The organism is Stenotrophomonas acidaminiphila (genome assembly GCF_001431595.1).
Lineage (GTDB): Bacteria > Pseudomonadota > Gammaproteobacteria > Xanthomonadales > Xanthomonadaceae > Stenotrophomonas > Stenotrophomonas acidaminiphila.
Window position 1 is genome coordinate 1 of record NZ_LDJO01000039.1, and the last position, 55482, is coordinate 55482.

Below are 55482 nucleotides of genomic sequence, written 5' to 3' on the forward strand. Positions count from 1 at the left end.
GCTGGTGGCGCTGGTGCTGTTCGTGCTGCCGCTGCTGGCGCTGTACCAGGCCATCGTCGGCCAGTGGCTGGTCAGCGTGCCGATGACGATCATCATGATCGTGGCCGGCTTCCTGTTCGTTTCGGTGTCCGGCTACCTGGCCGGCCTGGTCGGCTCGTCCAACAACCCGGTCTCGGGCATCACCATCGCCACCATCCTGTTCGCCTCGGTGGTGCTGCTGATGCTGCTGGGCGACGACGGCAAGGTGCAGGTCGGCGGCGCGCCGCTGGGCGCGGTGGCGGCGATCATGATCGGCGCGGTCGTGTGCTGTGCGGCCGCGGTCGGCGGCGACAACCTGCAGGATCTCAAGACCGGCTACCTGGTCGGCGCCACGCCGTGGAAGCAGCAGCTGATGCTTGGCATCGGCGCGTTCTCCTGCGCGCTGATCATGGCGCCGGTGCTGAACCTGCTGCAGGAGGCCTATGGCATCGGCTCCAAGACCCTGCCGGCGCCGCAGGCCAACCTGATGGCGTCGGTCGCCAAGGGCCTGTTCGGCGGCGACCTGCCCTGGACCATGATCATCATCGGCGGCGGCATCGGCGCGGTGGTGATCGCCATCGACGGCTGGCTGAAGAAGACCGGCAAGCGCTTCCGCGTGCCGGTGCTGGCGGCGGCCATCGGCATCTACCTGCCGCTGGAGCTGATGGTGCCGATCTTCCTCGGCGGCCTGCTGGCCCACCTGGTCGCGCGCTTCCACAAGGTGCGTGCCGACGACGAAGAGGGGCTGGACCGCGTGCATCGCCCCGGCGTGCTGTTCTCCGCCGGCCTGATCACCGGCGAGGCGCTGATGGGCATCGCCATCGCGCTGCCGATCGTCATCACCCAGAACCCGGACGTGCTGGCGCTGCCGCTCAGCCTGGGCGCCGCGGCGCAGTGGGTGGGGCTGGCAGTGCTGTTCCTGGTCGGCTGGCTGCTGTACCGGGTCGGCCGCAAGGGCGAGCAGGCGTCGCCGGCCAAGGGTTGATGCCCGCGCGATGATCCACCCTGCAAGGCCCCGCTCCGGCGGGGCCTTGTCGTTGTGGGAGCCCGGGCATGACTTCATGCCTTTGCGCGCGGCGCCCGGCCGCGCCTACCATCCATGGTTTGCCTGCCTTGTTCCGGGAGAATCCCATGAAGCTCCGTCACGCCCTGCTGCCGTTGTGCCTGCTTGCCGCGCTGCCCTCGCTGGCCAGCGCACGCGGCTTCGAAGTCCGCGACATGGTGAAGCTGGACCGCGTGTCCGCGCCGCTGCTCACCGCCGATGGCGCGCAGGTGATCTTCGCCAAGCGCGTGGTCGATGCCGACCTGAAGGCCAGCAGCAGCCTGTGGATCCGCGACCTGCGCACCCGCGACCTGGCACCGCCGAAGCGGCTCTCGCCGGACGGCTGGAACGTCAACTCGGCCGCACTGTCGGCCGATGGCCGCACCGTGTACTTCCTCAGCGCCAAGAACGGCAGCCAGCAGCTCTACGCGATGCCGGTGGCCGGTGGCGCGCCGCGGCAGCTGACCGACTTCGCGCTGGACGTGGACAGCTACCGGGTCTCGCCGCAGGACGACCGCGTGCTGTTCAGCGCCGGCGCGTTCCAGGACTGCGGTTCGGACCTGGCGTGCACCGCCACCCGGCTGAAGGAGCGGGAAAAATCCAGGAGCAGCGGCGTGGTGTTCGACAGCATGTTCGTGCGCCACTGGGATACCTGGGCCGACGGCCGCCGCAACACCCTGTTCGTGGCGCCGCTGCCGGCCACCGGCGCCGCCGCCGGCAAGACCGCCACGGCGATCAGCGCCGGCCTGGCCGGCGACGCACCGTCCAAGCCGTTCGGCGGCAACGAGGATTTCGTGTGGTCGCCGGATGGAAAGTCGGTGGTCGCCAGCATCCGCGTGCAGGGCCGGCAGGAACCGTGGTCGACCAATTTCGACCTGTACCGGCTCGATGCCGCCGGCAAGGCCGCGCCGGTCAACCTGACCGCCGCCAACCCGGCGTGGGATGCCGGCCCGGTGTTCAGTGCCGACGGCAAGACCCTGTACTACCGCGCGATGAAGCGCCCGGGCTTCGAGGCCGACCGCTTCGGCCTGATGGCGCTGGAGCTGGCCAGCGGCACGCTGCGCGAGATCGCCCCGCAGTGGGACCGCTCGGCCGACGGCATCACCCTGTCGGCCGATGGCAGCACGATCTACACCACCGCGCAGGACATGGGCGAGCACCCGCTGTTCGCGGTCAAGGTCGCCGATGGCGCGGTCGCCAAGGTGGCGGGCGAGGGCAGCATCTCCGCCTTCGACCTTGCCGGCGACACGCTGGCCTTCACCCGCAACTCGCTCAAGAGCGGCGACCAGGTGTTCACCACCGGCACCGCGGCCGGTACTCCGCAGCGCGCGATCACCCCGAGCGCCGGCGAGATGCTGCCGGACGTCGATTTCGGCAGCTTCGAGCAGTTCTCGTTCAAGGGCTGGAACGACGAGACCGTGCATGGCTACGTGGTCAAGCCGCACGACTACCAGGAAGGCCGGAAATACCCGGTCGCGTTCCTGATCCACGGTGGCCCGCAGGGCAGCTTCGGCAACGGCTGGAGCTACCGCTGGAATCCGCAGACCTATGCCGGGCAGGGCTATGCGGTGGTGATGATCGATTTCCACGGCTCCACCGGCTACGGCCAGGCCTTCACCGATGCGATCAGCCAGCACTGGGGCGACCGCCCGCTGGAAGACCTGCAGAAGGGCTGGGCCGCGGCGCAGCACAAGTACGGCTTCCTCGACGGCGACAAGGCCTGCGCGCTGGGCGCCAGCTACGGCGGCTTCATGGTCAACTGGATCGCCGGCAACTGGAACGAGCCGTGGAAGTGCCTGGTCAACCACGACGGCGTGTTCGACCAGCGTGCGATGGGCTACGCCACCGAGGAACTGTGGTTCACCGAGTGGGAGCAGGGCGGTACCCCGTACGACGTCCCGCAGAACTACGAGAAGTTCAACCCGGTCAACCATGTCGCCAACTGGAGCAAGCCGATGCTGGTGGTGCAGGGCCAGCTGGACTACCGCATCCCGGTGGAGCAGGGCCTGGCCACGTTCACCGCGCTGCAGCGCAAGGGCATCGAATCCAGGTTCCTGTACTTCCCGGACGAGAACCACTGGGTGCTCAAGCCGCACAACAGCGTGCAGTGGCATGACACGGTCAATGCCTGGCTGAAGCAGCACATCGGCCGGTAACGCAGGCAGGGGCATGCCGCAGGCATGCCCGCCCACGGCCGGGCGGCGGCAGCGGGATGCTGTCCGCGCCGGGCCTTCGCCCCTTCCGCCGCATGCGGCGGAAGGGGGCGACCAGGACGGTTGCGATCCACGGGTCCCTCCCCGCAGGCAGTGGGGAACGGCGGCCCGACATGGCCGCGCGCGCCCAGGCCCTTCATCCGTGATCCGGGGGAAGACACGGGAACCGCGGTTCCCGACACTCACGCATCGAGGGGAGAGACGATGACGGCAGCCGCATCCGGCGCACTCATCAGCAACGACATCATCGTGTTCGGCCTGATCGCCGCCACGCTGGGCGCCATTTTCTGGACGTCGTCCAGCAGCAACCGGCTGCTGAAGAAGTTCTACGGCTTCGTGCCGGCGCTGCTGCTGTGCTACTTCATTCCCGGCATCTACAACACCTTCGGCCTGATCGACGGCGAGACCACGCGGCTCTACAACCCGATCGCGCGCGACGTGTTCCTGCCGGCGGCGCTGGTGCTGCTGACCCTGTCCATCGACCTGAAAGGCATCCTCGGGCTGGGCTGGAAGATGCTGGCCATGTACGTGGCGGCGGTGCTGAGCATCATGCTCGGCGCGCTGGTGGCGTTCTGGCTGATGGGCATCATCCATCCCGACACGGTGGCCGGCAGCACCTGGGGCGGCATGGCCGCGCTGGCCGGCAGCTGGATCGGCGGCGGCGCCAACATGCTGGCGATGAAGGAGATCTTCGAAGTCGACGCGACTACCTTCGGCCAGTTCGCGGTGGTGGACGTCGGCGTCGGCTACGTGTGGATGGCGGTGCTGATCTTCTTCGCCTCGCGGGCCCCGGCGCTGGACCGGCACAGCGGTGCGGATACCACCGCCCTGGACGACCTGCGCGACCGCGTCGCCAGCTACCAGGCGCGGCATGCGCGCATCCCGGCGCTGGGCGACCTGATGGTGATGGCCGGCGTGGCGTTCGGTGCGGTGGCGATCTCGCACGCGGTGGCCGGGCCGCTGTCGTCCTGGTTCGCCGCCCATGTCGGCTGGGCGGCCTCGGTGAGCCTGGACAAGCCGTTCGTCTGGGTGGTGCTGCTGGCGACGCTCATCGGGCTGGGCCTGAGCTTCACCCGCGCGCGCGAGCTCGAAGGCGTCGGCGCCTCCAAGTGGGGCTCGATGTTCCTGTACTTCCTGATCGCCTGCATCGGCATGCAGATGGACCTGCTGGCGCTGCTGGAGAAGCCGTGGCTGTTCGCCCTGGGCGTGCTGTGGATCGGCGTGCACATCGTGCTGCTGTGGCTGGCCGGCAAGCTGCTGCGGGTGCCGTTCTTCTATTTCGCCATCGCCTCGCAGAGCAACATCGGTGGCCCGGCCTCGGCGCCGGTGCTGGCTTCTGCGTTCCATCCGGCGCTGGCCCCGGTGGGCGTGCTGCTCGGCACCCTGGGCTACGCGGTGGGTACCGGCGCGGCCTACGTGGTCGGCATCACCCTGCGCGCGATGGCGGGAGCGGGCTGAACGCTCCGGCCGGCTTGCCGCCACCACCCGGTGGTGGCAAACCGGCATCGTCCCGCGGCCGGGGCCAACGGCACTGCCGGCATGCTAGGCTTCGCTCCCCCACGCCACGTCATCAACGTGGCGTTTTTGTTTCCCTTCGATCGACAGGAACTGGCCATATGCCGACCGAAAGTACTCCCGCACTCATCAGCAACGACATCGTCGGCCTCGGGCTGATCGCCGCGACCCTGGCGCTGATCTTCTGGCTGGCCAGCGGGCCGACCCCGTTCTGGAGGAAGGTCTTCACCTGGGTGCCGGCCCTGCTGCTGTGCTACTTCGTGCCGGCGATCTACAACACCACCGGCCTGATCGACGGCCATGGCACCAAGCTCTACAACCCGATCGCCCGCGACGTGCTGCTGCCGGCGGCGCTGGTGCTGCTGACCCTGTCGATCGACCTGAAGGGCATCGCCCGGCTCGGCCCGAAGCTGCTGCTGATGTTCGTCACCGGCACCGTGGGCATCATGCTCGGCGCGCTGGTCTCGTTCCAGGCGATGAAGCTGATCCATCCGGCCACCGTGGCCGGGGATACCTGGGCCGGCATGGCGGCGCTGGCCGGCAGCTGGATCGGCGGCGGCGCCAACATGGCCGCGATGCGCGAAACCTTCAATGTCGATGCCACCACCTTCGGCCAGTTCGCGGTGGTGGACGTGGTCTGCGCCAGCATCCTGCTGATGCCGGCCCTGATCTGGCTGGCCGGGCGCGCGCAGGCCATCGATGCGCGCAACGGCGCCGACACCTCGGCCATCGACGACATGAAGCGGCGGATCGCCGATTACCAGGCGCGCAGCGCGCGCATTCCCACCCTGACCGACCTGATGATCATCGTCGGCGTCGGCCTGGGCGTGGTCGGCGCGGCCCACGCGCTGGCCGCGCCGCTGGCGGCGTGGTGCGCGGCGAACATCAGCTTCGCCAGGCAGGCGTCGCTGGACAACCAGTTCGTGTGGGTGGTGATGCTGTCCACGTTCGCCGGACTGGCGCTGAGCTTCACCCGCGCGCGCGAACTGGAAGCGGTCGGCGCCTCCCGGGTCGGCACCCTGTTCCTGTACTTCCTGATCGCCTGCATCGGCATGCAGATGGACCTGCTGTCGCTGCTCGAGCGCCCGTGGCTGTTCCTGCTGGGCGCGATCTGGATGGGCACCCACGTGCTGCTGCTGTACGTGGTCGGCCGCCTGCTCAAGGCGCCGATGTTCTTCCTGGCCATCGGCTCGCAGGGCAACGTCGGCGCGGCGGCGTCGGCACCGGTGGTGGCGGCGGCGTTCCATCCCAGCCTGGCGCCGGTAGGTGTGCTGCTGGGCACGGTCGGCTACGCCACCGGCACGGTGCTGGCGTACATCACCGGGCTGATGCTCAAGTGGATGGCCGGCGCCTGACGGCCCCGCGCGGCGCCCGGCCGCGCCACCGCGCCGGGCATGAAGAAGGCCGCCTCACGGCGGCCTTCTGTCTTCCTGCCCCGGAACCCGGGCTTCAGCAGCAGCGGAAGCCCTTGCCGCCGCCGAAGCGTGCTTCCTGGCGTTCCCGGAAGAAGGTCTTGTAGTCCATGACCTCGCGCTCGGGGTGCTTTTCGCGCATGTGCCGCACGTAGTTGTCGTAGTCCGGCACGCCGCAGCACAGGCGCGCGGTCTGCACCAGGCGCCGCCAGGTACGGCGGAACGCCTGGTGCTGGCCGGCCGGGACCAGCGCGGTACCCATTACAGGTCCACCTCGTGCGGCTTGAGCGCCACGTACGGGGTTTCATGGTCGATACGCACCGGCGAACGGCGCGCGGCGGCGACGGTCCTGATCGAATACACCAGCACCGCGAACACCACGAACAGGAACAGCGCGGTGAGGCCGGCATTGATGTAGTTGTTGACCATCACCTGGTGCATCTGCCCGAAGTCCTTGGATGGCGGCAGCAGGTTGCCGGCGGCGATGGCGTCGCGGTACTTGTGCGCCTGCGCCATGAAGCCCACCGCCGGCTCGGCGGAGAAGATCTTGATGAAGCCGGCCGCGGTGGTGCACACCAGCAGCCAGGCCGCCGGCAGCAGCGGCACCCAGGCGTACTTTTCCTTCTTGGCCTTGAACAGCACCACCGCGCACAGCATCAGCGCGACACCGGCCAGCATCTGGTTGGCGATGCCGAACAGCGGCCACAGCATGTTGATGCCGCCCAGCGGATCGGTCACGCCCTGGTACAGGAAGTAGCCCCACAGCGCGACGCAGCCACCGGTGGCGATGAAGCTGGCCACCCACGAGTCGGTGCGGCGCAGCGCCGGTACGAAATTGCCGAGCAGGTCCTGAAGCATGAAGCGGCCCGAGCGGGTGCCGGCGTCCACGGCGGTGAGGATGAACAGCGCCTCGAACAGGATGGCGAAGTGGTACCAGAACGCCATCATGCCGTCGCCCGGCAGCACCGCATGCAGGATCTGGGCGATACCCACCGCCAGCGTCGGCGCGCCGCCGGCGCGCGAGAGGATGGTGTTCTCGCCGATATCGGCGGCGGTGGCGGTCAACTGTTCGGGCGAGATGGTGAAGCCCCAGCTGCTGACCACCTGCGCGGCGTTGGCCACATCGGTGCCGATCACCGCTGCCGGGCTGTTCATGGCGAAGTAGATGCCCGGCTCGATGATCGAGGCCGCGACCATCGCCATGATCGCCACGAACGATTCCATCAGCATGCCGCCGTAGCCGATGTAGGCGGCGTGGCCTTCGTTGGCCAGCAGCTTGGGCGTGGTGCCGGAGGAGATCAGTGCATGGAAGCCCGATACCGCACCGCAGGCGATGGTGATGAACAGGAACGGGAACATGCCGCCCTTCCACACCGGGCCGCTGCCGTCGGTGAACTGGGTCAGCGCCGGCATCTTCAGTTCCGGCATCACGATCAGGATGCCGATCGCCAGGCCGACGATGGTGCCGATCTTGAGGAAGGTGGACAGGTAGTCGCGCGGTGCCAGCAGCAGCCATACCGGCAACACCGCGGCGACGAAGCCGTAACCGATCAGCATCCAGGTGATCTGCACGCCGGTGAAGGTGAACATCGGCCCCAGCACCGGGTCGGCGGCGACCTTGCCGCCGTACCAGATCGCCGCCAGCAGCAGGACCAGGCCGACGATGGAGATCTCGCCGATCTTGCCCGGGCGGATGTAGCGCATGTACAGGCCCATCAGGATGGCGATGGGCATCGTGGCCATGACCGTGAACATGCCCCAGGGGCTGTCGGCCAGCGCCTTGACCACGATCATCGCCAGCACCGCGAGGATGATGATCATGATCATGAACACGCCGAACAGGGCGATGGTGCCGGGTACCGGCCCCATCTCCTCGCGCACCAGGTCGCCGAGCGAGCGGCCGTTGCGGCGGCTGGAGATGAACAGGATCATGAAATCCTGCACCGCGCCGGCCAGCACCACGCCGGCGATCAGCCACAGCGTGCCCGGCAGGTAGCCCATCTGCGCGGCGAGCACCGGGCCCACCAGCGGGCCGGCGCCGGCGATCGCGGCGAAGTGGTGGCCGAACAGCACGTGCTTGTTGGTCGGTACGTAGTCCAGGCCGTCGTTGTGGATCACCGCCGGGGTAGCGCGGGTCGGGTCCACGCCCAGCACCTTGTTGGCGATGAACAGCCCGTAGTAGCGGAACGCGACCAGGTACAGCGAGACCGCCGCGGCCACGATCCACAGTGCGTTGATGTGTTCGCCGCGGCGCAGCGCCACGACACCCAGGCAGAACGCGCCGATCAGGGACAGCAACGCCCAGCCGGCCTTGGAGAAACCTTTCATCGAGTCACCTCGCGGGAAGACCGCTGCAAGAGTCCTCCCGCCGCGGCCGGGGGTCAACGCTCCGGCGGCCCGCCGGCGTGCGACTTTGGTCTTAGGCGGCGCGGCCGCCCGGCCGCAATGGCCCGGCAACGCGTCACCGACACCGGCTCTGGAACAATCGGTTGCGGTGATGGCGATTGGCGCGGCCATGCGCTGCGCCCATTTTCCGGAGATTCCAAGGGAGGCTTGACCATGAGCGACCAGAACTTCGCGCGGGTGCTGCGCGGCATCCGCGGCATGCCCACGTCCGACGGTGCCGGCGTGCGCCTGACCCGGGTGATCGGAACCCCGGCACTGCCCGATCTCGACCCGTTCCTGATGCTCGACGAATTCGGCACCGACCGCCCCGAGGACTATATCGCCGGCTTCCCCGAGCACCCGCACCGCGGCTTCGAGACCGTGACCTACATGCTCGACGGGCGCATGCGGCATCGCGACAACCACGGCAACGAAGGCCTGCTCACGCCCGGCAGCGTGCAGTGGATGACCGCCGGCCGCGGCCTGGTGCATTCGGAAATGCCCGAGCAGGAGTCCGGGCGCATGCGCGGGTTCCAGCTATGGGTGAACCTGCCCGCGCGCGACAAGATGACCGAGCCGAAGTACCAGGAATTCGCCCCGGAACGCATTCCGCAGGTGGTGCCGGCCGATGGGGTCGGCGTCCGGGTCATTGCCGGGCAGGTGGGCGATGTCCGGGGCCCGATCGTGCAGCCGGCCACCGACCCGCTGTACCTGGACGTGGAGCTGGCACCGGGCCGTGACTGGGCCTACGACCTGCCGGACGGGCACAACGCCTTCGCCTACGTGTTCGAAGGCGCGTTGACCCTGGGCAACGGCGAGGCCGCGCGCGAGGTGGCGCGGCATGAGCTGGCGGTGCTCGGCGGTGGCCGCCTGCTGCGCCTGCAGGCCGGCGCGCAGGGCGCACGGCTGATCGTGGTGGCCGGGCGCCCTCTGCGCGAACCGGTGGCGCGCCACGGGCCGTTCGTGATGAATACCCGCGAGCAGCTGATGCAGGCCTTCATCGACTACCAGGAAGGCCGCTTCTGAGGGGCGCGCGCGCCGCAGTGGGTTCCGGCGCGCCGCCTGCCAGGGCGCCTTACTTGCCGGCGAAGTTGGCGGTCGCGTCGCCGAGCGTGCCGGTCAACTGCTGCAGGCTGGCCAGCTCGGCGACGTCGCCGGCATCGATCCAGATCTGCGCGTAGCGGTTGCGGCCGAGCTTGACCTCGGTGATGCGCCGCGTTTCCAGGCCGGGCATGTCGCGTCCACCCATGTCCAGCTTGTACCAGTACAGCTCCTCGCCGGCGAAGCTGCCCTTCTCGGCGCGCAGCGTGCGGACCAGGCTCAGCCCCGGGTCGCGTGCGGTCAGCATCACGTTCAACACGGTGCGGCCGTCGCCGGTGGTGGCCTTGCAGACGATGAAATCGCTCTGGGCCTGCTCCTGCCACTGCAGGCCGCTGCCGGACGGCAGCATCGGGCACTGCCCGGCCTGTTGCGCGGATGCGCCGGCGCTGCCGGCCAGCAGCAGCGCGCAAGCAACGATACGGACGTGTTTGAGCATGCGTTTTCCCCCGGACGCCGGCCAACGCAGGCGCGACGGCAGTGTTGTCTGTCTGGAACCGAATACACCTGCGGGCGGTGTTGCCCCTGCCCGATGCGCGCGTCCCCGTTGCGCGCCAGCTGTGTTTCCACGGTATTACAAAAACACCGGCCGTCGCAAACCGGGCGCTGGCCGGAACAGCGACGGCCCCGCGTGGGGGCCGTCGCCGGTGCGTGCCACAGGTCGCTTCAACGCGCGTCGCTGCCCACCCACTTGTACGCCAGGCCGCCGATCAGCGCGCCGAGCAGCGGCGCCACCCAGAACAGCCACAGCTGGCCGATCGCGCCGGGCCCGGCGAACAGCGCCACGGCGGTGGAGCGCGCCGGGTTCACCGAGGTGTTGGTGACCGGGATGCTGATCAGGTGGATCAGGGTCAGCGCCAGGCCGATCGCGATCGGCGCGAAGCCGGCTGGTGCCTTGCCATGGGTGGCGCCCATGATCACCACCAGGAACATCGCGGTCATCACCACTTCGCACAGGAACGCGGCGGCCACGCCGTAGCCGCCCGGCGACAAGGCGCCGTAGCCGTTGCTGGCGAACGCGCCGGCCTGGCTGCCGTCAATGGCGAACCCGGCCTGGCCCTGCGCGATCTGCAGCAGGATGAAGGCGGCGAGGATGCCGCCCAGCACCTGGGCGACGACGTAGGGCACCAGGTCCTTGCCGGCGAAGCGGCCGCCGGCCCACAGGCCGAGGCTGACCGCCGGATTGAAGTGGGCGCCGGAGACGTGCCCGAACGCATACGCACCGGTCAGCACGGTCAGGCCGAACGCCAGCGCCACGCCATGGAAACCGATTCCCAGTGGATTGCCGTCACCGCCGAACTTGGCCGCCAGCACCGCGCTGCCGCAACCGCCCAGCACCAGCCAGAAGGTACCGAGGAACTCGGCCGCCAGTCGTTTCCCCATGCTCATCGTCTGCTCCCCCGCAATGACCCGGAATGGGCACCGGGAACATACCCAAGAACCGGGACGGCGGCGTATTCAAAGCGTTAACCCGGCCCTCAGCCCGGCAGCGGGATGAATTCCTTGTCGTCGCCGGGAATGGTGCCGAAGCGGCCCTGGCGCCAGTCGTCCTTGGCCTGTTCGATGCGTTCCTTCGAGCTGGAGACGAAGTTCCACCACAGGTGGCGGGGGCCATCGAGCGGTTCGCCACCCATCAGCATCGCCTTGAGCGGGGTCATGGCGCGCAGGCGCGCGCGGGCCCCGGGCTCGGGGATGACCAGGTGCTGGACCGGGATGTCGACGCCGTCGAGCTGGGCCTGGCCCTCCAGTACGTAGAGCGCGCGTTCGGCATGCGAGGCATCCAGGTCGATCTCCGCGCCCGGTTCCAGGTCGATGGCGACGTTGAGGGTGTCGGCGAATACCCGCACCGGTGACTCCTCGCCGTAGGCGCGGCCGGCGATCACCCGCAGCCAGGCGCCGTCGCGGCGCTGCTGCGGCAACTGCGCGGCGGAGAAATGGTAGAACGCCGGCGCGGTCTCCTCGTGCGTGCGCGGCAGCGCCACCCAGGTCTGCATGCCGTGCAGCGGGTGTGCGTGGCCGCGTTCGTCCGGCGGCGTGCGTTCGGAATGGGCGATGCCGCGGCCGGCGGTCATCCAGTTGACGTCGCCGGGTTCGATCACCTGCTCCGAGCCGAGCGTGTCGCGGTGGCCGATCCGCCCGGACCACAGGAAGGTGACCGTCGCCAGGCCGATGTGCGGATGCGGGCGCACGTCGATGCCCTGGCCGGGCGTGAACACGGCCGGACCCATGTGGTCGACGAACACGAACGGCCCGACGCTGCGCGCCTGCAGGGTGGGCACGGCGCGGCGTACCTGGAAACCGCCGAGGTCATGGACGCGGGGACTGATGATCGTGGTCATGCACGGGCTCCATTGCGGGTACCGGCAGGATGGCACGCGCCGCGCGGGTTTTCTGCGGCGCGGCCATGACGGACTGTTGCCGCGGTGGATCAGGCGCCACCGTCGCGGCGCGAGGCGAGGCGGTCGGCCAGGCGCGTGGGTTCGGGCAGCCGGTAGCGGGTGAGGCAGGCCAGCACCAGCGGCAGGCAGGCCTCGACCGAGACGTGGTGGCCCGGGGAGATGAACAGCGGGTTGCAGCGCGGCTTGCTGCGCAGCACCCAGCCGACCTGGCGGCCCTTGTGCAGCAGCGGCGCGTGGTCGCCACGCTCCGGACCGGGTTCGGTGTAGTCGCCGACCAGCCGGCTTTTGCCCACGCCGATGCTGGGCAGGCCGGTCAGTACCCCGAGGTGCGCGGCAATGCCCAGCCCGCGCGGATGGGCGATGCCGTGGCCGTCGACCAGTACCAGCTGCGGCGGCTCGCGCAGTTGCCGCAGGGCCTGCAGCACTGCCGGCAGCTCGCGGAAGCTGAGCAGGCCGGGGATGTAGGGCAGGGCGGTGGGCAGTCGCGCCAGGGTCGATTCGAGCGGCTGCAGGCTGCCGCCATCGACCCGTACCGCCACCGAGCGGGTGGTGCGGCCTTCGTCCTCGAAGCCGCTGTCCACCCCGGCCACCCGCGCCGGCAGTGCCGACAGGCGGTCGTCCAGCTCCACCCGCGCGGCCAGTTCGACCTGCTGGCGGCGCAGCTCGGCCAGGGCGGCGGGGGCGATGTCGGCGGGAGGCTGGAAGCGCATGGTCCAAGCCTGCCACACCAGTGTCGGCGCGCGGTGCAGGGCGCGTGGGGCGATGCGGCTACAATCGGCAGGTTGCCTTCCCCCCGACCGGAGACTTTCGCAGTGACCCGCAAACTCGTGCTGTTGCGCCATGGCCAGAGCCAGTGGAACCTCGACAACCGTTTCACCGGCTGGGTGGACGTGGACCTGACCGAGCAGGGCCGCCGCGAAGCCGCCGCCGCCGGCCGCTTGATGAAGGAGGAAGGGCTGCAGTTCGACGTCGCCCATACCTCGGTGCTCAAGCGCGCCATCCATACCCTGCAGGGCGCGCTGGCCGAACTGGGCCAGGACTGGCTGCCGGTGAACAAGTCCTGGCGCCTCAACGAACGCCACTACGGCGGCCTGCAGGGCTTGGACAAGGCCGAGACCGCCGCCAGGCATGGCGAGGAGCAGGTCAAGGTGTGGCGCCGTTCCTACGACATCCCGCCGCCGCCGATGGATCTGGAAGACCCGGGCCACCCGATCCACGACCGCCGTTATGCCGGCCTGGACCGCAACGCGCTGCCGGGCACCGAATCGCTGGCCACCACCCTGGAGCGGGTGCTGCCGTACTGGCACGACGCCATCGCCCCGCAGCTGAAGGACGGCAGGACCGTGTTGGTCACCGCTCACGGCAACTCGCTGCGCGCGCTGTACAAGTACCTCAACAATGTCAGCCGCGAGGACATCCTCGAGCTCAACATTCCCACCGGCATCCCGCTGCTGTTCGAACTGAACGATGACCTGACCGTGCAGTCGTTCCGCTACCTGGGCGACCCGGAAGCGGCTAAGAAGGCGGCCGAGGCCGTGGCCAACCAGGGCAAGGCGAAGTAAAGCCAGCTTGCTTGACGCGTCGAGACACCCGGCTCCGGCCGGGTGTTTCGTTTGTGGCCAAGGGGCAGGGCGGTGTCAGCGGTCGCAGCTGGCCGGCGCGGCCTTGCAGGCTTCGTCGATCCGGTTGTCGCGTTTGGCCGCGTTCTTGCCGAGGACGTAGCCGGCGACCCCTTGGAACATGATCACCGCCAGCACGATGCTCACGATCCACAGGGTGATCTTGATGCGGTCCGCCGCGCCGATGCCGGAAGTGGGCACCGGCGCGGCGGCCTGGAAACCCGCCAATTGCGTTGGTTCGATACCCAGCGCCGCCGCCACCGCCATTCGCGATTCATGCGCGGCCTTGCCTTCGGCTTCCAGCCGCTGCACGGTGCGCGGGCTGAGCCCGGCCACGGCGGCCAGGTGCTCCTGCGACCAGCCGCGCGCCTCGCGCAATGACCTGATCCGGTTGGCGTCGATCTTCATCGGTTCCTCGTCCACTGTGACTGCCCGGCGATGGTATGTGAGCCGGCACGCTGCCGCGATGCGCCGCGTTGGACCACGACAGCGCTGCGCCAGATTCACGACAGGCCTTGCCGATCAAGGTCTTGCGGGACCGTCGGGCGGTCGTCGCGCCGGTGCCCGCCGGCCGGGCTATGCTTGGGCCACGGCCACGGCCACGCAGCCGGCTTTTCCATCCAATGCACGGGGGAGCGCATGAACACGTCCACGGAACGGCGCCATTTCTGGCGTGCACCCTTCCATTCACCGGCCTGGCTGGTGCGCGCCGATGGCAGCATCCACGCCGGGCAGGTGCACGACGTGTCGCTGAAGGGCGCGTTGTTCGAATTCGATGCCGGTGGCGACTGCAGGCTGGACGAGCCCTGCCAGTTGCAGGTCGAGCTGTCGCAGGACACGCCGATCCGCATGCAGGCCACCGTAGTGCACGTGGACGGGCGCACCATCGGGCTGCGCTGCGACGAGATCGACCTGGACAGCATCACCGCGTTGCGTCGCCTGATCGAACTCAATGCCGCCGACCCTGCGTTGCTGGAGCGCGAACTGGGCGCGCTGGTCCGGTACGGCTGAGCCGGCGTGCGCTGGCGTCCCCAGGGGCCGCGGGGCGCGCGTGCCTGCGCGGCCGCGCCGGGTCCAGGCCGGCACGCCTCCACGACCAATGGCAGGTGTCGCCGCCGGCGTGCTCGCTAGACTGCCCCCGGTCCCCTTGGGTGGATTGCCGATGTCCTCCATGCCCGCCGGCGTTTCCCGGCCGATGCGTACGACCCGCGGCCGCATCCTGTTCACCGGCGAGCAGCTGTCGGCACGGGTGGCGTGGTATGCGCCGGGCTCGCGCATGCCCGCGCACACGCACGACTGCCACCAGGTGTCGCTGCTGCTGGCCGGCACCCTGGCCGAGCGCGGCAAGGGCGAGGAGGTGCGGCTGGGCGTGCCCGCGGTCGGGGTGAAGCCGGCAGGTCTGGCGCACGCCAACGACTACGGGCCGGCCGGCGCGCTGGTGCTGGGCATCGACCTGCCGGGCGACCTCGACCTGCCGCGCGCGATTGGGCTTGCGCCGGACTGGCGCTGGCGCACGCGGCCGGCGTCGCCGCTGCTGGGGCAGGGCGGCGCGCTGCTGTCGGTACTGGCCGCCGGCGCCAGCGCCCCCGATGCAGTCGAAAGCCAGGCCTGGGAGCTGCTCGCGGCGATGGCCGGTTGTGCCGACCGCCGTGGCGGGACGCCCCCGCGATGGGTCGCGCGCGCCTGCGAGCGCCTGCAGGAGGAGGCGGTGCCGCTGGCGTGGCTGGCGGCGGAGCAGGGTGTGCATCCGGTGTACTTCGCACGGGGCTTCGCGCGCTGGGTGGGCTGCCCGCCTTCGGTGTTCCGCGTGCGCGCGCAGCTGCAGCGCGGGTTGGCGCAGGTGGCCGCGGGCGTACCGCTGTCCGCAGCGGCGCTGCATGCCGGATTCGCCGACCAGGCGCACTTCAGCCGTATCGCGCGGCACCACTGCGGGGTGGCACCGGCACGGCTGCGCGCGCTGTTGGCGTGAGCAGGTTCAATCCGTGCAAGAAGCGCGGCCATTTCCGCGCGAGGATGGCGGCCCCTTGCCCTGGAACCGTTCCATGCGCCTGACCGTGCTGGGCCTGCTGTTTGGCTTCATCCTCCCCTTGTCCGCGGCACAGGCGGCCAGTGCCGAGCAGGCGGCGCACCACCTGCGGCAGTTCCTCGACGGCATCCCCGGGCTGGGGCCGGGGTACGCGGTGGTGGTGGTGGACCGCGAGCGGCAACTGCTCGGCTACACGCGCGGCCAGCGCAACGCCGCCAGCGGCGCACCGCTGGCGATGCACACGCCGATGTACATCGCCTCGCAGACCAAGTCGTACATGGGGCTGCTGGCCCACCTGCTGGACCGGCGCGGGGTGCTGCGCCTGGACAGCACGCTGGCCGAACACTGGCCGCAGCTGCGCCTGCCCGGCGGTGTCGATCCGGCCGCCTGGACCCTGGCCGACCTGCTCAACCATCGCGTACCGCTGAGCGCGGACGCCATCACCGTGCTGGAAGCCTATGTCCAGGCGCCCGATCCGGCCCTGTATCCGCAGCTGCTGGGCACGCTGGCGAGTGCGCGCCCGCAGGGCTTCGACTACGACAACCTGGGCTACACGATCTACGCCGCGATCCTGCAGCAGCACACCGGCCGCTCCTGGCAGGCATGGCTGCGCGACGAACTGTTCCTCCCGTTGCGGATGAGCGATACCGCAACGCGCACGTCCACTTTCGACCCGGCGCAGCTGGCCTACAACCACCAGTGGCTGGGGCCGGCCGATGGCTGGCGGGTGGTGGAACCCAAGCCTGACGCCATCATGCATGCGGCCGGCGGCATGATGACCTCGCCACGCGATCTCGGCCGCTGGCTGCGCCTGCAACTGGGCGGCGCGGCGCCGGCGGGGTTCGATGTCGCCGCGGTCGAGGCCGCGCACGCCATCGGCGCGCAGGTCCAGCGCACCGCGCGCAACGCCTACGAACTGCCGTGCGTGGGCTACGCCTTCGGCTGGAATGTCTGCGATTTCGAAGGGCATGTGCTCTACATCCACGGCGGCAGCTACACCGGTGCGCGCAGCATGATGGCGTTCTCGCCGGACCTGGGGGTGGGCATCGGCGTGTTCTCCAATGCGGACAACGCCACCGGCTGGCTCACCTCACGCACGGTGGTGCAGTTCTTCCAGTACCTGGTGGATCACCCGCAGGCGGCATCGTGGGCGACCACCCGGCAGCGCATGTACCCGCAGCACGTGGCCGCGCAGCTGCATGACCAGCGCGAGCGCCAGGCGCAGGTGCGCGCGCAGCCGCTCTGGCAGGCGTGGGCATGGCATCCCGATGCCGCGGCGCGGGCCGCCTACGCGGGGAGGTTCCGCGGCGAGCGGTTGCCGGTGGAGGCGGTCGTGGCCTCCGAGGCTGACCTGCTGCGGTTGCGGATCGGGGCGCTGGACCGCGCACTGCAGCCAGCGGCGGTCGATCTGTTCGGCGCGCAGGCCGGGCCGCTGGATGTCGCCGAGCCGCTGCGTTTCCTGCGCGATGCGAACGGGCAACTGTCCGGCTTCGAGTTCGACGGCGAACGCTACCTGCGGATTGCCGCCGGCCCAGGCTGAACGCGCATGACGCGAGGCGCAGCGTGCCGCTGCGGAGCCGCGAACCCGGCCAGCCATCGCGTCGATGCCGCTGCCGGCGCCGCCCACGCCGGACCATGACGGCAGGGTGCGTGATGCTGCGCTAGGCTCCACCGGGCCGGTGCGGTGGCGCGTGCGCGTTGCCCGGCCGGCATGCCTTTCCCGACGAGGAGCAGCGCGATGACCGGCAAGAACACTATCTGCCTGTGGTACGACGGTACCGCCCTGGAGGCGGCCACGTTCTATGCGGCGACCTTTCCCGACAGCCGGGTGGGAGCCGTGCATCGCGCGCCCGGCGACTATCCCGCCGGCCGCCAGGGCGATGTGCTGACGGTCGAGTTCACGGTGCTCGGCATTCCGTGCCTGGGCCTGAACGGCGGCCCTGCGTTCCGTCACAGCGAGGCGTTCTCGTTCCAGGTCGCCACCGATGACCAGGCCGAGACCGACCGCCTGTGGCATGCGATCGTCGGCAACGGCGGCGAGGAAAGCGCCTGTGGCTGGTGCCGCGACAAGTGGGGACTGTCGTGGCAGATCACGCCGCGCGCGCTGAGCGCGGCGATCAGTGATCCGGACCCGGCCGCGGCCAGGCGTGCGTTCGAGGCGATGATGGGCATGCGCAGGATCGACATCGCCGCGATCGAGGCCGCGCGTCGCGGTTGAGCCGCGCACCGGCGTGCCGCGGGTGCCGTGGCATGACCTTCGGCCTATCCGCGGCACGGCGCCATCGCCTACGCTCGTGGATTGGCCGCGCGCAGGCGCGGCGTTCCCTGCAAGGCCGGAGATCCGCATGACCCTTTCCAAGCTCGTCCCGTTGTCCCTGACCGTCGCCATCGCCGCCTCGCTGGCCGCCTGCGGCGGCAAGGGCGAAGCCACGGCGCCCGCCGCCGACACGCCCGCCAAGCCGGCGTTCGACCTGTCGCAGATCAAGACGCCGTCGGTGTCGTTCAACGTCGCCGACCTGGATCCGGCGGTTGCGGCCTGCAGCGATCTCAATGGCTTCGTCAACGGCAAGTGGCTCAGGGCCAACCCGGTGCCGGGCGACCAGGTGACCTGGGGCAGCTTCGAGATCCTGCGCGAGCGCTCGCTGGAAGTGCAGCACGCGCTGGTGCAGCAGGCCGCCGCGGCCAACGCCAAGGCCGGCAGCGTGCAGGCGCAGATCGGCGACATCTGGAAGACCGGTTCGGACGAAGCCGCCATCGAAGCGGCCGGCATCACGCCACTGCAGCCGGAACTGGACAAGATCGCCGCGCTCGGCGACGGTGCCGCCATCGCCGGCTACCTGCGCGACGCCTATGCGCGCGGCCAGGGCTTCCTGTTCTCGCTGTATGCCAGCCCGGACTTCAAGGATTCGGCCAACGTCATCGCCTACGTCGGCCAGGGCGGCCTGGGCCTGCCGGAAAAGGGCTACTACTTCGACGAATCGCAGGCCAGGATCCGCGAGGCCTATGTCGCCTACATCGAACGGATGCTGGTGCTGTCCGGCGTCGATGCCGCGCAGGCGAAGGAGCAGGCCAAGGCGGTGATGGCATTCGAAACCCGCCTGGCCAAGGCCTCGCTGTCGCGCATCGAACTGCGCGACCCGGCCAAGCGCTACAACCCGGTCAGCGCCGCCGCCGCCGACGCGCAGACCCCGAACTTCAGCTGGACCGCGTTGTTCGACACCCTGAAGGTGCCGGCCAAGGACAAGTTCTCGCTGGCGCAGCCGGGCTTCTTCGCCGAGGTCGACACCATGCTGGCCGAGGTCCCGGCCACGACCTGGCAGGCCTACCTGCGCTTCCACACCGTGGACAACGCGGCACCGTACCTGAGCAGTGCCTTCGAGCAGGCCAACTTCGATTTCTTCAGCAAGACCCTGCGTGGCCAGCAGGAAATGCAGCCGCGCTGGAAGCGCGTGCTGGAGTCGGTGAACGGCGCGATGGGCGAGGCGCTCGGCCAGCTGTACGTGGACGCGGTGTTCCCGGCCGAGTCGAAGGTGGCCATGCAGCATCTGGTGGAGAACCTGTCGGCGGCGCTGAAGACGCGCCTGGAAGGCCTGCCGTGGATGGGCGAGGAGACCAAGAAGAAGGCGCTGGAGAAGTGGGCCAGCTTCACCCCGAAGATCGGCTACCCGGACAAGTGGCGCGACTGGTCGGGCCTGGCCACCCATGGCGACAGCTACCTGGGCAACATGCAGGCCGCGCGCGCCTTCAACTACCGCTACATGCTCGACAAGATCGGCAAGCCGGTGGACAAGACCGAGTGGGGCATGACCCCGCAGACGGTCAACGCCTACTACAACGCGACCAAGAACGAGATCGTGTTCCCGGCCGCGATCCTGCAGCCGCCGTTCTTCGACGCCAAGGCCGACCCGGCACTGAACTACGGCGGCATCGGCGCGGTGATCGGCCACGAGATGATGCACGGCTACGACGACTCGGGCAGCCAGTTCGCCGCCAACGGCAACTTCGACAACTGGTGGACCGACGCCGACCGCAGCGCCTTCAACGGCCGCACCGACCAGCTGGTCGCGCAGTTCGACGGCTATGAGGCGCTGCCGGGCGTGAACGTCAAGGGCAAGCTGACCCTGGGCGAGAACATCGGCGACCTCGGTGGCCTGACCGTGGCGTACGACGCGCTGCAGATGGCGCTCAAGGAAGACCCGTCGAAGAACGTGGCCGTCGACGGCTACAGCCAGGACCAGCGCTTCTTCATGAACTGGGCCACGGTGTGGCGCCGCAACTTCACCGAGGGCGAACTGCGCGTGCGCCTGAACACCGACCCGCACGCGCCGGCCAACTTCCGCGCCAACGGCGCGCCGTCGAACATGCCGTCCTTCGCCACGGCATTCCAGTGCAAGGCGGGCGACGCGATGGTGCGTGGCGACGACAAGCGCGTGGTCATCTGGTAAACCGCCGGTAGTCCGGCTGGCAACCGACGCAGGGCCCGGGGCATGCCGGGCCTTTGCGTTCGGGCGCCTGGTGCCGTGCACGCCCGCGTGGTGGGCCCGCTGCGGCAATGGCGATGCCTTGCCGGTGGTGGCCGAAGCGCCGGCCTGCAGCCCGCGCTGGCGTCCGTAGAGGGCGACTCAGTCCGCCCGGCGGAGCGGCGCCGCCGCGCGATGCCGTTCGCGCAGGTACAGGAACAGCGGCAAGGCCAGCGACGGACCGACCGCCAGGCACGAAAGCGGCAGCCACAGCCGCGGCATCGCCAGCCTGCGTCCCTCGGCGACTACGAACGTGGCCACGGCGATGCCCGAGACCAGCACGTCCGACCAGGCGAATGCCGCGATGCGCGCCGAGGTGGCCTGCTGCACCAGCAGCGGCACGTCGAGGCCGTGCGCGGACAGCCACGGAACGAACTGCGACAGCGGCAGGACCGTGCCGGCGATGCAGAGAAGTAGGTAGATGAACTTCACGATGTCTCCTGACGTGGGGAATGCGCCACGCCGCTGGACGCTGCCGGCATGGATGGGGGGTGGGACGGCGCGCCCGCCGGTGTACGACACCGGTGGCGCAGGCGTTGCCGGCCGCTGCGGGTGTCGACGCACCGGCGCCCGTCCAGGGAAAGCGGGGAATCCGCGGTGGAGAGCCAGGTCGCACCCGCGCCGGGCAGTCCGGCGATCAGCGCCATCCGGCTGTTCCCGCGAACCACGACGGCCTTCATCGGACCCTCGTGCGCCCGGTAGCTGAGGTGGCGGGGCGCGATGCGGAGGACAAGCTCGTCCGCGTCCGACGCGCAGGCGCCTGGACGTCTGGCCCCATGCCCGGCGAGGCGCTCCGGCACGGCCACCTGCCATCGCCCGCCAAAGCCGGCAGTGGCAGCAGCCACGGGGTCAACCCCGGCACGTTCTTCATTGCTCTCCCTGGCAGTCCGGCGACCCGGTTGCGACCCGCCGCGGTCGGTCGCGGCCACCGCAGCGCGTATTGTGCGGCATGCAGCCGGCCACCGGGACCGCGGCGATACGACGTTGCGACTTCGCCCCGGAGATGCCGGCGGCGGGCGGCCGTGGTATTGATCGACCACGCCACGGGATGGCGCATCATCGATCATCGGGAGGCACGCATGGTGCCGGAAGCAGGCGGGGCGCACGCGCCGCTGCAGTGGACAATCGCCGCGCTGGCGTTCGCCGCGCACCTGCTGGTCGCCGCGCGTGCGCTGACCCGCGCCAACCGCACCCCGGCTTCGCGCGCGGCCTGGGTGGCGGTGGTGATGCTGGCACCCGGGGTGGGGATGCTCGCGTACCTGCTGCTGGGCGAGACCAGCATCGGCCGCGCGCGGTTCCACCGGGTGGAGCAGGTGCTGCGACGGATGGGCGCGGCCGCGGCGCCGCCGGCCGCACCGGTCACGGTGGTGGACGGCGCGGTGCCGCTGCTGGAACTGGCGCGCACCATCAACGGCCTGCCGGCGGTGGGGGGCAACCGGGTGCAGCTGCTGGGCGATGAGGGCAGCCCGGCCGATGCGCCCGAGCGCGACTGCCGCCGCGCGCTGGATGCGCTGGTCGCGGATATCGAACAGGCCCGCGAGAGCGTGCACATCGCCGTCTACATCTGGCTCGACGACGGCGCCGGCGGCCGCCTGGCCGACGCGGTGGCCGCCGCCGCGCGACGCGGCGTGGCCTGCCGGGTGATGGTCGATGCGCTGGGCTCGCGTGCCTTCATCGACGGGCCACGCTGGAAACAACTGGCCCAGGCCGGGGTCAGGCAACTCAAGACGCTGGACGACATCCACCGCCTGCAGCACGTGGTGTTCAGCCGCATGGACCTGCGCGACCACCGCAAGATCGTGGTCATCGACAACCGCATCGCCTACTGCGGCAGCCAGAACCTTGCCGATCCCGAGTTCCGGGTGAAGCCGGCGCAGGCGCCGTGGATCGACCTGCTGCTGCGCTGCCAGGGGCCGGTGGTGGCGCAGATCCAGTTCCTGTTCCTCAGCGGCTGGATCCCGGAGACCGGCGAAGCCGGGCTGGAGGGCTATGCCGCCGCAGCGGCGCCGGCATGGCACGAGGACGGCTGCGTGGCCATGGCGTTCGAGACCGGGCCGGTGGCGCGGCACAACGTCATGGCCGACATGTACGTGGCCTGCATCTACGCGGCGCGGCGCGAGCTGGTGATCACCACGCCGTACTTCGTGCCCGATGAATCGATCCTGCGCGCGATCTGCGCGGCACCGCGGCGTGGCGTGCGCACCACGCTGGTGCTGCCGCGGCGCAACGACTCGTGGCTGGTCGGGCAGGCCAGCCGCAGCACCTATGGCGACCTGCTGCGCAGCGGGGTGGAGGTCCACGAGTACCCGCTCGGCCTGCTGCATGCCAAATCCCTGACCGTCGACGGGCAGGTCGCCCTGGTCGGGTCGGCCAACATCGACCGGCGCAGCCTGGAGCTGAATTTCGAGAACAGCCTGCTGGTCGCCGACCCGCGGGTGACGGCGGCGATCCGGCGGCGCCAGGACCGCTACCTGTCGGTGTCCGTGCCGGTGACCGTGCAGCAGGTGCAGGGCTGGTCCTTCGCCACGCGGCTGGTGCAGAACGCGGTGGCGATGATGTCGCCGGTGCTGTGAGCGCGCCGGCCCGCCGGATCAGCTGGCCGGTCGCCCGCGCGCCCGCGCGCGCAGCAGGCCGCGGAACTCGCCGAGCAGGCGCGCATCGACCAGCCGGTTCTTCTCGCGGTTGAGGATGGCCAGGGCATCGTCGGTGTGCAGCGGGCCGCGGTAGGGGCGGCGCGAGGTCAGCGCGTCGTAGCCGTCGGCGATGGTCAGGATGCGCGCCTCCAGCGGGATCTCGTCGCCCTGCAGGCCATGCGGGTAGCCGCTGCCGTCCCAGGCTTCGTGGTGGTGCAGGATCAGCCGCGCCACGGCGGCGGCATCGTCGCGGCCGGTGGCCGCGAACAGGCGCGCGCCGCGCTCGGGATGGGTACGCATCTTCTCCATCCGCGGCTCGTCCAGGCGGCCGGGGTGCAGCAGCACGTCGTCGCGGATGCCGATCTTGCCGACGTCATGGAAACGTGCCGCCAATGCCAGCTGCTCGAGCTGGGTGCCGGACAGCCCGCAGCGCTCGCCAAGGCCATGCGCGAGCAGCGAAACCCGGTCGCAGTGCTGGTCGGTGTAGCTGTCGCGCTCGTCCAGTGCGGCGGCCAGCACGGAGATGCTGCAGCTTTCGTTTTCAGGGGGGATGGACAGGCCCGGGGCCGAGAAAGTCGAAGACATGGAGCGCCGCACCGCAGTGGGAAAACGGCCTGGCCGGGAGGAGGGCGGCTATTGTCCTCGCCGCCCCCGTTCCTGGCAAACCTCTCATCCGCTCACCCCGGGCGCAGGGTGGCCAGCAGTGCGCGGGCGGCGTTGAAGCGGTCCGCGCCTTCCGGCAACGGGTGGCGGATGCGCAGCTTGTCCGGGCCGTCCATCTGGTAGAGCCTGGGTTGCTTCTGGATCAGCTGGATCACCGCCATCGGGTCGATGTCGGGCTTGGCCTCGAACACGATGCGGCCGCCGTTCTCGCCCAGTTCCAGTTTGCGGATGCCCAGCGCGTTGGCCTGCAGCTTGAGCTCGGCGATGGCGAACAGGTGCTTGACCGGATCCGGCAGCAGGCCGAAGCGGTCGATCATCTCCACCTGCAGTTCGCGCAGGGCGGCGCTGTCGCGCGCGCTGGAAATGCGCTTGTACAGGGTCAGGCGCGTATGCACGTCGGGCAGGTAGTCCTCCGGGATCAGCGCCGGCACGTGCAGTTCGACCTCGGCGCCGCGCACTTCCTCGCCGGCGTCCAGGTCGGGCAGCTTGCCGGACCTGATCGAGCGCACCGCCCGCTCCAGCAGTTCGGTGTAGAGGCTGAAGCCGACCTCGGCCATCTGCCCGCTCTGGTCCTCGCCGAGCAGTTCGCCGGCACCGCGGATCTCCAGGTCGTGGGTGGCCAGGGTGAAGCCGGCGCCGAGTTCGTCCATCGAGGCGATGGCATCCAGCCGCTTCTGCGCATCGGGGGTGATCGAGCGCTTGTCCGGCACCACCAGGTACGCATAGGCGCGGTGGTGCGAGCGGCCGACGCGGCCGCGCAGCTGGTGCAGCTGGGCCAGGCCGAAGCGGTCGGCGCGGTTGATGATGATGGTGTTGGCGTTGGGGATGTCGATGCCCGACTCGATGATGGTGCTGGCCAGCAGCACGTTGAAGCGCTGCTTCTGGAAGTCCAGCATCACCTTTTCCAGCTCGCGCTCGGGCATCTGGCCATGGGCCATGCCGATGCGCGCCTCGGGCACCAGTTCGGACAGCTCGCGCTGCATCCGGCCCATGCTTTCCACGTCGTTGTGCAGGAAATACAGCTGGCCGCCGCGCGCGAGTTCGCGCTGGAACGCCTCGCGCAGCTGCGCGTTGTCCCACTGGGTGACGAAGGTCTGCACCGCCAGCCGGTTCGGCGGCGGGGTGGCGATGATCGACAGGTCGCGCAGCCCGGCCATGGCCATGTTCAGCGTGCGCGGGATCGGTGTGGCGGTGAGCGTGAGCAGGTGCACGTTGGCGCGCATGGCCTTGAGCGCTTCCTTCTGGCGCACGCCGAAGCGCTGTTCCTCGTCGACGATGACCAGGCCCAGGTCCTTGAACTTCACGTCCGGCTGCAGCAGGCGGTGGGTGCCGACGATCACGTCGATGCTGCCGTCGGCCACCTTGTCCAGCTCGGCCTTGATCTCCTTGGTGGACTTGAAGCGCGACAGCACTTCGACCTTGAGCGGATAGTCGGCGAAGCGGTCGCGGAAGTTGCGGTAGTGCTGCTCGGCCAGCAGGGTGGTGGGCACCAGCACCGCCACCTGCTTGCCGCCGCTGGCGGCGGCGAAGGCGGCGCGCACCGCCACCTCGGTCTTGCCGAAGCCGACGTCGCCGCAGACCACGCGGTCCATCGGCTGCGACGACTGCAGGTCGCGCAGGGTGGCTTCGATCGCGGCCAGCTGGTCCGGCGTTTCCTCGAACGGGAAGCCGGCGGCGAACGGTTCGTACATGGCGCGGTCGATGTCCAGCGCCAGACCGGCACGGGCCTGGCGCCGGGCCTGGATTTCCAGCAGTTCGGCGGCGACGTCGCGCACCTTCTCGGCGGCCTTGCGCTTGGCCTTGGCCCACTGCTCGCCGCCGAGCGAGTGCAGCGGCGCGGTTTCCGGCGAGGCGCCGGAGTAGCGGCTGATCAGGTGCAGCTGCGCGACCGGCACGTACAGGCGGTCGCCCTTGGCGTACTCGATCTCCAGGAATTCGCCGGGCATGCCGCCGACGTCCATCGCGATCAGCCCGCGGTAGCGGCCGACGCCGTGGTCCTCGTGGACGATGGGCGCGCCTTCGGTCAGCTCGCCGAGGTCGCGGATGATCGCCTCCGGCTCGCGCCCGGCACGGCGGCTGCGGCGCGGCTGGCCGGCGCGTTCGGGGAACAGCTGGCGCTCGGTGAGCACCGCCAGCGGCGGCTCGGCCAGGGCGAAGCCGTCGTCCAGCGGTGCCACGGTGATGGCGAAGCGTGGTGCGTCGGCGGCCAGGAACGCCGGCAGCCCCGGCACCACCGGCGGCCGCAGGTCGGCGGCCTGCAGCACTTCCAGCAGCGCCTCGCGGCGGCCCGGCGAATCGGCGGCAATCAGCACCCGGCCGGGATAATGGTCGAGGAAGGACTTCAGCGCCTGTCCGGCCGGCGCGTCCTTGGCCGCGACCGGCAACGGCGGCAGCGGCTGGTCGCCCAGCGCCTGTGCCTCGGCGATGCGCGGGTGCCCGGCCGGCCACACGTCCACCCGCGGCAGCCGGTTGAACTGCTCGCGCAGGCTGTCCGGCGACTGGTAGATCTCCTCCGGCGGCAGCAGCGGCCGTTCGATGTCGTGGCGGCGCTGTTCGTAGCGGCTGCCGGTCTGTGCCCAGAACGCATCGGCGGCTTCGCCCACGCCGGGCGCGACCACGGTCAGGAAGCCGGCCGGCAGGTAGTCGAACAGGGTCGCGGTGCGCTCGAAGAACAGCGGCAGGAAGTACTCGATGCCCGAGGGCAGCACCCCGGCCTTGAGGTCCTGGTAGAGCGGGCTGCGGCGGGTGTCCACGTCGAAGCGCTCGCGCAGCGTGGCCAGTACCTTCGCCAGGCTGGCCTCGTCCATCGGCACTTCGCGGCCGGGCAGCATCTTCACCGCGGCGACCTTGTCCAGCGAGCGCTGCGATTCGGGGTCGAATTCGCGGATCGAGTCGATGTCCTCGTCCAGCAGTTCGATGCGCAGCGGCGTGTCGGCGCCCATCGGGTAGACATCGAGCAGGCCGCCGCGCACGGCGAAATCGCCCGGGTCCATGACCTGCGGCACGTTGCGGTAGCCGGCGCTTTCCAGGCGGCGCTTCTCCGCGTCCATGTCCAGGCGCTGGCCGACCTGCAGGTCGAAGCTGCCGCCGACGATGTAGCTCAGTGGCGCCAGCCGTTGCAGCAGGGTCTGTACCGGCACCACCACGATGCCGTGGGCGAGCCCGGGCAGGCGGTGCAGCGCGGCCAGGCGCTGGGAAATGATGTCCGGGTGCGGACTGAACTGGTCGTAGGGCAGGGTCTCCCAGTCCGGGAACGGCACCACCGGCAGCGTTGCGTCGTCGCCGAGCAGGGTCTGCAGGTCGGCGACGGCCTGGTGCGCGCCGTGGTTGTCGCGGGTGACCAGCAGCAACGGCCCGGCATGGGCCTGCGCGGCGCGGGCCACGTACCAGGCCAGCGCGCTGGTCGATGCGGGGGCGCGCCACCAGGCGCGGAGCTGGCCTGTGCGGGGCAGCGGCGGAACGGGGTAGGAGGCGTGATGCGGCATGAGACCGCCGATTTTACCGCAGTGCCGGGTGCCGGCCGTCAGCCCCGGACGTCATCGTCACGGTCGATGCTGCCGACCGGCGCATCGACCGGTGCGGCATGGGCCGGCGGCCGCGTAGGCAGCGCGGGTACGCGACCGGCCGGGGGCAGCACCCCCGGTGGCCAGGTGTCGTACCGGCATGCCGTCAGCTGGCCAGTTCCAGCACCATGCGCACCAGGCCCGGGGTGCCGGACGGGTGCGGCACCTGCTTGAAACCCAGCGAGGCGGCCAACTGCAGCATCGGTTCGTTGTCCTGGGCGATGTCGCCGTACATGCGGTCCAGGTACTTGCCGCGTGCCCATTTGACCAGCTTGCGCATCAGTTGCCGGCCCAGGCCCTGGCCGGCAAGGAAGCGGCTGACGAGGATGGCGTACTCGGCGTCGCGGGTGCCGGGGATGATCGAGGCACGCGCCACCGCGCCGACCACGGCTTCGCCCGGCGGCAGCGGCTCGGCCGCGACCAGCGAGATCTCGGTCTTGGGATTGGGATGGGTCAGGCGCTGGGCGGTTTCGTCCGACAACACGTCGACGGCCTGCAGGAAGCGGTCGCGGACTTCTTCCGGTCCGAACAGTGCGAATGCGCCCTGCAGCGGGGCGCCGTCCTCGGGGCGGATGGGGCGGATGAGCAGTTCTCGGCCACTGGGCGCCTTGAAGTTTTCATGCCACGGGGGCATGCGGTTGCGGGTAGCCATGACTTCGGTTCCTCGAGAGTCCGCCGATTCTTGCACCTGTGGCGTGAGGTTCTGTGAACGTGATTCAACCGTGGGAACGCGGCGCTGTCCAGCGCAAGCGTGCTGCGCGGGCCCTGCCGGGCAGGGTCCGTCGTGGCGTGGAGCGCGGTGCCGGGCGCTGTGGCCGCGGCGCTCAATCGCCGTTCTTGATCCACTCCAGCCGTGTCGATGCGCCGGTTTCGCCCAGTTCGCGCTGCAGCACCGGCAAGGCCGGCGCCAGCACCTGGTCGAACTGCCAGGGCGGGTTGAGCAGCAGCATGCCGCTGCCGTTCAGGCGCAGCGGCGAATCGTCCGGGCGCACCATCAGTTCGGCCACCAGTGCCGATTTCGCCGGCAGCGCGGCGGCCTTGCGGAAGAAGGGCAGCAGGCTGCGGCGCTGCTTGATCGGGTACCACACCGCGCACTGGGCCTGTGGCATGCGCGTCAGGATCTCGCGCAGGGTGGCGATGATCTGCGGGTACTCGGCGTCCTGCACCTCGTAGGGCGGATCGACCAGCACCAGCGCGCGGCCGATCTTCGCGGCGCCGGCTTTGGGTGGCAGCAGGGCGCGGATGCTGTCGTAGCCGTTGGCGGCCAGCACCTGCACGCGGCGGTCGCGGGCGAACAGTTCCTTCAGCGCCGCGGCCTCCTCCGGCTGCAGTTCGCAGGCGGCCAGCCGGTCCTGCTCGCGCATGGCCTGGGCGGCCAGCAGCGGCGAGCCGGGGTAGGCGATCAACCCGCCCACCGGATTGTTGGCCTGGATCGCGCGCAGGTAGCGTTCGACCACGTCCGGCAGGGTCGGCGAGGCCATCAGCTGCAGGATGCCTTCGTCGGCCTCGGCGGTCTTGCGGCTTTCCTCGGCCGACAGCAGGTAGCGGCCGCGGCCGGCATGGGTGTCGAGCACGAAGAACGGCGCGTCCTTGCGCTTGAGCGCATCGATCAGCGCGAGCAGGACGATGTGCTTGAGCACGTCGGCGTGGTTGCCGGCATGGAAGGCGTGGCGGTAGTTCATCGGTGCAGTGTACGGGTGCCGCCCGGGGGCGGCTATGCTGGCGGCATGTCCGAACAGCCCGCCCAGGTGCTCGTCGTCGAAGACGAGGCCGCCATCGCCGATACCGTCCTGTATGCGCTGCGCAGCGAGGGCCATGCCGCCGAGCACTGCGCGCTGGGGCGGCTGGCGCTGGAACGGGTGCGCGCCGGCGGCATCGACGTGGTGGTGCTGGACGTGGGCCTGCCCGACCTGGGCGGCTTCGAGGTCTGCCGCCAGCTCCGTACCTTCAGCCAGGTGCCGGTGATCTTCCTCACCGCGCGCAACGACGAATTCGACCGGGTGCTGGGCCTGGAGCTGGGCGCGGACGACTACGTCGGCAAGCCGTTCTCGCCGCGCGAGCTGGTGGCGCGGGTGCGCGCACGGCTGCGGCGCCCGGCGCAGGCGCTGCCGGCCGAGGCCGGCTGGGTGCTGCAGGGCGCGTTCGCGATCGACCGCGAGGGCCGGCGGGTGCGCTACCGCGAGGCGCTGCTGGACCTGACCCGCTACGAGTACGCGCTGCTGGCGGCGCTGCTGCAGCGGCCGGGGGCGATCCTCAGCCGCGCGCAGCTGATGGAGCGCGGCTGGGACCATGCCAGCGACAGCGCCGACCGTACGGTGGATACGCACGTCAAGACATTGCGCGCCAAGCTGCGCGCGGCCGGGGCGGAGGATGACCCGATCCGTACGCATAGGGGCGTGGGGTATGCGCTGGATGTCTGACATCGCCGTGAGCCTGGCGCAGGCGATGCGACCGCCTTTGAGGCCCGTCTCCCTGCGGGGCGGGAAGGCATGGCTGGCGCACCGCTGGCGCGGGTGCCTTGAAGTACCTGCGCCGCTGGCATGGGGTGGGGCAGGGAGCGCAAGTCGGGTTGAGCGGCGGTGGCGTCGGGATGAAGCAAGAGCTTTCGCTCCCGCTTCGCGTGAGCGGGTTGCTTTTCCTTGCCCGTGCAAAGAAAAGGTAACCCAAAGAAAGCACGCCCTGCCTCCGTGCCCGACGCGCTGCGCGCACCGGGTCCACTCCGCCGGGGTTTTTCGACGAGACATCCATGTCTCGTCGAAAAACGATGTGCTCGCCCGCTTCGCGATCGAGTCCGGGGCAGGCGCCGCCAGGCGCCTGCCCGTCCGGCGGGGCGAAGCAGTGCTTCGCCTTTTTCCGCCGAACCCATGCACGTCGCCCTTCGGGTCTTTTCCGTCGGCTCCGGCGGCTCCGTCGCTACGGCAGGGAGCCCGGAAGATCAACGGCCACAGCAACGGCAAGGTCACGAGCTGCAGCAGGTTTGACCATGTGGGGTGGGCGTGCGCCTCGGCCTGAAGCTCTTCCTCGGCTTCTTCCTGATCGTCGGCATCGCCGCGTTCTTCGTGATGCGGGTGTTCGTCGACGAGGTCAAGCCGGGCGTGCGCCAGGCGATGGAGTCCACCCTGGTCGATTCGGCCAACGTGCTGGCGGTGATGGCCGCGCCGGACCTGAAGGCCGGGCGCATCGCCGATGGCCGCTTCGCCGCGCACATGGCGACCGCGCAGCGGCGCGACCCGCGGGCGATGGTGTGGCGTTTCCCCAAGCGCAGCATCGATTACCGGGTCACGGTGACCGATGCCCGCGGCATCGTCGTCTACGATTCGCGCGGGCAGGACGTGGGCCGCGACAACTCGCGCTGGAACGATGTCTACCGCACCCTGCGCGGCCAGTACGGCGCGCGTTCCAGCCCGGGCGCGCCGGGCGATGCGGACAGCACCGTCATGCACGTGGCGGCGCCGGTCTACGATCCGGATGACGGCCGTACCCTGATCGGGGTGCTGACCCTGGCCCAGCCCAACGACAGCATCGATCCGTTCATCACCGCCAGCCAGCGCGCCATCGTCGCGCGCGGCGCGTGGCTGATCGGCTCGGCGGCGCTGATCGGGCTGCTGATGACCTGGTGGCTGGCGCGCGGCATCGGCAGCCTGAGCCGCTATGCCAAGGCGGTCAGCGCCGGCGAGCCGGTGCCGCCGCCGAAACCGCGCGGCGACGAGATCGGCGACCTCGGCCAGGCCCTGGAGACCATGCGCCGCAAGCTCGAAGGCAAGGCCTATGTCGAGCAGTACGTGCAGTCGCTCACCCATGAAATGAAGAGCCCGCTGGCGGCGATCCGCGGTGCCGCCGAGTTGCTGCAGGAGCCCCTGCCCGAAGCCGACCGGCAGCGCTTCGCGGCCAACATCGCGCAGCAGGAACGGCGCCTGACCGAAACCATCGACCAGCTGCTGCGGCTGGCCGAGGTGGAGCAGCATGGCTGGCTGCAGCGGCGCACCGTGGTGGACCTGTCGATGCTGTGCCGGCAGCTCGCCGAGGACGCGGCGCCACGCCTGCAGGCGGCGCACCTGTCGCTGCACTGCGAGCTGCCCGGGCACGCCAACGTGCAGGGCGATGCGTTCCTGCTGCGGCAGGCGCTGGACAACCTGCTGGACAACGCCATCGCGTTCTCGCCGGAGGGCGGGCGGATCGGGTTGCGGCTGGAGGCCGGGCAGGGCGGCTGGGAGGTGGTGCTGTCCGACCAGGGGCCAGGGGTGCCCGATTACGCGCTGGAGCGGGTGTTCGAGCGCTTCTATTCGCTGGCCCGTCCCGGCAGCGGCCAGCGCAGTTCAGGGCTGGGCCTGCCGTTCGTGGCCGAGGTCGCGCGCCTGCACGGCGGCCACGCGTGCCTGCGCAACGGCCCGGCCGGCGGTGCGCAGGCCACCCTGTGGCTGCCGTCCGCCTAGGCCGGCACGCGCCGGGCGGAGCTACTCAATCGGCCAGCGCCGGATGGTCTGCGCGCGGCCGGTCCAGGTGGTAGCCCTGCACCATGTCCACGCCCATCGCGCGCAGCATCTGCAGCGTTGCCTCGTCCTCGACGAACTCGGCCACGGTCAGCTTGCCCATGCCGTGCGCCACTTCGATGATGGCGCGCACGAACACCTGGTTGTCGCGCTCGCTGGGCAGGTCGCGGATGAACATGCCGTCGATCTTGAGCACGTCGGCCTGCAGGTTCTTGAGGTAGGCGAACGAGGAGAAGCCGGTGCCGAAGTCGTCCAGGCAGATCGGGCAGCCGGTGTCGCGCAGCGCGGCGATGAAGCGCGCCGCGTCGCCCATGTCCGAGACCGCCGAGGTTTCGGTCAGTTCCACCAGCAGGCGCCGCGGGGCGACGTGCTGCTGGCGCAGCTGGCCACCGATCCATGCCGGCAGCTCGGGATCGTCGAACGAGCGCCCGGAAATGTTGACGGCGATGGCCGGCAGGTTGGGGTGCGTGGCCAGCAGGCTGATGCTGCGGCCGATCACCCAGCGGTCGATCTCCAGGATCTTGCCGCTCTTTTCGGCAGGTTCGATGAACTGCGCCGGCATGATCAGCTGGCCCGGGTTGGCCTCGTCCTCCATGCGGATCAGCGCTTCCAGGTGCGCCAGGCGGCCGTCGGCGGCATGGTGCACGCCCTGGAAATGCAGGCGCAGCAGGTCGTTCTCCAGTGCGTGCGCGATGCGGTCGTTCCAGGCCAGCCGGGTCGCCATCTCGCGCGAGCTGTCGCGGTCCGGGCGATACACGTTCCAGCGGTTCTTGCCGGTGTGCTTGGCCTGGTACATCGCCGCGTCGGCGTGGGCCACTAGGTCCTCGGCATTGTCGGCATGGGCGGGGAAGTGGGCGATGCCCAGGCTGGTGGTCAGGCGCACGGTGTGTTCGTGCAGGCACAGCGGCGTCTGCGCGATCCGCAGCACGATGCGTTCGGCCAGGTGCTGGGCATCGTCCAGGCTCGCATGCGGCATCAGCACGGCGAACTCGTCGCCGCCGAGCCGGAACAGGGTCTCGCCGCTGCGCACCAGGGTACGGATCTCGACCGCCATGCGGTTGAGCACCGAGTCGCCGGCGCGATGGCCGAAGGTGTCGTTGATGTACTTGAATTCGTCCAGGTCGAAGAACAGCAGCGCGGCCTGGCTGGGAATGCGTTCGGCGGCGTGGAAGAAGCGCGCCAGCTCGTCCTCGAAGCGGCGCCGGTTGTACAGGCTGGTCAACGGGTCGTGCTGCGCCAGCCGCACCAGCTGCTCGGCGGTCTGGCGCTCGTGGGTGACGTCTTCCTGCACCCACAGCCGGCCGATGAAGTGTTCCTGCGCGTCGCGCACCGGGTAGGCGTCGTGCATGACGATGCGACCGTCGTGCAGGCGGATCTCCAGCCGCTTGTGCAGTTCGGGCGAGACCGTGGCCTCGTCCATGTGCCGGCGGAACTCCTGCGGGTCGATCATCAGCCGCTGCGACGCGTCCAGCCACTGCCCGGTGGTTTTGCCGACCACGCTGGTGCCCTCCGGGAAATCCCACATGGCCAGGAAGGCGGCATTGCAGTAGGTGGCGCGGTTCTCGTGGCCGACGAACAGGATGCCCAGGTTCATCGCGCCGAGCAGGGCCAGCAGGCGCGCACGTTCCTCCTCCAGCCGGGTCATGAACTGGCGGCGTTCGTCGATCTCGGTCTGCAGTGCCTGTGCATGCGCGAACTGCAGGGCACGCTGCTGCACCAGCTCCTCGACCATGTCGTCGAACGCATCGGCCAGGTGCCCCAGCTCGTCGTTGCCCTGCATCGCGATCGGCCTGGGTTCGCGGCCCTGGCTCAACTCGTCCACCGCCTGGGTCAGGCGCGTGAGCGGTACCGCGAACAGCAGGCCGACCCGCCGGCGCAGCAGCCACATCGCCGGCAGCAGGCCGAGGATGCCGAAGCTGGACACCGCCAGCAGGCCCCACATCAGCACCCGGTCCACCCGTGCCTGCGGCAGCAGGAACACCTGGTACCAGCCCGGGCCGTGGATCTTCGACCATGCCACCCAGTGGCTGCCATCCGGCGAGCGGCCCACGCCGTGGTCGCCGCGGCCATAGGCGATCATCCCGTGCACCTGGGCCAGCAGCGGGTCGTCGAGCGCGGACAGCTGCAGCTGGCCGTCGGCGGCGGCGATGCGCCGGCTGAGCTGCGGGTGCGCGATCAGCGCACCGTCAGCGGCCATGACCAGCTGCACGCCGGCGCTGTCGTTCGTGGTGGTCCGGTCGATCAGGCTCTGCACCAGCACGTCGTGGCCGAGGGTGCCGACCCATCGCCCCTGCCAGTCCAGCGGCTTGATCACCGACACCATCCAGGTATCGGCCTGCCGGTCCAGGTAGACCGGTGTCCAGAACACCTTGCGCTGCGGGTTGCGCCGCGGGTCCGAGCCGCGCATGGTCGGGTAGCCGGCGTTGGTGGCGCTGGCATCGGCGTTGCTGCCCCAGTCCATGCCGTGCGCGTAGACCATCAGGCCGTCTTCGACGAAGTCCATGTAGACCGAGAAGAACGGCGGCACCAGCGCCGGGCCCTGCTCGCGCAGCAGGTCGTAGGCGACCACCGCGCGCATCCTTGCCGAGGCATCCAGGCCCTGCGGCGGCTGGTGCAGGTACAGGGTGGGCGCGCGCTCGGGATCCACCTGCCCGGGCTGCAGCCGCCACAGGCCGTCGGGACTGCGCGCGAACAGCGTATCGAAGCGTGCCAGCGCGGCCTGCCGGTCGGCATGGTCAAGCCGCCACAGCAGTTCCCGCTGCAGGCGCTGCACACTCCGTTCGGCCTGCAGGAACTGGCCCTCGCTGGCCTTTGCACGCAGGTCGACGCTGCGCTGCGCCACCACCGGCACCACCCGGTCGGTGATCACCCGCATCGCCAGGTAGCCGAATGCGCAAAGCAGCAGCAGGAGGGCGAGGAACAGGCCCCATATGCTCAGGGACAGCCGGTGGATCAGCGAAGTACGCGACCTGGCATGCAGCACGTAGGGTTCCTTCGGGGAATGGCGGCGCAGCCAGAGGGGGCCGGGCGGCGGGGCAGCGCGGATTCATACTATGTCGCGGCCCGTGTCCGCAACCGGCCGTGGCCGCCGGCGCGGGGTGGTCGCCACGGGGCGCTTCACGCCCACTTCAAATTCGCCACAAACCCCGCCCACCCGCTGCCGCCACGCTGTACCCGTTTCCACACGAGGACGGGTCATGAATTCCCTGAAACTGCTGTTGCGCTTCGCCGTGGTCGGCGGGCTGGTGTTGCTGTTGCTGGTTCCGCTGCTGCTGATCCGCGGCACGATCGGAGAGCGCGAGCGTTACCGCGACCAGGCCATCGAACGGGTCGCGCAGAGCCGTGCCGGCGCGCAGTCGCTGATCGGCCCGGTGCGGGTACTGCCGTGGACCCAGCAGCGCGAGGTCGAGGTGGTCGAGGCGGGCGTGCGCAAGAGCGAGCTGCGGACCGAGCACGGCTATGAACTGCAGATGCCGCGGCAGTTGCGGATACAGGGCGAGCTGCGCCCGGACGAGCGCCGGGTTGGCCTGTTCCGGGTGCCGGTGTACAGCTGGCACGCGCGGGTGCAGGCCGAGTTCGCCGATGCCGCCTATGCCACCGTGCCGGGCCGCGTCTACGGCCGCCCCTACCTGGCGCTGGGCATCGCCGACGTGCGCGGCCTGGTGGGTACGCCGAACCTGCGCGTGGACGGGCGCGCGCTGACGTTGCAGGCCGGTTCGCTGGCGCTGGAGGGTGCGTCCAAGGGGCTGCACGCCATGCTGTCGCCGTTGGGCCACCCCGACCAGGGCACCCTGGCCGAGGGGCGCAGGGTGGAGCTGGAGTTCGTGCTCGACGGCACCCGATCGCTGTCGGTGGTGCCGGTGGGCGACGACACCCGCGTGTCGCTGGCCTCGACCTGGCCGCATCCGCTGTTCGGCGGCAGCTTCGCGCCCAACGAGCGCCACATCGATGATGCCGGGTTCAAGGCCGACTGGGCGGTATCCTCGCTGGCCTCGGCCGCACAGGAACAGCTGCGCCGCGACCTGCGCAGCGATGGCGGCGCGGTCGAAGCGCTGGAGGTGGCGCTGGTCGACCCGGTCGACGTGTACACGCAGGTCGACCGCGCCAGCAAGTACGGCATCCTGTTCGTGCTGCTGACCTTCGTCGGCTTCGCGCTGTTCGAGCTGATCAAGCGGCTGAGAATCCATCCGCTGCAGTACCTGCTGGTCGGGCTGGCGCTGGCGATCTTCTTCCTGCTGCTGCTGAGCCTGTCCGAGCACATCGCCTTCTGGCAGGCCTACCTGGTATCGGCGGTGGCGTGCATCGGCCTGCAGGGTTTCTACCTCAGCGGGGTGTTGCGCAGTTGGGGGCACGGGCTGGGCTTTGCCACCCTGCTGACCCTGCTGTACGGAGTCCTGTACCTGTTGCTGGCGTCGGAAAACAATGCGCTGCTGATGGGCTCGCTGCTGCTGTTCGGGATCCTCGCGGCGATCATGTGGCTGACCCGCAAGGTGGACTGGTACGACCTCGGCGGTGGCCTGCGGTGAACCCGATGCGGCTCAGTACACGGTTGCTCCGGCGGCTGCGGCAAGGGCTGCCGCCGGGGCTGGCGGCAGCGGTGCTGCGGGTGGAGCAGGGCGCTGGCTGGTCCGCTTCGCCGCTGGCGGCACTGGGACTGGGTACGGCCCCGCGCCACGGCTGCCTGCGCCTGCAACTGGACGCAACGCTGGCCGAACGGATCCGCCAGCGCGGCGCCGAAGGCCTGCCCGCGCTGGACGGCGCGGGCCGCTGGCAGGCGCTGGGTCGTCGTGGCCTGCGCTTCAGGGCGGTGCTGCGGGAGCGCCAGGTGGTGGTGTGCGATGCCGTGCACCAGCGGCTGTGGCTGTTGTGGCGCGAACCGGGAACGGCCCGGTGCGCACGCGGTTACTGAAACTGGCACCGGGGCGTGATGCGTTTCCATCATGGACTGGCACTGTTCGCGACCGTCGCGCTGCTGCTGCTGGCCGGCGCGGTGGTCGCCATCGAAGCGGGCTACAGGCGGGTTCCGGCCGGCGGCGCGGTGTTGTCGGTGTTGTCGGTGTTGACCGCGATGGTGCTTGCGTTGGCCGTCGTCGTGCCGCTGGCATCCCGGTGCCCGGCATCACGGGATGTCACCCTGGCGATGCCACGGCTGCTCGCGCCGGAAGAGCGCCGGACCCTGAGGCGCACGACCGTGCTGTGCCCCACCGTCTACCGGTTCAGGCGCGATGGTCGCGACGAATGCCTCGTCTCCGACGGGGATGGCGGCGCCTCGGTCGGCTGCGGCTGAGGCGTTGCTGCGCGGGAAACGCGCGGCGCTAGAATTCCGCCATGGACGCCTCTCCCGCCATCGCCGCCCTGCGCGGCACCGACCTGCTGCCGGTACTGGACGACGTGGCGCGCCTGCGCATCCGGGTATTCAACGACTGGCCGTATCTGTACCAGGGCAGCCTGGACTACGAGCGCGACTACCTGGCCGCCTATGCGGCCACGCCGGATGCGGTGTGCGTGGTGGCGCGGGCCGGCGATGAGATTGTGGGCGCCTCCACCGGCCTGCCGCTGCTCGATGACGGCCCGGCGTTCCGCGAGCCGTTCGAGGCGGCCGGCATCGATCCGGCGCAGGCGTTCTATTTCGGCGAATCGGTGCTGCTGCCGGCCTGGCGCGGGCGTGGCATCGGCCATGCCTTCTTCGATGCCCGCGAGGCGCATGCGCGCGCGCTCGGGCGCTTCGCGATGACCGCGTTCTGCGCGGTGGACCGCGACCACGACGACCCGCGCCGGCCCGCCGGCCACCGCGACCACGACGGGTTCTGGCGCAGGCGCGGCTATGCGCGGCAGCCGGGCATGACCCTGCACCTGCGCTGGGACGAGGTCGGCCGCGGCGAGCTGTCGCACGCCCTCACCCTCTGGACCCGTGCATTGGAGCCCGTCGCATGAAGATCGCCGTTGCCCGCTACCGGATCGGCGCCCCGGTCGATTTCGACGCCTTCGCCGGGCGCCAGCGCCAGGAACTGGGGGCCGCCGCCGCGGCCGGCGCGCGCATCGCGGTGCTGCCCGAATACCTGTCGCTGGAACTGGCGGCCACCTTCGACGCGGGCATCCAGCGCGACCTGGCGGCGTCGCTGGCGGCGATCCAGCGCTACCGGCAACCGTGGCTGCAGCTGTTCGCCGGCCTCGCCCGCGAGCTGGACATGCACGTGGTCGCCGGCACGTTCCTGCTCGACACCGGCCACGGCCGCTACCGCAACCGCTGCGACTGGCTGACCCCGCAGGGTACGCACCTGTGGCAGGACAAGCTGCAGCTGACCGGCTTCGAGCAGGCCAGCGGAGTGATCGAGGCCGGCGACGTGCTCAAGGTGTTCGAGATCGACGGCATCCGTGCCGGCGTGGCGGTCTGCTACGACAGCGAGTTCCCGCTGCCGGTGCGTGCCCAGCACGAAGCCGGCGCGCGCCTGCTGGTGGTGCCCAGCTGCACCGACACCGAAGCCGGCGCCACCCGCGTGCGCGTGGGCTGCCTGGCGCGGGCGCTGGAGAACCGCATGTTCGTCGCGCAGGCGGTGACCGCCGGCATGGCCGGCTGGAGCCCGGCGCTGGACGTCAATACCGGCGAGGCGACGGTGTATGCGCCGATGGACCGCGGCTTCCCCGACGACGGCGTGCTGGCGCGGACCGCTGATGGCCAGCCCTGGGCGATGGCAGAACTGGATTTCGCCGCCTTCGAGGCCAGCCGTGCACACGCGCAGGTGGCCAACGACCGCGACTGGCCGGGGCAGTGGCGGCCGCTGCTGCAACGCGCCGTGGTATCACCGGGCTGAGCCCGCGCCTATGGTGCGCAGGCCCGCTGCCCATGCGCGACCATGACCATTGGCCGGCTCGGCCGCTCCCGGCGCTGGCTAGACTCGGGCCTTTGTCGTGATCGGCCGCGGGCCGGGGGAAATGATGATCAAGCGGTGCTTGCTGGTACTGGGCATGGGGCTGGCGTTCGCCGGTGGCGCGGGCGCGACCGAGCAGGTGGACCTGGACATGGTGGGCAAGATCCGCCAGGAGGCGTTCCACCGCTCGCAGGTGATGGACACCTTTTCCTACCTCACCGAGAGCATCGGGCCGCGCCTGACCAATTCGCCGGCCATGATCCGGGCCAACGCCTGGACCCGGCAGAAATTCGGCGAATGGGGGCTGACCAGCGTGCATGACGAGGCGTTCGACGACTTCGGCCGCGGCTGGGAGTTCGAGTCGGCCAGCGTGGAGATGCTGGAGCCACGCCTGACCCAGCTGTATGCGCTGCCCAAGGCGTGGACGCCGGGCACCCAGGGCACGGTCGAAGGCGAAGTGGTCAAGGTCGACATCAAGAAGCTTGCCGACCTGGAAAAATACAAGGGCAAGCTGCGTGGCAAGATCCTGCTGCTGGGCGACGCGCGCGAGTACAAGCGCGGCATCGAAGCCGACTCGCACCGGCATGACGCCACCTCGCTGGAGGGGCTGCAGGAATTCACCATTCCCAAATCCGCGGACAAGGACCGTGCCAAGCGGGTCAAGGAGTACGCCGAGCGCCAGGAACTGGTGCGCGCCACCAACGCCTTCCTTGCCGAAGAGGGCGCGCTGGCCTCGATCAGCATCAGCGGCTGGGACAACGGCATCATCCGTGTCGGCGGCGGCGGTTCGCGCAAGGCCGGCGAGCCGGTGGGCATCCCCGAACTGGCGATGATCGCCGAGCACTACAACCAGCTGGCGCGCGCGCTCGAGCGCAAGCAGCCGGTGAAGCTGCGGATCAACGTCGATGCACGTTTCACCGACGAGGCCGACCAGCCGGGCCACAACACCATCGCCGAGATCCGCGGCGGCGGCAAGGCCGACGAGATCGTGATGCTCGGCGCGCACATGGACTCCTGGCACACCGGCACCGGCGCGGCCGACAACGCCGCCGGCGTGGCGGTGATGATGGAAGCCATGCGCATCCTCAAGGCGGTGGGCGCCAAGCCCCGGCGCACCATCCGCGTGGCGCTGTGGAGCGGCGAGGAGCAGGGCCTGATCGGTTCGCAGGCGTATGTGGCAAGGCACTTCGCGCACTATCCCGAGCCGACCGATCCGGCGCAGAAGGCGCTGCCTGCCTCGCTGCGCGCGCCCACCGGCCCGCTGCAGAAGCTGCGCGACTACGAGAAGTTCTCGGTGTACTTCAACATGGACAACGGCTCGGGCCGCTTCCGTGGCATCTACGCCCAGGAGAACATCGCCGCGATGCCGATCTTCGAGGCCTGGCTGAAGCCGTTCAACGACGTCGGCGCCGCCACCGTGGCCAGCCGCAACACCGGCAGCACCGACCACATCAGCTTCGACCGGGTCGGCCTGCCGGGCTTCCAGTTCATCCAGGACCGGCTGGACTACTTCAGCAACGTCCACCACAGCAACCTGGATACCTGGGACCACGCCGAGGCCGAAGACCTGAAGCAGGCCGCGGCGATCGTCGCCGCGTTCGCCTACAACGCCGCCATGCGCGAAGAGAAGATGCCGCGCAAGCCGCTGCTGGAAGACTGACCCACGCACCACTGCCGGAAACGACAAGGGGCCGCATCGCGGCCCCTTCGTCGTGTAGGCGGTGCTTCGCTGCCGCGTGGCGCGGCCGCGGCGCCGGCTCAGCTCGACGCGGCGCGCACCGCCTCCGGCAGCGGCGCGCTGCGGCCGGTCTGGGTGTCCATCCACACCACCACCACGTTGCCGTCGGAGTACAGCTTGCCCGGGTCCTTCTGGTCGACGATGCGGTGGCCGATGGTCACGCTGCTGGTGCCCAGGCGCTCGACGAACAGCTCGACCACGATGTCGTCGGGCCACACGATCGGCAGCCGGTAGTTGATGTTGGTGTTGGCCACCACCGGGGCGATGCGGTCGTTCATCGACACGCCTTCCACGCCCAGCATCCAGCGCACGCGCGCCTCTTCCAGGTAGGACACGTACTTGGCGTTGTTGACGTGGCCCATCGAGTCCATGTCGCGCCAGCGCACGCTGATCGGCACGCGGGCCAGCTGCTTGTGTTCGGTGCTCATCACGAAACCTTCCTGTTGCGGGGGGCGGCGGCCTTCTTCGCGGTCGCTTTCTTTGCGGGTTTTTCCTTGCGCGGCGGCCGCGCGTCGGGCTTGTTGGCCACCGCCGCGGGCTGCTCCGGGCGCGCACTGGTGGAGGGCAGCAGCCTGGCCAGGAACTGGCCGGTGTACGAGGCCGGGTGCGCGGCCACGTCTTCGGGCGTGCCGGAAACCAGGATGGTGCCGCCGCGGTGGCCGCCTTCCGGGCCGAGGTCGACGATCCAGTCGGCGGTCTTGATCACGTCCAGGTTGTGCTCGATCACCACCACGGTGTTGCCCTCGTCGCGCAGCTTGTGCAGCACGCCGAGCAGGGCCTCGATGTCGTGGAAGTGCAGGCCGGTGGTCGGCTCGTCGAGGATGTACAGGGTGCGCCCGGTGTCGCGCCGCGACAGTTCCTTGGACAGCTTCACGCGCTGCGCCTCGCCGCCGGACAGCGTGGTCGCGCTCTGGCCCAGCTTGATGTAGCTCAGGCCCACGTCGACCAGGGTTTCCAGCTTGCGGGCGATGGCCGGCACCGGCTCGAACAGCTTCAGCGCATCCTCGACGGTCATTTCCAGCACGTCGTTGATGTTGTAGCCCTTGTACAGGATCTCCAGCGTCTCGCGGTTGTAGCGCTTGCCGTGGCAGACGTCGCAGGGCACGTACACGTCCGGCAGGAAGTGCATCTCCACCTTGATCAGGCCATCGCCCTGGCAGGCCTCGCAGCGGCCGCCGCGCACGTTGAAGCTGAAGCGGCCCGGCGAATAGCCGCGCGCGCGCGCTTCCGGCACCTGCGCATACAGCTCGCGCAGCGGGGTGAACAGGCCGGTATAGGTGGCCGGGTTCGAGCGCGGGGTGCGGCCGATCGGCGACTGGTCGATGTCCACGACCTTGTCGAACAGGTCCAGGCCCTCGACCTCGCGGTACGGTGCGACCGGGTGCGAGGAACCGTTGATCTCGTTGGCCGCCAGCGAGTACAGGGTGTCGTTGATCAGCGTGGACTTGCCCGAGCCGGACACGCCGGTGATGCAGGTCAGCAGCCCGGCCGGGATGTCCAGGTCCACAGCCTTGAGGTTGTTGCCGCTGGCACCGCGCAGGTGCAGCGTCATCTTCGGGTTCGGCCTGTGGCGCCGCGCCGGGATCTCGATGCTGCGCTTGCCCGACAGGTACTGCCCGGTCAGCGAGCGTGGCGCCGAGAGGATGTCCTCCAGCCGGCCTTCGCCGACCACTTCGCCGCCGTGCACGCCGGCGCCGGGGCCGATGTCCACCACGTGGTCGGCCAGGCGGATCGCATCCTCGTCATGCTCGACCACGATCACCGTGTTGCCGAGGTCGCGCAGGCGGGTGAGGGTGCCGAGCAGGCGCTCGTTGTCGCGCTGGTGCAGGCCGATGGACGGCTCGTCGAGCACGTACATCACCCCGACCAGGCCGGCGCCGATCTGCGAGGCCAGGCGGATGCGCTGCGCCTCGCCGCCGGACAGCGTGTCGGCCTTGCGCTCCAGGGTGAGGTAGTCCAGGCCCACGTCGACCAGGAAGCCGAGCCGTTCGCTGATTTCCTTGACGATCTTGGCGGCGATCTCGCCGCGCCAGCCCGGCAGGCTCAGCTCGCCGAAGAAGCGCTTGGCCTCGTCGATCGGCAGCACCGCCAGCTCCGGCAGCGGGCGGTCGGCGACGAACACGTTGCGCGCGGCCTTGTTCAGGCGCGCGCCGCCGCACTCGGGGCAGGGCCGTTCGCTGATGAACTTGGCCAGTTCCTCGCGCACCGCCGGCGATTCGGTCTCGCGGTAGCGGCGCTCCAGGTTGGGGATGATGCCCTCGAAACGGTGCTTGCGCTGGCTGCGGCCGCCGTTCTCGGTGAAGTAGGTGAAGGTGATCTGGTCTTCGCCGCTGCCGTACAGCACGGCCTGGCGCACGTCCGCGGGCAGCGATTGCCACGGCGCGTCGACATCGAACCTGTAGTGCTTGGCCAGCGAGGCGATCAGCTGGAAATAGTAGGCGTTGCGGCGGTCCCAGCCGCGCACCGCGCCGGCGGCCAGCGACAGCTCCGGGTGCACCACCACGCGCGCGGGGTCGAAGAACTCGGCCATGCCCAGGCCGTCGCAGCCCGGGCAGGCGCCGACCGGCGAGTTGAACGAGAACAGGCGCGGCTCCAGCTCCGGCAGCGCGTAGTCGCAGACCGGGCAGGAGTACTTGGACGAGAACAGCTGCGGCACCGCCTGCGCGTCGTCCAGCGACTGCACGGTGGCCATGCCGTCGCCCAGCTTGAGCGCGGTCTCGAAGCTCTCGGCCAGGCGCTGCTTGAGGTCCCCGCGCGGGCGGAAGCGGTCGATCACCGCCTCGATGGTGTGCTTCTGGCGCAGCGCCAGCGGCGGCACCGCGTCGATCTCGTGCAGTTCGCCGTCCACGCGCACGCGCACGAAGCCCTGCGCGCGCAGCTGGTCGAACACCTGCACGTGCTCGCCCTTGCGCTCGCGGATCACCGGCGCCAGCAGCATGTAGCGCTGTTCCGGGTCCAGCGCCAGCACCTGGTCGACCATCTGGCTGACGGTCTGCGCTTCCAGCGGGTAGCCGTGGTCGGGGCAGCGCGGGCTGCCGACGCGGGCGTAGAGCAGGCGCAGGTAGTCGTAGATCTCGGTGATGGTGCCCACGGTCGAGCGCGGGTTGTGGCTGGTGGACTTCTGCTCGATCGAGATCGCCGGCGACAGGCCCTCGATGTGGTCCAGGTCAGGCTTCTCCATCACGCTCAGGAACTGCCGCGCGTAGGCCGACAGCGACTCGACGTAGCGGCGCTGGCCCTCGGCGTAGATGGTGTCGAACGCCAGCGAGGACTTGCCCGAGCCGGACAGGCCGGTGATCACGATCAGCTTGTCGCGGGGCAGGTCGAGGTCGATGTTCTTGAGGTTGTGCGTCCGCGCGCCGCGGATGCGGATGAAATCCATCGCCATGGGAGGTCCGTTCTTGGCCGCGCACGGCGGGTACCGGGTGCGGAGGGGGCAGGGGATGCAGCTGACGGCAGTCGATCAGCCTAGCGAGCTTGGGATTTGGGGGCAATTGCCGGAATTGCCAGCGCGCATGCCCGCGCCCGGGCCCGGCGCAGGCCATTGTTCAGGCACGGTTTTCCGCCCCGGGGTCGACTTGACCCGGACGGCCGGGTACCGGTAAAATTCCGCTTCTGTCCGCCCTCGATGGGGGGCAGCTCCTGAGAATAACTACAGAAGAGACATTCCATGTATGCAGTCCTGGTAACCGGCGGTAAGCAGTACCGCGTCGCGCAGGGTGAGACCCTCCGCGTTGAGAAGCTCGAAGCCGAAGCCGGCAGCGAGATCAAGTTCGACACCGTCCTGATGCTCGGCGATGCCGACGGCATCAAGATCGGCGATGCCCTGAAGGGCGCTTCGGTGACCGCCAAGGTCGTGGCCCACGGCCGCGCCGACAAGGTGAAGATCATCAAGTTCCGCCGGCGCAAGCACCACATGAAGCGCCAGGGTCACCGCCAGTACTACACCGAAATCGAAATCACCGGCATCGCCGGCTAATCCAAGGAGAATCCGTCATGGCACAAAAAAAGGGCGTAGGCTCCTCGCGCAACGGCCGCGACTCCAACCCGAAGTATCTGGGCGTCAAGATCTTCGGTGGCCAGGCCATCGAAGCCGGCAACATCATCGTGCGTCAGCGCGGCACCCAGTTCCATCCGGGCGCCGGCGTCGGCCTGGGTCGTGACCACACGCTGTTCGCGCTGGTCGACGGCAAGGTCGAGTTCGCGGTGAAGGGCCCGAAGAAGCGCCGCACCGTCAGCGTCGTCGCGGAAGTCTGATCTCCCGCACGCACGGGTGCCCGGGCCACGGCGTGGGCGCCGCCGACGAAAGCCCCGCTTCGGCGGGGCTTCTCGTTTCCAGATGATCCGCGGGCCGCGTGTGGGCAGGAGGCAGGGAAGGGTGATCCGTTACCGGGCTGTGGCCCTGCTGTGCGGCCTGCTGGCCTGCGCCGGATGCGCGGCCGATATTCCCAGCGACCGTGACACCCTGGCCGTTGCCGGGCCGCTGGTCTCGTTGCAGGCTGAAACCCTGGCCCTTCCACCGGGCTCGCCGCAACTGCCGGCCCTGCTGGCCGATCCGCAGGGCTGGCAGCCCGAGCCTGGCGCCGAAGGCGTCGAGCGCAGCAGCGCCCGTGGCGATTTCGATGCCGGGGGCTGGCTGCGCACGATGGTCTTCAGCTGGGACGGGAGTCGCGGCTGGGAAGTCCACATGGCCTATGGCGAGGGCAAGCGCCCGCCGCCGGCCACGGTACGGATCTGGCTGCGGGCGCCGCAAGGCAGCGGGCAGCCGGACTGGCCGATGGGCGAGGGCACGGTCCGCTATGCTGGCGCCACGCGTACCCTGAGCTACAAAGGCCGCCGTCCGGGCATCGAGGGTCGCGAGGACTTTGAAAGAAGCCTGACCCTTGGCGCGTCCAACCGGGTCGAGCTGGAAGAATCAACCAGCGTCGCGCCCGATGGCGCCCCCGTCCACAAGCGCCGCCAGGTCCTGGCGCGCGATGCGCAGGGGCATCCGCTGGACGACGCGGAATTGCTGGAAGGTGCGGAATACCGCGTCTCCAATCACTATTTCCTGCCCGACGGGCGGGGCAACCCCCGCCGCATCGTGCGCCTGTACCGCGCCGCCGGCGCGGCGCAGGACGCGCCGGTGCTGCGGGCCGAAGTAATTCTGAGAACCTTGCGATACCAAGATGAAACTCGTTGATGAAGCCGAAATCTCTGTAATCGCCGGCAATGGCGGCAATGGCTGCGTCGGTTTCCGCCGCGAGAAGTTCATTCCGCTCGGCGGTCCCGACGGTGGCGACGGCGGCGACGGCGGCAGCGTCTGGCTGCGCGCCGATGAAAACCTGAACACGCTGGTCGACTTCCGCCACGAGCGCATCTTCAAGGCGCAGCGCGGCGAGAACGGCATGGGCCGCCAGGCCTACGGCAAGGGTGGCGAAGACCTGGTCATCACCGTGCCGGTCGGCACCGTGGTCATCAACGTCGACACCGACGAGGTGATCGGCGACATGACCCGCCATGGCGACCGCCTGCTGGTGGCCAAGGGCGGCAAGGGCGGCCTGGGCAACATGCACTTCAAGAGCTCCACCAACCGCGCGCCGCGCCAGGCGCTGCCGGGCGAGGAGGGCGAGCAGCGCCTGCTCAAGCTGGAGCTGAAGCTGCTGGCCGACGTCGGCCTGCTGGGCTTCCCGAATGCCGGCAAGAGCACCCTGATCCGGGCGGTCTCGGCGGCGACGCCGAAGGTGGCCGACTACCCGTTCACCACGCTGTACCCGAACCTGGGCGTGGTCAAGGTGGAGAACTACCGCAGCTTCGTGATCGCCGACATCCCCGGCCTGATCGAGGGTGCGGCCGATGGCGCGGGCCTCGGTGCGCAGTTCCTGCGCCACCTGCAGCGCACCCGGTTGCTGCTGCACCTGGTCGACATCTCGCCGATGGAGGGGGGCGTGGAAGGCGTTTCCCCGGTCGAGCAGGTGCGCGCGATCGAGCGCGAACTGGGCAAGCACGACCCGGAGCTGCTGGAGAAGCCGCGCTGGCTGGTGCTGAACAAGGCCGACCTGATGTTCGAGGACGAGGCGCGGGCCGCGGCCGAGCAGGTGGTCAAGGAGCTGGGCTGGACCGGTCCGTGGTACCTGGTCTCGGCACTGGGCCGCGAGGGTACCTGGCCGATCATGAAGGACATCATGGCCTTCTTCGACCAGCAGAGGCTGCTCGAGGCCGAGGCGCGCGAGGCGCAGGGCTGAGGCGACTCCGCTCCGGCGCACAGGAAAAACCCGGCCACGGCCGGGTTTTTCATTGCTGCCGACGCCGCGGCGTTCGTTCCCTGCGATGGTTTCTGCGGTGCCGCTGCTTCCCGGAGGCGGTCCCCGCGCGGCGGCGGCCGTTCCTGCCGCTGCCTGGCGGAGCCGGGCAACAGAAGCCCGCCGGCAGCGGCTTCCGGCATCGCCCTTCGATGGCCGGGAGTGCGGTCGTCCCTGGATGGTGGGCACGAGGAAACGGCCGGAGCGTGGTTTCCGACATCGCCTGCCGATGGCCCGGAGAGTGGCTGCCACGGATGGTGGGCACAAGGAAACCGCCGGGAGCGGTTTCCGACATCGCCTGCTGATGGCCCGGAGAGTGGCTGCCACGGATGGTGGGCACAAGGAAACCGCCGGGAGCGGTCTCCGACATCGCCTGCCGATGGCCCGGAGGGTGGCCGCCCTGGATGGTGGGCACAAGGAAACCGCCGGGAGCGGTTTCCGACATCGCCTGCCGATGGCCCGGAGAGTGGCTGCCACGGATGGCGGACACAAGGAAACCGCCGGGAGCGGTTTCCGACATCGCCTGCCGATGGCCCGAAGGGTGGCCGCCACGGATGGCGGACACAAGGAAACCGCCGGGAGCGGTTTCCGACATCGCCTGCCGATGGCCCGAAGGGTGGCCGCCATGGATGGCGGACACAAAAAACCCGGCCTTGGCCGGGTTTCTGGCGTCGGGAGCCGCGCGGCTCCCGATGATCGCGCCGATCAGGCGGCCTTGAGGGCCTTGATGCGGGCGGTCAGGCGGCTCTTGTGACGGGCGGCCTTGTTCTTGTGGATCAGGCCACGGGCGCTGAAACGGTCGAGAATCGGCTGGGCGACAGCAAAGGCAGCCTCGGCGCCGGCGGCGTCATTGGCATCCAGAGCCTTGATCACCTTCTTGACGGCGGTGCGCAGCATCGAACGCTGAGCCGTGTTACGCGCGTTGCGCACAACGGTCTGCTTGGCGCGCTTCTTGGCGGACTTGATATTGGCCACGGTGGTGGTTTCCTGAAAATCGGTATGGTGGGAACAGCAAGCACGCAAGTATGATGGCTGTCAGAATGAACGTCAAGTCGAGTTGTCAAGGGGGCCGTGGGTGAGTTCACCGCGCATGTTGCGGGGGCTGCTGTCGTTCAGCAGCATGACGATGATCTCGCGGGTGCTGGGGCTCGTCCGCGACCAGGCGATTTCCATCACCTTCGGCGCCAATGCCACCACCGATGCATTCTGGGTGGCGTTCCGCGTGCCCAACTTCCTGCGCCGGCTGTTCGCCGAGGGCTCGTTCGCCACCGCCTTCGTGCCGGTGTTCACCGAAGTGAAGGAGACCCGCCCGCACGCCGACCTGCGCGAGCTGATGGCGCGGGTGTCCGGCACCCTGGGCGGGGTCCTGCTGGTGCTGACAGCGCTGGGCCTGATCTTCACCCCGCAGATCGCCTGGCTGTTCGCCGACGCCGATGCCGCCGACCCGGTCAAGTATGGCCTGCTGGTGGACCTGCTGCGGCTGACCTTCCCGTTCCTGCTGTTCGTGTCGCTGACCGCGCTGGCCGGCGGGGCGCTGAACAGCTTCCAGAAGTTCGCGATGCCGGCGCTGACCCCGGTGATCCTCAACCTGTGCATGATCGCCGGCGCGTTGTGGCTGGCGCCCCGGCTGGAGGTGCCGATCCTGGCGCTGGGCTGGGCGGTGCTGGCGGCCGGCGTGCTGCAGTTGCTGTTCCAGCTGCCGTCGCTGAAGGGCATCGACCTGCTGACCCTGCCGCGCTGGGGCTGGAACCATCCCGACGTGCGCAAGGTGCTGACCCTGATGGTGCCGACCCTGTTCGGGTCCTCGGTGGCGCAGATCAACCTGATGCTGGACACGGTGATCGCGGCCCGGCTCAGCGACGGCTCGCAGTCCTGGCTGTCGCTGGCCGATCGTTTCCTGGAGCTGCCGCTGGGGGTGTTCGGCGTGGCGCTGGGCACGGTGATCCTGCCGGCGCTGGCCCGGCACCACGTCAAGACCGACGGCGAGGGCTTCTCCAACGCGCTGGACTGGGGCCTGCGCATGACCCTGCTGATCGCGGTGCCGGCCATGCTCGGCCTGCTGCTGCTCGCCCAGCCACTGATCGCCACCCTGTTCCAGTACCGCGAGTTCACCGACTTCGACACCCGCATGACCGCGCTGTCGGTCTACGGGCTGAGCTTCGGCCTGCCGGCGTTCGCGCTGCTGAAGGTGGTGCTGCCGGCGTTCTATTCGCGCCAGGACACCAAGACCCCGGTACGCGCCGGCGTGGCCGCGCTGGTGGCCAACATGGTGTTCAACTTCATCCTGCTGGCGGTGCTGTACCAGGTGATGGTGCCCGAAGCGCTGAAGGCGCAGGGCGTGATGGCGGCGCTGGCGGCGCAGCCGGGCCTGCACCTGGCGCTGGGCATCGCCAGTGCGCTGTCCAGCTACCTGAACCTGGCCCTGCTCTGGTACTGGCTGGGCAAGACCGGGGTTTACCGGCGGCGCCCGGGGTGGGGCGGCTACGTGCTGCGGCTGGTGCTGGCCTGCATGGCCATGAGCGCGGTGCTGCTGGCGCTGCTGCACTGGCTGCCGGGCTTCGGCGGCATGGACAAGTGGCAGCGTATCGGCGGCCTGGCGCTGCTGGTGGGCGGCGGTGGCCTGACCTACCTGCTGGCGATGCTCGCCATGGGCTTCCGCCCGCGCGACCTGCGCGGGCAGTGAGGCGGCCGTGCCCGCGCCGCCGCTATACTTCCCGGCTACACATGGCAAAGCGCCGGCCCGCAAGGGCCGGATCCGGGTTTGAATGAGCAGGCTGTTTAGAGACGTCGAGGGCGGGGTGTTGTTCCCGCAGGGAAGCGTGGTCTGCATTGGTGCCTTCGATGGCCTGCACAGGGGCCACCGGGTGCTGGTGCGCCACGCGGTCGAGCGCGCGCGCGCGCTCGGCGTGCCGGCGGTGGCGCTGGCCTTCGAGCCGCTGCCGCGCGAGTTCTTCGCCCGCGATACCCCGCCGCCACGGTTGATGCTGGCCCGCGACAAGGTGGCCACGCTGCGCGGGCTGGGCATCGACAGCGTCGGCCTGCTGCGCTTCGACGCGAAGATGGCGGCCATCACCGCCGAGGATTTCGTGCGCGACATGCTGGTGCGCCGTCTGGGAGCGCGCGAAGTATGGATCGGCCCGAAGTTCCACTTCGGCCACCGCCGCGGCGGCGACCTGGCGCTGCTGCAGGCCATGGGCGCCGAGCTGGGTTTCGCCGCCGGCGAGATCGCGCCGGTGCACCTGAACGGCGAGCGCATTTCCAGTACCCGCATCCGCGAACTGCTGGTGGCCGGCGAATTCGACCATGCCGCCGACCTGCTGGGCCGTCCGTATGCGATCGGCGGCCGGGTGGTGCGCGGGAAGCAGCTCGGGCGCACCCTGGGCTTCCCGACCGCCAACTTGCGTTTCCCGCGGACGCCCGCACTTTCAGGGATCTACGCCACCTGGGTGCACGGCGTGTCCGGCGATTCCGGGCAGGGCGGGCCGTGGCCGTCGGTGTCCAGCTTCGGCACGCGCCCGACCGTGCAGGGCGTGGAGCCGCTGCTGGAAGCCCACCTGTTCGATTTCCAGGGCGACCTGTACGGCCGCCACATCGAAGTCGAGTTCGTCGCCAAGCTGCGTGACGAAGAGAAGTTCAACGATCTGCCGGCGTTGACTGCGCAGATGCACCGCGACGCCGAGCAGGCGCGCACCCTCCTCAACGAACATGCGAGTCCCTCGCAACAGCCCGCACATTCCTGTGCGGACGCCGGAAATGCGAGTCCCTCGCAACAGCCCGCACATCCCTGTGCGGACTCTTCATTAACAGCCGCGCAAGGGTAAGTACCCGTGACCCAAGACTACAAAGCTACCCTCCACCTGCCGGCAACGGAATTCCCGATGCGCGGCGACCTGCCCAAGCGCGAGCCGGGCATCCTGGCGCGCTGGGAAGAGCAGGGCATCTACGCGCAGCTTCGCGAGAACGCCCAGGGGCGGCCGCTGTTCGTGCTGCACGACGGCCCGCCGTACGCCAACGGCCAGATCCACCTGGGCCATGCGGTCAACAAGATCCTCAAGGACATCATCGTCAAGTCGCGCTACCTGGACGGCTACGACGCGCCCTACGTGCCGGGCTGGGACTGCCATGGCCTGCCGATCGAGATCGCGGTCGAGAAGAAGTGGGGCAAGGTCGGTACCAAGCTCGATGCCGAGCAGTTCCGCCAGAAGTGCCGCGAGTACGCCGAGGAGCAGATCAACCTGCAGCGCGCCGATTTCAAGCGCCTGGGCGTGATCGGCGACTGGGACAACCCGTACAAGACGCTGAGCTTCGACTTCGAGGCCAACGAGATCCGCGCGCTGGCCAAGATCGTCGCCAACGGGCACCTGGTGCGCGGCGCAAAGCCGGTGCACTGGTGCTTCGACTGCGGCTCGGCGCTGGCCGAAGCCGAGATCGAATACCAGGACAAGACCTCGCCGGCGATCGACGTGGCCTACGCCGCACGCGATTCCAGGGCGCTGGCGGCCTGCTTCGGGGTCGAGCTGCCGGCCGGCGTGGAAGTGGCGGTGCCGATCTGGACCACCACCCCGTGGACCCTGCCGGCCTCGCTGGCGGTGTCGCTGGGCGCGGACATCGAGTACGCGCTGGTCGAAGGCCCGGCCCGTGACGGCCAGCCGCGCTGGCTGGTCCTGGCCGCGGCGCTGGCCGAGCGGTCGCTGGCCCGCTATGGCGTGGCCGGGATGGTCGTGCACGGCCATGCCAAGGGCGCGGCGCTGGAGAACCAGCTGCTGGCGCACCCGTTCTACGCCAACCGCGACATCCCGCTGCTCAACGGCGAGCACGTGTCCGACGCCGACGGCACCGGCGCGGTGCATACCGCGCCCGGCCACGGCCAGGAGGACTTCGCGGTCAGCCAGCAGTACGGGGTGATGGATGCGTACACCGCCGGCCAGATCAACCCGGTCGATGGCCGCGGCGTCTACCTGCCTTCCACGCCGCCGGCCGGCGACGTGGCGCTGGCCGGGGTGCACCTGTGGAAGGCGCAGCCGCTGATCGTCGACGTGCTGCGCGGCAATGGCGCGCTGCTGGCGTTCGCCGAGATCCAGCACAGCTACCCGCACTGCTGGCGCCACAAGACGCCGGTGGTGTTCCGCGCCACCCCGCAGTGGTTCATCTCGATGGACAAGGCCGGGCTGCGCGCCGATGCCATGGCCGCCATCGACAACGTCGGCTGGTTCCCGGCCTGGGGCAAGGCGCGCATCGCCAGCATGGTCGATGGCCGCCCGGACTGGTGCATCAGCCGCCAGCGTACCTGGGGCGTGCCGATCGCGCTGTTCACCCACCGCGAAACCGGGCAGCCGCACCCGCGCACCGTCGAGCTGATGCAGCAGGTGGCCGACCGCGTGCAGGAAGGCGGCATCGACGTGTGGTACTCGCTGGACCCGGCCGAGCTGCTCGGCGACGAGGCCGCGCAGTACGAAAAGGTCACCGACATCCTCGATGTCTGGTTCGACTCGGGCGTCACCCACGAGGGCGTGCTGCTGGCGCGCGGCTTCGGCAAGCCGGCCGACCTGTACCTGGAAGGCTCGGACCAGCATCGTGGCTGGTTCCAGTCCTCGCTGCTGACCGGCGTGGCCATCGACCGGCACGCCCCGTACCGCCAGTGCCTGACCCACGGCTTCACCGTGGACGAGCACGGACGCAAGATGTCCAAGTCGCTGGGCAACGGCATCGAGCCGCAGGAAATCATGCGCACCCTGGGCGCGGACATCCTGCGCCTGTGGATCGCCTCGGCCGACTACAGCAACGAGATGTCGCTGTCGCAGGAAATCCTCAAGCGCAATGCCGACGCCTACCGGCGCCTGCGCAACACCGCGCGCTTCCTGCTCGGCAACCTCGACGGCTTCGATCCGTCCCTGCACCTGCGCCCGCTGGAGGACATGGTGGCGCTGGACCGCTGGATCGTGCACCGCGCGTTCGAGCTGCAGGAGAAGATCAAGGCCGCCTACGCCAGCTACAACATGGCCGAGATCGTGCAGCTGCTGCTGAACTTCTGCAGCGTCGACCTGGGCTCGCTGTACCTGGACGTGACCAAGGACCGCCTGTACACGATGCCGGCCGATTCGCGCGGCCGCCGTTCGGCGCAGAGCGCGATGTACCGCATCGCCGAGGCGTTCGTGCGCTGGGTCGCGCCGATCCTGACCTTCACCGCCGACGAACTGTGGGGCTACCTGCCGGGCGAGCATGCCGGCAGCGTGCTGTTCACCACCTGGTACGACGGCCTGGCGCCGCTGCCGGCCGACGCGCAGTTGTCGGCCGCCGACTTCGAGCAACTGCTGGCCCTGCGCGAACAGGTGGCCAAGGTGCTGGAGCCGATGCGCGCCAATGGCGCCATCGGTGCCGCGCTGGAAGCCGAGATCACCGTGGCCGCCAGCCAGGAACAGGCAGTGCGCTGGCAGCCGCTGGCCGATGAACTGCGTTTCCTGTTCATCAGCGGCGACGTGAGCGTGCGCCCGGCGACCACCGACGAGGTGTTCGTCAGCGCCCAGCCGACCGAAAAGGCCAAGTGCGTGCGCTGCTGGCACCATCGCGGCGACGTCGGCGGCGATCCCGCGCACCCGGAGCTGTGCGGCCGCTGCGTCGGCAACATCGACGGCGCCGGCGAAGACCGCCGCTGGTTCTGATCCGCGCGTTACCCGGAACGGATGGCGCGCGCTGACGCACCTCCGTTCCATGGCACTCCACTACAGGCGCATTACATGCAAGCAAAGGCTGTCAAACCCAACGCATTGATCTGGCTGCTGGTGTCGGTGGCGGTCATCGGCCTGGACCAGTGGAGCAAGGCCTGGGTACTGGCCAGCCTGCCCGAGTTCACCCCGGTGCCGGTGATCGACGGCTTCTGGAACTGGTACCGCACCTACAACACCGGCGCGGCGTTCAGCTTCCTCAGCGACGCCGGCGGCTGGCAGCTGTGGTTCTTCACCGCGCTGGCGGTGGGCATCAGCGGTTTGATGGCGTTCTGGCTGTCGCGCACCGCGCGCGGCAACTGGCGCGCGGCGCTGCCGTACGCGCTGGTGATCGGCGGCGCCATCGGCAACGTCATCGACCGCCAGGTCCACGGCCACGTGGTGGACTTCATCCAGTGGTACGTCGGCGACCACTACTGGCCGTCGTTCAACATCGCCGATTCGGCGATCGTGGCCGGCGCCATCGGCATCGCCCTGTCCGGGCTGTTCGAAGGGCGCAGCCGCGGGCCCGGGAAGGCGGGATGAGGCGGTACGGTTTCGGTCCCGTTCCCCTTATTTCCCGCCGTCGCCATTAGAATCGCCGCATGGACGTATTGCTTGCCAACCCCCGCGGCTTCTGTGCCGGTGTCGACCGCGCCATCGAGATCGTCAAGCGCGCGATCGAGACGCTGGGCGCCCCCATCTACGTGCGCCACGAAGTCGTGCATAACCGCTTCGTGGTCGACGACCTGAAGCAGCGCGGCGCGATCTTCGTCGAGGAGCTGCACGAGGTGCCGGACGGCAACACGGTGATCTTCAGCGCCCACGGCGTGTCGCAGGCGGTGCGCGACGAGGCCGGGCGGCGCGGACTCAAGGTGTTCGACGCGACCTGCCCGCTGGTGACCAAGGTGCATTTCGAGGTCGCGCGCCATTGCCGCGCGGGTCGCGACGTGGTGCTGATCGGTCACGAGGGCCACCCCGAGGTCGAGGGCACGATGGGGCAGTGGCGCAGCGAAGAGGGCGCCGGTGCCATCTACCTGGTCGAGGACGAGGACGATGTCGCCGCGCTGCGCGTCGGCCAGCCCGAGAACCTGGCCTACACCACCCAGACCACGCTGTCGGTGGACGACACCCGCAGCGTGATCGCCGCGCTGCGGGCCAAGTTCCCCGCCATCCAGGGGCCGAAGAACGACGACATCTGCTACGCCACGCAGAACCGCCAGGACGCGGTGCGCGAACTGGCGCAGCAGTGCGATCTGGTGCTGGTGGTCGGTTCGCCGAACAGTTCCAACTCCAACCGCCTGGCCGAACTGGCCCGCCGCGAGGGCGTGGAGTCGTACCTGATCGACGGCGCGCACGAGATCAACCCGCAGTGGGTGGCCGGCAAGCAGCGCGTCGGCCTGACCGCCGGCGCATCGGCGCCGCAGGTGCTGGTCGACGGCGTGATCGAGCGCCTGCGCGAACTCGGCGCCGGTGGCATCGCCGAACTGGCCGGCGAGCCGGAGTCGATGGTGTTCGCGCTGCCCAAGGAACTGCGCCTGCGTCTGGTCGATTGACCACATCGCCGGCCAGCCCCTACAATTGGCGGCTCCGCCGGAATAGCTCAGTTGGTAGAGCGGCGCATTCGTAATGCGTAGGTCGCAGGTTCGACTCCTGTTTCCGGCACCAAGATCAGGCCCGCCTCGTGCGGGCCTTTTCTTTGGCCTCTGGCGGGAAGCAATGGCAGGCAAGCCTTCCTGCGCATCGGACTAATCGGTCCCTCTGGCATCCTTCAGGCTTGCGAAGAGTCGGGGGAGGTAGATGCCGATATCCTGATCTGAATTAAGGGCACCTGCGGATTCCGTGCTCTCAATGAAAACTACCTCACCGCATCGTGCTCAGTGCGTCGCTCGGGGATTGCCAATATGAGCAATTGGATAAGCAGGTGTGCTTGTTCCTGCATGTGCTGCCCCGGTGTATGAGGCGTAGAGCATTAGCTGGATGATGGAAGTGTTGTCTTGGGTGAGTGAGCATCCGGGGTCAAGTCAGCATTACACCGATGGGCAGTAGGCGGATCCATCCTGTCCGACCTGTTTGTATGAAACGCATCCGTAATATGGGGGGCAGTTGGCCTTGATGCCCTTTCCTGCACCAGTGACGATCGGAAAGCTGGCCGGCTACCAGTGATTGGATTTTCAATTTGGCCATATCGCACCGCAATGAGCTGCTTCATGGCGGCGGCTCCCCTGAGGGCGGATCATGTTTTCGCCACAGGGAATGTGCGGCCTGATTGCTTGCCAGTGGACCGGCCAGAGTTC

At 69.6% G+C, this 55482-nt stretch carries 45 protein-coding genes and 1 tRNA gene; 30 read left to right on the forward strand and 16 right to left on the reverse strand.

Annotated features, from left to right (window positions below; all coding sequences use genetic code 11):
• The 4 genes from ABB33_RS12545 to ABB33_RS12560 form a co-directional block, all read left to right on the forward strand.
• A partial coding sequence (locus ABB33_RS12545; protein ID WP_152985074.1) for an OPT family oligopeptide transporter occupies positions 1-1003 on the forward strand: 1003 nt, incomplete at its 5' end.
• A 146-nt stretch (positions 1004-1149) separates the two neighbouring features.
• Positions 1150-3216 carry a S9 family peptidase gene (locus ABB33_RS12550; RefSeq protein WP_056932333.1) on the forward strand — a complete coding sequence of 689 codons (2067 nt, stop codon included), beginning with the start codon at positions 1150-1152 and terminating at the stop codon, positions 3214-3216.
• 261 nt (positions 3217-3477) lie between these two features.
• Positions 3478-4731 (forward strand): DUF819 family protein, encoded by a 1254-nt coding sequence (locus tag ABB33_RS12555; RefSeq protein ID WP_056932334.1) that lies wholly within the window; start codon positions 3478-3480, stop codon positions 4729-4731.
• 158 nt (positions 4732-4889) lie between these two features.
• Positions 4890-6143, forward strand: coding sequence for a DUF819 family protein (locus ABB33_RS12560; protein ID WP_056932335.1), 1254 nt, complete (start codon positions 4890-4892; stop codon positions 6141-6143).
• Positions 6144-6237: 94 nt separating this feature from the next.
• Here the strand turns inward: ABB33_RS12560 and ABB33_RS12565 are convergent, their stop codons facing one another.
• Both ABB33_RS12565 and ABB33_RS12570 read right to left on the reverse strand, forming a co-directional pair.
• Positions 6238-6462 carry a YbdD/YjiX family protein gene (locus ABB33_RS12565; protein WP_054664081.1) on the reverse strand — a complete coding sequence of 75 codons (225 nt, stop codon included), beginning with the start codon at positions 6460-6462 and terminating at the stop codon, positions 6238-6240.
• Positions 6462-8528 (reverse strand): carbon starvation CstA family protein, encoded by a 2067-nt coding sequence (locus tag ABB33_RS12570; RefSeq protein WP_056932336.1) that lies wholly within the window; start codon positions 8526-8528, stop codon positions 6462-6464. Before ABB33_RS12570 ends, ABB33_RS12565 begins: the two co-directional genes overlap by 1 nt.
• Positions 8529-8759: 231 nt before the next feature.
• Between ABB33_RS12570 and ABB33_RS12575 the strand changes: the two genes are divergently transcribed.
• Positions 8760-9611 (forward strand): pirin family protein, encoded by an 852-nt coding sequence (locus ABB33_RS12575; protein ID WP_056932337.1) that lies wholly within the window; start codon positions 8760-8762, stop codon positions 9609-9611.
• Positions 9612-9660: 49 nt separating this feature from the next.
• Here ABB33_RS12575 and ABB33_RS12580 read toward each other — a convergent pair whose 3' ends face one another.
• From ABB33_RS12580 to nfi, 4 genes are all read right to left on the reverse strand, one after another.
• Positions 9661-10122, reverse strand: coding sequence for a hypothetical protein (locus tag ABB33_RS12580; RefSeq protein ID WP_056932338.1), 462 nt, complete (start codon positions 10120-10122; stop codon positions 9661-9663).
• Positions 10123-10349: 227 nt separating this feature from the next.
• Positions 10350-11072 (reverse strand): aquaporin Z, encoded by a 723-nt coding sequence (gene aqpZ / locus ABB33_RS12585; protein WP_056932339.1) that lies wholly within the window; start codon positions 11070-11072, stop codon positions 10350-10352.
• A gap of 89 nt (positions 11073-11161) precedes the next feature.
• A complete protein-coding gene (locus ABB33_RS12590; protein WP_056932340.1) occupies positions 11162-12022 on the reverse strand; it encodes a pirin family protein in 861 nt (286 codons plus the stop codon).
• A gap of 89 nt (positions 12023-12111) precedes the next feature.
• Positions 12112-12924: a deoxyribonuclease V gene (gene nfi, locus ABB33_RS12595; protein ID WP_082595092.1), complete on the reverse strand. Its 813-nt coding sequence runs from the start codon at positions 12922-12924 to the stop codon at positions 12112-12114.
• Here nfi and gpmA point away from each other — a divergent pair.
• The gene (gene gpmA / locus ABB33_RS12600; protein ID WP_054664103.1) at positions 12895-13644 is read left to right on the forward strand and encodes a 2,3-diphosphoglycerate-dependent phosphoglycerate mutase; all 750 of its coding nucleotides are present in this window, start codon (positions 12895-12897) and stop codon (positions 13642-13644) included. The two genes, nfi and gpmA, sit on opposite strands and share 30 nt — an antisense overlap.
• A gap of 75 nt (positions 13645-13719) precedes the next feature.
• On the opposite strand, the gene ABB33_RS12605 is transcribed toward gpmA, so the two are convergent.
• Positions 13720-14109, reverse strand: a complete 390-nt coding sequence (locus tag ABB33_RS12605) for a helix-turn-helix domain-containing protein (protein ID WP_082595093.1) — start codon at positions 14107-14109, stop codon at positions 13720-13722.
• 231 nt (positions 14110-14340) lie between these two features.
• Here ABB33_RS12605 and ABB33_RS12610 point away from each other — a divergent pair, with 231 nt between their 5' ends.
• The 5 genes from ABB33_RS12610 (at position 14341) to ABB33_RS12630 (ending at position 20172) form a co-directional block, all read left to right on the forward strand.
• Positions 14341-14712 carry a PilZ domain-containing protein gene (locus ABB33_RS12610; protein WP_054664109.1) on the forward strand — a complete coding sequence of 124 codons (372 nt, stop codon included), beginning with the start codon at positions 14341-14343 and terminating at the stop codon, positions 14710-14712.
• Between the two features lie 184 nt (positions 14713-14896).
• On the forward strand, positions 14897-15670 hold the full coding sequence (locus tag ABB33_RS12615) for a helix-turn-helix domain-containing protein (RefSeq protein WP_056932343.1): 774 nt from the start codon (positions 14897-14899) through the stop codon (positions 15668-15670).
• A gap of 73 nt (positions 15671-15743) precedes the next feature.
• A complete protein-coding gene (locus tag ABB33_RS12620; RefSeq protein ID WP_056932344.1) occupies positions 15744-17267 on the forward strand; it encodes a serine hydrolase domain-containing protein in 1524 nt (507 codons plus the stop codon).
• 198 nt (positions 17268-17465) lie between these two features.
• Positions 17466-17945, forward strand: coding sequence for a VOC family protein (locus ABB33_RS12625; protein ID WP_056932345.1), 480 nt, complete (start codon positions 17466-17468; stop codon positions 17943-17945).
• A 127-nt stretch (positions 17946-18072) separates the two neighbouring features.
• Positions 18073-20172, forward strand: coding sequence for a M13 family metallopeptidase (locus ABB33_RS12630; RefSeq protein ID WP_054664121.1), 2100 nt, complete (start codon positions 18073-18075; stop codon positions 20170-20172).
• A 177-nt stretch (positions 20173-20349) separates the two neighbouring features.
• Here ABB33_RS12630 and ABB33_RS12635 read toward each other — a convergent pair whose 3' ends face one another.
• Entirely contained in the window at positions 20350-20679 is a 330-nt protein-coding gene (locus tag ABB33_RS12635) for a DUF2834 domain-containing protein (RefSeq protein WP_056932346.1), read from the reverse strand.
• Between the two features lie 647 nt (positions 20680-21326).
• Here ABB33_RS12635 and ABB33_RS12640 point away from each other — a divergent pair.
• The gene (locus ABB33_RS12640) at positions 21327-22820 is read left to right on the forward strand and encodes a phospholipase D-like domain-containing protein (protein WP_056932364.1); all 1494 of its coding nucleotides are present in this window, start codon (positions 21327-21329) and stop codon (positions 22818-22820) included.
• A gap of 18 nt (positions 22821-22838) precedes the next feature.
• Here ABB33_RS12640 and ABB33_RS12645 read toward each other — a convergent pair whose 3' ends face one another.
• The 4 genes from ABB33_RS12645 to ABB33_RS12660 form a co-directional block, all read right to left on the reverse strand.
• The gene (locus ABB33_RS12645; RefSeq protein WP_056932347.1) at positions 22839-23465 is read right to left on the reverse strand and encodes an HD-GYP domain-containing protein; all 627 of its coding nucleotides are present in this window, start codon (positions 23463-23465) and stop codon (positions 22839-22841) included.
• A 92-nt stretch (positions 23466-23557) separates the two neighbouring features.
• Positions 23558-27028 (reverse strand): transcription-repair coupling factor, encoded by a 3471-nt coding sequence (gene mfd, locus ABB33_RS12650; protein ID WP_056932348.1) that lies wholly within the window; start codon positions 27026-27028, stop codon positions 23558-23560.
• Between the two features lie 184 nt (positions 27029-27212).
• Entirely contained in the window at positions 27213-27758 is a 546-nt protein-coding gene (locus ABB33_RS12655; RefSeq protein WP_054664133.1) for a GNAT family N-acetyltransferase, read from the reverse strand.
• 172 nt (positions 27759-27930) lie between these two features.
• Positions 27931-28788, reverse strand: a complete 858-nt coding sequence (locus ABB33_RS12660; protein WP_056932349.1) for a 23S rRNA (adenine(2030)-N(6))-methyltransferase RlmJ — start codon at positions 28786-28788, stop codon at positions 27931-27933.
• A gap of 45 nt (positions 28789-28833) precedes the next feature.
• On the opposite strand from ABB33_RS12660, the gene creB reads away from it, so the two are divergent.
• Complete coding sequence (gene creB / locus ABB33_RS12665) at positions 28834-29526, forward strand: two-component system response regulator CreB (protein WP_056932350.1); 693 nt, start codon at positions 28834-28836, stop codon at positions 29524-29526.
• Positions 29527-30102: 576 nt separating this feature from the next.
• On the forward strand, positions 30103-31539 hold the full coding sequence (creC, locus tag ABB33_RS12670) for a two-component system sensor histidine kinase CreC (protein ID WP_056932365.1): 1437 nt from the start codon (positions 30103-30105) through the stop codon (positions 31537-31539).
• Between the two features lie 25 nt (positions 31540-31564).
• On the opposite strand, the gene ABB33_RS12675 is transcribed toward creC, so the two are convergent.
• Positions 31565-34579, reverse strand: a complete 3015-nt coding sequence (locus ABB33_RS12675; RefSeq protein WP_056932351.1) for a bifunctional diguanylate cyclase/phosphodiesterase — start codon at positions 34577-34579, stop codon at positions 31565-31567.
• A 214-nt stretch (positions 34580-34793) separates the two neighbouring features.
• Here ABB33_RS12675 and creD point away from each other — a divergent pair, with 214 nt between their 5' ends.
• The 6 genes from creD (at position 34794) to ABB33_RS12705 (ending at position 40125) form a co-directional block, all read left to right on the forward strand.
• Positions 34794-36122 carry a cell envelope integrity protein CreD gene (creD, locus tag ABB33_RS12680; protein WP_056932352.1) on the forward strand — a complete coding sequence of 443 codons (1329 nt, stop codon included), beginning with the start codon at positions 34794-34796 and terminating at the stop codon, positions 36120-36122.
• A gap of 5 nt (positions 36123-36127) precedes the next feature.
• Positions 36128-36505, forward strand: coding sequence for a hypothetical protein (locus tag ABB33_RS12685; protein WP_152985077.1), 378 nt, complete (start codon positions 36128-36130; stop codon positions 36503-36505).
• Between the two features lie 15 nt (positions 36506-36520).
• A complete protein-coding gene (locus tag ABB33_RS12690; protein ID WP_152985078.1) occupies positions 36521-36883 on the forward strand; it encodes a hypothetical protein in 363 nt (120 codons plus the stop codon).
• A gap of 41 nt (positions 36884-36924) precedes the next feature.
• Positions 36925-37530 carry a GNAT family N-acetyltransferase gene (locus tag ABB33_RS12695; RefSeq protein ID WP_056932355.1) on the forward strand — a complete coding sequence of 202 codons (606 nt, stop codon included), beginning with the start codon at positions 36925-36927 and terminating at the stop codon, positions 37528-37530.
• On the forward strand, positions 37527-38408 hold the full coding sequence (locus tag ABB33_RS12700; RefSeq protein WP_056932356.1) for a carbon-nitrogen hydrolase family protein: 882 nt from the start codon (positions 37527-37529) through the stop codon (positions 38406-38408). Before ABB33_RS12695 ends, ABB33_RS12700 begins: the two co-directional genes overlap by 4 nt.
• A gap of 124 nt (positions 38409-38532) precedes the next feature.
• Positions 38533-40125, forward strand: coding sequence for a M20/M25/M40 family metallo-hydrolase (locus tag ABB33_RS12705; protein WP_056932366.1), 1593 nt, complete (start codon positions 38533-38535; stop codon positions 40123-40125).
• 98 nt (positions 40126-40223) lie between these two features.
• On the opposite strand, the gene ABB33_RS19235 is transcribed toward ABB33_RS12705, so the two are convergent.
• Entirely contained in the window at positions 40224-40631 is a 408-nt protein-coding gene (locus ABB33_RS19235) for an acyl-CoA thioesterase (RefSeq protein ID WP_054664159.1), read from the reverse strand.
• Complete coding sequence (uvrA, locus tag ABB33_RS12715; RefSeq protein WP_056932357.1) at positions 40631-43591, reverse strand: excinuclease ABC subunit UvrA; 2961 nt, start codon at positions 43589-43591, stop codon at positions 40631-40633. Before uvrA ends, ABB33_RS19235 begins: the two co-directional genes overlap by 1 nt.
• Positions 43592-43873: 282 nt before the next feature.
• Here uvrA and rplU point away from each other — a divergent pair, with 282 nt between their 5' ends.
• The 4 genes from rplU to obgE all read left to right on the forward strand — a co-directional run bounded on the left by rplU (position 43874) and on the right by obgE (position 46427).
• Positions 43874-44182: a 50S ribosomal protein L21 gene (gene rplU, locus ABB33_RS12720; protein ID WP_054664165.1), complete on the forward strand. Its 309-nt coding sequence runs from the start codon at positions 43874-43876 to the stop codon at positions 44180-44182.
• Between the two features lie 17 nt (positions 44183-44199).
• A complete protein-coding gene (gene rpmA / locus ABB33_RS12725; protein WP_056932358.1) occupies positions 44200-44460 on the forward strand; it encodes a 50S ribosomal protein L27 in 261 nt (86 codons plus the stop codon).
• A gap of 82 nt (positions 44461-44542) precedes the next feature.
• Positions 44543-45385 (forward strand): hypothetical protein, encoded by an 843-nt coding sequence (locus ABB33_RS12730; protein WP_152985079.1) that lies wholly within the window; start codon positions 44543-44545, stop codon positions 45383-45385.
• The gene (gene obgE / locus ABB33_RS12735) at positions 45372-46427 is read left to right on the forward strand and encodes a GTPase ObgE (protein WP_056932359.1); all 1056 of its coding nucleotides are present in this window, start codon (positions 45372-45374) and stop codon (positions 46425-46427) included. Before ABB33_RS12730 ends, obgE begins: the two co-directional genes overlap by 14 nt.
• Before the next feature lie 762 nt (positions 46428-47189).
• On the opposite strand, the gene rpsT is transcribed toward obgE, so the two are convergent.
• On the reverse strand, positions 47190-47459 hold the full coding sequence (gene rpsT / locus ABB33_RS12740; protein ID WP_054664179.1) for a 30S ribosomal protein S20: 270 nt from the start codon (positions 47457-47459) through the stop codon (positions 47190-47192).
• Positions 47460-47574: 115 nt separating this feature from the next.
• On the opposite strand from rpsT, the gene murJ reads away from it, so the two are divergent.
• From murJ to ABB33_RS12770, 6 genes are all read left to right on the forward strand, one after another.
• The gene (gene murJ, locus ABB33_RS12745) at positions 47575-49167 is read left to right on the forward strand and encodes a murein biosynthesis integral membrane protein MurJ (RefSeq protein ID WP_056932360.1); all 1593 of its coding nucleotides are present in this window, start codon (positions 47575-47577) and stop codon (positions 49165-49167) included.
• A gap of 82 nt (positions 49168-49249) precedes the next feature.
• Positions 49250-50305: a bifunctional riboflavin kinase/FAD synthetase gene (locus ABB33_RS12750; protein ID WP_056932361.1), complete on the forward strand. Its 1056-nt coding sequence runs from the start codon at positions 49250-49252 to the stop codon at positions 50303-50305.
• Positions 50306-50311: 6 nt separating this feature from the next.
• Positions 50312-53143, forward strand: coding sequence for an isoleucine--tRNA ligase (gene ileS, locus ABB33_RS12755; protein WP_056932362.1), 2832 nt, complete (start codon positions 50312-50314; stop codon positions 53141-53143).
• Between the two features lie 75 nt (positions 53144-53218).
• Positions 53219-53731, forward strand: a complete 513-nt coding sequence (gene lspA / locus ABB33_RS12760; RefSeq protein ID WP_054664186.1) for a signal peptidase II — start codon at positions 53219-53221, stop codon at positions 53729-53731.
• A gap of 59 nt (positions 53732-53790) precedes the next feature.
• Positions 53791-54741, forward strand: a complete 951-nt coding sequence (gene ispH, locus ABB33_RS12765) for a 4-hydroxy-3-methylbut-2-enyl diphosphate reductase (RefSeq protein ID WP_056932363.1) — start codon at positions 53791-53793, stop codon at positions 54739-54741.
• A 36-nt stretch (positions 54742-54777) separates the two neighbouring features.
• Positions 54778-54853, forward strand: a tRNA-Thr gene (locus ABB33_RS12770).
• Positions 54854-55482: the final 629 nt, after the last annotated feature.

Coding starts and splice junctions, on each gene's coding strand:
- ABB33_RS12645 (WP_056932347.1), bottom strand. CDS start 23,465: ATGTCTTCGACTTTCTCGGCCCCGGGCCTGTCCATCCCCCCTGAAAAC.
- rpmA (WP_056932358.1), top strand. CDS start 44,200: ATGGCACAAAAAAAGGGCGTAGGCTCCTCGCGCAACGGCCGCGACTCC.
- ABB33_RS12630 (WP_054664121.1), top strand. CDS start 18,073: ATGACCCTTTCCAAGCTCGTCCCGTTGTCCCTGACCGTCGCCATCGCC.
- ABB33_RS12640 (WP_056932364.1), top strand. CDS start 21,327: ATGGTGCCGGAAGCAGGCGGGGCGCACGCGCCGCTGCAGTGGACAATC.
- aqpZ (WP_056932339.1), bottom strand. CDS start 11,072: ATGAGCATGGGGAAACGACTGGCGGCCGAGTTCCTCGGTACCTTCTGG.
- ABB33_RS12555 (WP_056932334.1), top strand. CDS start 3,478: ATGACGGCAGCCGCATCCGGCGCACTCATCAGCAACGACATCATCGTG.
- ABB33_RS12580 (WP_056932338.1), bottom strand. CDS start 10,122: ATGCTCAAACACGTCCGTATCGTTGCTTGCGCGCTGCTGCTGGCCGGC.
- ABB33_RS12750 (WP_056932361.1), top strand. CDS start 49,250: ATGAGCAGGCTGTTTAGAGACGTCGAGGGCGGGGTGTTGTTCCCGCAG.
- ABB33_RS12605 (WP_082595093.1), bottom strand. CDS start 14,109: ATGAAGATCGACGCCAACCGGATCAGGTCATTGCGCGAGGCGCGCGGC.
- ABB33_RS12730 (WP_152985079.1), top strand. CDS start 44,543: ATGATCCGCGGGCCGCGTGTGGGCAGGAGGCAGGGAAGGGTGATCCGT.
- ABB33_RS12550 (WP_056932333.1), top strand. CDS start 1,150: ATGAAGCTCCGTCACGCCCTGCTGCCGTTGTGCCTGCTTGCCGCGCTG.
- uvrA (WP_056932357.1), bottom strand. CDS start 43,591: ATGGCGATGGATTTCATCCGCATCCGCGGCGCGCGGACGCACAACCTC.
- ABB33_RS12575 (WP_056932337.1), top strand. CDS start 8,760: ATGAGCGACCAGAACTTCGCGCGGGTGCTGCGCGGCATCCGCGGCATG.
- ABB33_RS12560 (WP_056932335.1), top strand. CDS start 4,890: ATGCCGACCGAAAGTACTCCCGCACTCATCAGCAACGACATCGTCGGC.
- murJ (WP_056932360.1), top strand. CDS start 47,575: ATGTTGCGGGGGCTGCTGTCGTTCAGCAGCATGACGATGATCTCGCGG.
- ABB33_RS19235 (WP_054664159.1), bottom strand. CDS start 40,631: ATGAGCACCGAACACAAGCAGCTGGCCCGCGTGCCGATCAGCGTGCGC.
- ABB33_RS12685 (WP_152985077.1), top strand. CDS start 36,128: ATGCGGCTCAGTACACGGTTGCTCCGGCGGCTGCGGCAAGGGCTGCCG.
- nfi (WP_082595092.1), bottom strand. CDS start 12,924: ATGGCGCAACAGCACGAGTTTGCGGGTCACTGCGAAAGTCTCCGGTCG.
- creD (WP_056932352.1), top strand. CDS start 34,794: ATGAATTCCCTGAAACTGCTGTTGCGCTTCGCCGTGGTCGGCGGGCTG.
- obgE (WP_056932359.1), top strand. CDS start 45,372: ATGAAACTCGTTGATGAAGCCGAAATCTCTGTAATCGCCGGCAATGGC.
- ABB33_RS12565 (WP_054664081.1), bottom strand. CDS start 6,462: ATGGGTACCGCGCTGGTCCCGGCCGGCCAGCACCAGGCGTTCCGCCGT.
- ABB33_RS12620 (WP_056932344.1), top strand. CDS start 15,744: ATGCGCCTGACCGTGCTGGGCCTGCTGTTTGGCTTCATCCTCCCCTTG.
- creB (WP_056932350.1), top strand. CDS start 28,834: ATGTCCGAACAGCCCGCCCAGGTGCTCGTCGTCGAAGACGAGGCCGCC.
- ABB33_RS12705 (WP_056932366.1), top strand. CDS start 38,533: ATGATCAAGCGGTGCTTGCTGGTACTGGGCATGGGGCTGGCGTTCGCC.
- ABB33_RS12615 (WP_056932343.1), top strand. CDS start 14,897: ATGCGTACGACCCGCGGCCGCATCCTGTTCACCGGCGAGCAGCTGTCG.
- ABB33_RS12695 (WP_056932355.1), top strand. CDS start 36,925: ATGGACGCCTCTCCCGCCATCGCCGCCCTGCGCGGCACCGACCTGCTG.
- ABB33_RS12660 (WP_056932349.1), bottom strand. CDS start 28,788: ATGAACTACCGCCACGCCTTCCATGCCGGCAACCACGCCGACGTGCTC.
- ABB33_RS12700 (WP_056932356.1), top strand. CDS start 37,527: ATGAAGATCGCCGTTGCCCGCTACCGGATCGGCGCCCCGGTCGATTTC.
- ispH (WP_056932363.1), top strand. CDS start 53,791: ATGGACGTATTGCTTGCCAACCCCCGCGGCTTCTGTGCCGGTGTCGAC.
- ABB33_RS12590 (WP_056932340.1), bottom strand. CDS start 12,022: ATGACCACGATCATCAGTCCCCGCGTCCATGACCTCGGCGGTTTCCAG.
- mfd (WP_056932348.1), bottom strand. CDS start 27,028: ATGCCGCATCACGCCTCCTACCCCGTTCCGCCGCTGCCCCGCACAGGC.
- lspA (WP_054664186.1), top strand. CDS start 53,219: ATGCAAGCAAAGGCTGTCAAACCCAACGCATTGATCTGGCTGCTGGTG.
- ABB33_RS12625 (WP_056932345.1), top strand. CDS start 17,466: ATGACCGGCAAGAACACTATCTGCCTGTGGTACGACGGTACCGCCCTG.
- rplU (WP_054664165.1), top strand. CDS start 43,874: ATGTATGCAGTCCTGGTAACCGGCGGTAAGCAGTACCGCGTCGCGCAG.
- ABB33_RS12610 (WP_054664109.1), top strand. CDS start 14,341: ATGAACACGTCCACGGAACGGCGCCATTTCTGGCGTGCACCCTTCCAT.
- ABB33_RS12570 (WP_056932336.1), bottom strand. CDS start 8,528: ATGAAAGGTTTCTCCAAGGCCGGCTGGGCGTTGCTGTCCCTGATCGGC.
- ABB33_RS12655 (WP_054664133.1), bottom strand. CDS start 27,758: ATGGCTACCCGCAACCGCATGCCCCCGTGGCATGAAAACTTCAAGGCG.